A 49,598-nucleotide genomic window follows, 5' to 3' on the forward strand; every position below is an offset into this window, starting at 1 on the left:
GTTTTAATTGTTCTACCACATAGCTGATGGGTTGATTGCGAAACAAGGCAAGCCCAAGAACAAGCCAAACCACGTGCTCAGCAGGTAATTTTCTCCTTCTGATCGATGCCTTACCTGTTTGATGCAGGCTTGTTTCAATCCAATTTAAATCAATAAGTTCACAAAAATGGTTGAGTGATGGGAGAGCATGTTCAAGAGTGGATTCTAAATGTTCAGATAAAGACATAAAAAAATGAGCGTATTTACATACACTCATTTTTACTACATTTTACTAAAATTTGCTTAACTGACTGGCATTACCACCCTGTTGGGCTTTTTTAATGTCATCTTTTCGATAAATACCCTTTTCTTTTTTGCAGACTTGGCTTTGAATAAAATAGACATCTTCAAGGATCAAACCAACCTGCTATGCAAAATCTTGGATTTGCACTGATTGATGCGCATATTCATCAATGGGACCCATATAACACACCACACAGCGCACGCCTGGCAGTCAAGCTGCTAGGGAAATATCCACGCTTACTGGATAAAACCATCCGTACGCTAAAATCCAAAGCACTGATTGACACTTTGGGACACACCCAGCATGTCACTGCCCCCTATTTGCCCGAACATTATTGCCGCGATGTCGGCTTTTATCCGGTTGAAAAAGTGGTACATGTGGAGGCCAGCTGGCATGACCACAAAGGCAAAGGTGTGGATGGAGAAACCCGTTTTATTGAATCGCTGGATTTTGCCAAAAATGGTATCCAGCTGGGTGCAGTGGTGGCCACGGCCGACCCGCGTGACAGCCAGTTCAAGCAGATTCTGAAAATGCATCAGAAAGCGGCGCCGCAACATTTTCGCGGGATTCGTAAAATGGCTGCGGTTCATGAAGATAAAGACATTTATGCCTGGGCCGATGATCCGCATTTATACCGTGACAAAAAATTTCTGAAAGGCTTTGAACTACTGGCACAGCATAATTTAAGTTTTGATGCCTGGGTCTATTCCAGCCAGCTGGAAGATGTGATTGCCCTGGCAAAACAGTTTCCGGAAACCTCAATTGTGCTGGATCACCTCGGTACACCGGCCGGTCTGTTTGGTCCGGTCGGCTCGCATACCGGTATTACCCAAACTGCGCGCGACAATATCCTGTTTCGCTGGCAGGAAGACCTGGCTGAACTGGCGCGCTGCCCGAATGTCTATACCAAATTGTCGGGGCTGTTTATGCCGGTACTGGGCCATCAGTTTCACCAGCAGCAACGGCTGGCCTCAAAACAGGAAATTATTGATTTAACTGCCCCGCTGATTCAGCACGCGCTGAAAAGTTTTGGTATGTATCGGGTGATGTTTGGTTCCAATTTCCCGATGGATCGGGTCAGCAGTGACTTAGTCACGATTATTGATGCCTTTAGCGATGTGGTGGCGACGTATCATCCGCAGGCATTAGCGCAGGTGTTCCATGATAATGCCAAACAATTCTATCGGCTCTAATTCTCTATGATAAATTCACCTCATACTTACTCATAGCACCTATAAGGATTGCTGGCAGATGGGATCAGTGCCAACATAACCGGCTTCATAAAAACCTCCCGTTTAGGGAGATTTTTTATATGAATGATCTGTAATCAGCACTTATTTTACCGGCTGACCATATTGATCAGCCATGACTTCGACCCAATGTTGCGGCAGCAGATATTTCTGGATCACCGCATCAATATCGGCTTTGCTGAGTCGGGCAATGGCCTGATCACGTTTTTCCCGATACGGTAAATCACGGTCAAGTTCCAGCTGTGCCACCAGCATCCGGTGAATACGGCGCTCATCTTCCAGCGCTGTGACACGCTGTTTCAGAATGTCAGCCTTGGCCGCCGCTACTTCCTGTGCAGTCACGCCATTTTTGCGCAACTCCTGAAAGACTTTATGTACCGCCTGCGACAACTGCGCCGCTTTACCGGCAGTATAGTTGGCACTCACACTGAGGGCACCGGAATTTTCAAAGCTGCTTAAACTGAGCGAACTGCCAAAACTGTAGACCAGCGCATTTTTTTCACGCAGCTCTTGCGCCAGACGTGAGGTCAGTTGTGAGTCCCCTAAAATATGACTCATGACCATTAATGCGGCTGCATCGGGATGATCATTTCCCACGGGCAGGGTCATCACGCCCTGATAACTGCCAAACTCACGCTGTTCGGACAGTACATGCTGTTTTTGCGCCGCATAGCTGTTATACGGCACGCTTAAACGCTGATACGGCTGTGCTCCGTTCCAAGTGGCAAACTGCTGTTGCAACAGCTTGAGAACCGGCTTGGCCTCATAATCGCCGGTAATGGCAATCCGGGCATGATCCATGGCAAAAAACTGCCGATACAGCTGTTTGACTTTCTCATTGCTGGCCTGGGTCAACTGCTGCTTGGCAAATTCCGGCTCGAAGTGATAACGCAAATCTCCCGGCTGATAACGCTCGATCAAACGTGCCATATTTAAGGCAGCCACGGTTTCCGGCTCGGTATACGGCCGGTCCAGACTGGCCAGACTTTGTGCCTTGATCAGATCAAACTGGGCCTGTTCAAACAGCGGCTTTTTCATGATTTCCAAGACAAATCTGAAAAACTCATCAAATTTATCTTTTTTGGCCACAATCGAAATGGCCACGCCATTGCTATTGGCCTGTGCCGAAGCTGAACCACCGGCGTCAATGGATTTGTCGGCAATATCCTGCAGGCTGTACTGATCTGAGGCACGCAGCATTAAATAGGCCATCAGGTCAATAATCTCGCCCTGATTAAACAGCGATTTTTCATTGCCAAAATCGACTATAATGGTGGCGTAGGTTTTATCGTCCCGGGTCGAGGTGGGAAACAGTGCATATTTCATGCCATTGGCCAGTGTGCCACGCTGGATTTTGGCTTCAGTCTGGCTTAAGGCCTGTTTGGATGTGTGCAGATACTGCTGAATTTCCTGCTCATAGCTGCTGATGTCTTTGAGTGGCTCGGCCTGTACATCCATTTGATCGAGGGTTTTCAGCGGTTCAGCAGCCTGCTGTTGCTGGGCCTTTTTCTGCTCTTCTGGTGTCGGCTGAATATGCCCGCGCATACGATGTTCAGGAATCAGGAATTGCTGTAAACGTGTATTGACCTGATCCACCGTTAAGGCCTGTAATTCCTGTTGATGGACAAAATACTGTGCCCAGTTGCCCTGCTCCGATACCACATAATCACTTAGCATACCGGCAAGAGCACTGGCATTGCTAAACAGACTGTCCTGGCTATTACGAATCAGGGTTTTGACCCGGTTCAGCTCGGTCTGATTAAAATTTTTGCCCTGCTCGACACCCTGCTGCAAGGCAGTTTCAACCTGCTTGGCATTATGAGTCGGTGCATACAAGGCACCCATAAAGACCAGATTAAAATCCTGATCCAGCCAGGTGGTCGATTGCACCATGGTGCTGATACCGGTTTCAACCATGCCCTGATACAAATGCCCGCTCGGCTGCATGGTGTATAAATACGGCGCCAACGCCAGAGCGGTTTTATGCTGGCCGTTCTGACCATTTAAATAGATATTGAACTTGGCCAGCTGGCTGCCTTTTTGCACTAAAAAATCCCGGTTTTTGATGGTACGGGCATCCAGCACTGGCACCTTGACCTGTGCCGGAATCTGGCGTTTGGCCAGCGGACTAAAATGCTGATCAATCTGCTTGAGTACCTGCGCTTTATCAAACTTGCCGGTCAGCACCATCACGGCATTATTCGGTGCATACCAGTTACGATAAAAACGCTGCAATTCCGGCATCTGAATCGACTGCAACTCATTCAGATCACCAATCGGTAAACGGCCCAGATACTGGTTGCCATAGGCCGCTTTCCAGACCTGATCCATTAACACCGCATAGGGCTGATCCATACGCACTTCGCGTTCACGCTTCACAATCGCAATTTCTGCCGGCACAAATTTTTCTTGCAGCACCAGCTTGTCCATACGCTCGGCTTCAAGATAAATCATCTCATTAATGGCTGTCTGATCTGGGCGGATGGTGTTCAGATATTTGGTCGAGTAGTAATCGGTGCTGGCATTATTGCTTAAGGTGTACTGGTTTAAACGGCGCTGGAATTCATCTCCCGGGACATTCTGGGTGCCTTTAAACGCCAGATGTTCCAGTAAATGCGCCATACCGCCTTTGCCTTGGGGATCATTCAGGGAACCGGTAAAGTAGATGGTACTCATCACCACTTTATTTTCTTTGGCATTCGGCGCCAGAATCACCCGAAAACCATTATCCAGCCGGTATTCTTCAATCTGCTGTTCAGATTTTACCAACACCGGCTGGGCAAATGTCGTAGCCCCCACACCCATGATCAGCAAAGACAGGCTGAGCTGTTTAAACCGTATTAACATAATTTTTTCAATACCTTTTACCTGCTGCAGCCGCTTGCATGACTGCAGCATTAAATTGTTTGTTGTTGTGACTTATGTTTGAAAATCACCGGCATACCCAGCGTGATTTCCCTGTTCTGTTTTAATCTAAAAATAACTCGGCCACCAGATATAATTTGGCATAACCGGAAATTTCAATACGCTGCTCTGCTTGTAAGGCACAGTACAGCATTCCACCTCGCGCCGAAGCCTGATAAGCCACCAGTTCAGTTTTGCCGGTTTTTTCTGCCCATAACGGCGCCAGACCGGTATGCATGGAACCAGTCACCGGATCTTCATCAATCCCTTTATGCGGGGCAAAGTAGCGAGCAATATAGTCATAGTCCTGAGAGGGCGCGGTCAAGGCCACATCTAGGTCTGTCGCGGTAATTGCGGTGCTGACCTGATGCAGCTCTGCAATCTGCCGGATTTTGGCCAGATCGGGCTGGGCGGCTAACACTGCCTGCTCAGATTCCAGTACCAGAATATAGGCCTGTGCATTTAAATAGACTTCCTTAACCGGCTGATCAATCACATCCAGCAATTGCGCCGGAAATTCATCTTGCAGTACCGGCACACGGGTTGGAAAATTCATGCGGATTTTGCCATCATCATCTTGCGTGACAATAAAAAGACCTAAATTTTTGACATGAAAATGAATGGTTTTGGCGCGGGTATAATCCTTAAACAGTACAAAGCTGCTGGCCAAAGTGGCATGGCCGCAAAAATCGACTTCAACTGTGGGGCTAAACCAGCGGATCTCGAAATTTTCAGCATCCATCGGCTTGACAAAGGCAGTTTCGGAAAGGTTATTTTCCAGTGCAATATTCTGCATTAAAGCGTCATCAAGCCAGTCTTCGACCACTATTACTGCGGCCGGATTTCCCTTAAATAATGCTGTTGTGAATGCATCAACCTGATACATTTTCATGAATCTGTCTCCCGCTGTATTTTGTGCTTTTTCCCAAGCATGCATCAATGATATAAGTTTTAACACCCGGTACAATGCAGAATTGTTGTTTTCCTGCATATCTCTGGAATGATCTCTGATTGAGGAATAAAAAAATATGACGCTCCCTGCTGATCTGCAAACTGTACCTTTGGAAAAGGCCTATCGTTTGATTAATCATGGTCCGACCGTGCTGGTGTCTGCACAAGATCAGCAAGAAACCGATGTCATGGCTGCAGCCTGGGCCTGTGCGCTTGAGTTTAATCCCGCCAAAGTTACAGTGGTGCTGGATAAAAGCACCAAAACCCGTGCCATCATTGAACAGTCAGGTTATTTTGCCTTGCAGGTGCCGACCTTAAAACAGCTCAGGATGGTGCATCAACTGGGAAGCATCAGCCTGTTTCAGGAGCCGAACAAGCTGGACCGCTGTGGGGTCGAGCTGTTCCAGTTTGAGCATTCTCCTGTGCCGACAGTGGCCGGATGCGCCGCCTGGCTGATCTGTGAACTTATTCCGGAGCCGCACAACCAGCAAACCCATGACCTGTTTATAGGCAAAGTCATTACAGCCTATGCCGATCAGCGGGTATTTCGTGACGGGCACTGGTATTATCATGAAGTGGCCGATGAATGGAAAAGTATCCACCATATTGCCGGCGGGCATTTTTATAGCATTGGTCAGCCGGTTTCAGTGGAATAAACAGTTGTTAGATTAGCAAACAAATTGGCCAGATCAGCGCGCAACTGTAATAGCCCGCGCGCCATACAACAATATTTTACGCATAATAAAAAGCGCAAGGAATCTGCATGGATGCACAGCAACGCCGCCTCAGCCTGTTTTTACTGCTGGCCACCTGTTTAGGTATCGGTATTTTTCGTTTTTCTTATACCGCCTTATTACCCAGTACCCGTCTGGCTTTTGAATGGAGTAGCGAGTTTGCCAGCCTGTTAGGCAGCGCCAATTTACTCGGTTATTTAATTGGTGCGGTCTGGGCCATGCGCTTAAACCGGCAGCTATTAAGCTGGATTCAGGCCGCGGCCTTTCTCGGCAGTTTAAGTTTATTCTGCTGTGCGTTCGCCGGTTTTGAGGGCAGCTGGTATCTGTTCTGGCGAATATTGTCCGGCATCTGCGGTGGCTGGCTGATGATTCTGGCACCGAGCATAGTCGCCCAGCACTGTAAATTGCAGCATCGGTTTAAAATTAATGTGATTGGTTTTAGTGGCATCGGACTTGGCGTGCTGCTCGCCACATTATTTTTGCCCTATTTAGATCATATCTCCACCTCAAGCGCCTGGCTGATTTTATGTGCCTTTGCCGTGCTGTGCAGTCTGGGTTTAATCCTGCTCAAACCCAAAGCCCTACCGGTTAACATCCAAAGCCAGCCTCAAAGCGCTGCTGCTGTACCCATCAATAAAAAAGTCTGTGCCAGCCTGCTCTTGGTGTATAGCTGTAGCGCGTTTTCCTATGTACCACACTCGCTCTTCTGGATTGACTATTTAAGTCAGGTGCAACAACTCAGCCTGTTCTGGATTAATAGCCACTGGATTTTATATGGCCTGGGCAGTGCCTGCGGAGCGGCCTGTGCCTATTTTTTGGCAAAACAGCTCGGCAATTTCAAAGCCCTGAAAATTCTGTATTGCCTGTATGTGGCTGCCATTTTAGCGGCAATCGCACCTTGGTCAGTGATGACTTTTCTGTCTTCCTTTTTTACAGGCCTGCTGAATCCGGCGGTGGTGTTTCTGACCTCTTATACCCTGCTCCAGCTGTATGGACTGGCCTATAAAAAGTTATGGGGCATGGCCACTTTATGCTTCGCCAGCGTGCAGCTGATAGGAGGCTTAAGCTTTAGCGGCTTACAAGTCGCCGGCTGGTCCTATCCGCAGCAGTTTTTACTGGCTGGTGCGGTTCTGGCACTGGGAAATCTATATTTTATTTGCAGCCTGCCGGCCACCAAAACCCCGGTTTCCACAGCCGAGGTAAACTGATTTAGCTTATTCATCGGTCAGCTCTTGTACCAAATAGGGATAAGGATTCACGGCGCCTTGACCACTGAGATAAATCCCATAATGCAAATGTGGCGGTGTATTTTGAGCATTGCCGCTATTACCGACATAACCAATGATTTCACCGGCTTCAATCCAGTCGCCTTCCTGAATCTCCGCTGCATAATCCTCTAAATGTGCATAATAATGATGGCTTAAGCCCGGACCAATCACCCAGACCACTTTACCCCCAAGGTTGTTGGTGCCCACCCGCGATACAATTCCAGCCGTGGTTGAGCGTACCGGCGTGCCGCGTTTGGCAAAAATATCAGTGCCTTCATGCCGACGCCCTTCACTGCGCGCCGCCCCCCAGGTATCACTGATCTGCCTGGCCTGCACACCTTCTACCGGGACCGGTAAAGGCGCCATGAATTCCTGCTGTTGCAATTTCAGATACAGCATCGGATAGCGCATACCGGCGGCATCACCCGAAGGCGGTGGCTGACAGCCGACCAGCAGCACACTCAAACTTAAGCCAAGCGCCAGACCGGCGAGCCGTTTAGAAATCAAGATATTCATTGCACCTGCATCATCAAGGGATGACTTGATCTTAAGGTCTGCTCAAAGGTAGATAAAACACGGTTTTTGTACAGGTTTTGCTGATCTGGGCTTTGAGGTAATTTCTAAATCAAGTTTCCGATATAGATCGTAATGGGCTGCATTACATGTAAATATGACAAAGGCTCTCATCATGAGAGCCTTTGTCAGTAAATCAATTTAAAAACCCATCTTCACCCTTAGGCGATGAAAAAGTTTTTAAATTGGGGGTGCGACATCATTGCTGACGTTGGTTTTTCTGTTTTTGATTTTGTTGCTGAGGCTGTTGCTGCTGTTGACGTTGATTGTCATTCTGCTGCTGATTTTGTTGACGTTGGTTTTGCTGATTCTGTTGATTCTGCTGGTTTTGTTGATTAGCCATTTCATATCACTCCTGTATCAGTTCGATATGTCGCACAATATGTACAAGTATTACTCTACCGGTTTTTGTTTTTTGCCCAAGTCATAAGCTGTATCAAATTGCCTCAATGTAATTGGGCACAGGATTATCCATTACAAATCAAGTGAAAAAAGTTCTGTCATTTTACTTTACTCACCCAAAGCATCACTGTGGTTACTTGTCATTACATTGACACAAATAGATGGGAAGATAAGGCATAAAAAACCCGCGTTAAACGCGGGCGGTTACACCGAATAGATAGTGTTTTTATTGGTCCATCTTGTCAATAATCGCCTGACCAAACTCAGAGCAGCGCAGCAAGGTGGCATCTGGCATCAGGCGTTCAAAATCATATGTCACCGTTTTGGCTGCAATCGCACCGGATACACCCCGAATAATCAGATCGGCCGCTTCGGTCCAGCCCATATCACGCAGCATCATTTCCGCAGACAGAATAATCGAACCCGGATTGACCTTGTCCTGCCCGGCATACTTTGGAGCGGTGCCATGGGTGGCTTCATACATATGTATTGCGCCGCCAATATTGGCTCCCGGTGCAATACCAATCCCGCCGACTTCTGCCGCCAGTGCATCGGAAATATAATCCCCGTTCAGGTTTAAGGTGGCAATGACCGAATAATCTGCCGGGCGCATTAAAATCTGCTGTAAAAAGGCATCGGCAATTACATCTTTAATCATAATCTCTTTGCCGGTTTTCGGATTTTTCAGCTTCACCCACGGCCCGCCATCGAGTAATTCGCCGCCAAAACGCTCCAGCGCCACTTCATACCCCCATTCCTTAAAGGCGCCTTCGGTATATTTCATGATGTTGCCTTTATGTACCAAGGTCACACTCGGCTTGTCATTATCAATCGCGAACTGGATGGCTTTACGCACCAGACGCTGAGTGCCTTCTTTGGAGACCGGTTTAATCCCAATACCACAGTTTTCTTCAAAGCGGATTTTGGTGACACCCATTTCCTCTTTCAGGAATTTAATAACTTTTTTCGCTTCCGGTGAATCGGCTTTCCATTCAATCCCGGCATAAATATCTTCCGAGTTTTCCCGGAAAATCACCATATCGGTCAGTTCCGGATGTTGCACCGGCGAAGGTACGCCCTCAAACCAGCGCACCGGACGCACACAGACATACAGGTCCAGTTCCTGACGCAAGGCCACATTCAATGAACGGATCCCACCACCAACTGGTGTGGTTAGCGGCCCTTTAATCGACACCACAAATTCACGCAAGACCTCAAAGGTTTCTTCCGGCATATAGGTGCCATAAATCTTGTTGGCCTTTTCGCCGCAATATACTTCCATCCATTCAATCGCACGTTTGCCGCCATAGGCTTTTTGTACCGCCGCATCCACCACCGCTTTCATAGTCGGGGTAATATCCACCCCAATCCCGTCACCTTCAATAAAAGGGATAATCGGATTGTTCGGCACATTCAGGGATAAATCTGCATTTACCGTAATTTTGCTGCCATCTGCAGGCACGACGATTTTCTGATAACCCATAATCCTTGCTACTCCCTGTGATTGGTGGGCGGGCAAATCCATACTATTCTTGCCCGGCACCGGTCTTTTTTTGGCTGTCTGCTTAATTGTATTTTTAACTCGATGATCTTTTCAGTTTAATCAAAATTTAACCAGCCCGGGATTTATAAGGGAAATGGCCTTATTTCTGTGCTTAATAAATCGGCATATATCCTGTAGCATCTCTCAGCAAGTTTTACATTTCCAATCAAAATCATCTGCTCAGCTTTGCCATAAAGTTCAGGCAGATCAGACAGAATCTGCTATAGTAGCCGGATATTGTGGACCTTCTTTTTGCTCATTGTCACCCTTTCTCTCCCATGCCGGGTTTTATTACAGGTAGCATAAGAACCACACCCAGATTTTGTTATATTTTTTAGCAGGTTACAGTGAAAATAGTTATTCTTAACAAGCCTTATGATGTGCTGTCACAGTTTCGTCCCGATGAAAAGCACCCAACCATGGCCGACTTCATTGACGATCCGGATTTGCGGATTGCCGGTCGTCTGGACATGGATTCAGAAGGTTTAATGTTCCTGACCGATCATGGCGGTTTAAACCAGTTTATTACCAACCCGGCCAATAAAAAGTTTAAAACCTATCTGGTCCAGGTCGATGGTGACATTACCGAAGAAGCGCTAGAACAGCTGCGTAAAGGTGTAGAACTGAATGATGGCATGACCTTGCCGGCCAAAGCGATTAAAGTGGCTGAACCGGAGTGGTTATGGGAACGTCATCCGCCGGTACGTTACCGCGCTTCGGTGCCGACCTCCTGGGCTGAAATTTCAATTTGTGAAGGCCGTAACCGTCAGGTGCGCCGCATGACCGCTGCGGTCGGCTTCCCAACTTTGCGTTTAATTCGCACCAAAATCGGTTCGATTGATCTGGTTCAGCTGGGCCTGCAACCGGGTGAAACCCGTGAAATTGAACCACTGCTCTATAGCGACTTTAAAGATGTACCAGCCGAACAGCCGTATCGCTCACGTTCTTATGTGAAGAAACCGGGCGGCACTGGTGGCAAACCGATGCAGAAAAAAGTCAACAAAGATGGTACCGCCAAGAAAAAATCCGGCACACCACGCATCTGGCAAATGGAAGAAGGTGAAAAGCCACGTCGCAAGACCAATGGCACCACCCGTCCCAACACCAAATCACGTGGTCGTCGTGCCCGTTAATGGGGCTGGCATCTGTATAGCTAAAAAAGCTGTTGCAAAGATGCGTTGAATAGACGATGAAAATAAGGCTCCAACGGGGCCTTATTTTTTTGCTTGTATTTTCAGCATCACAATGCTATTTATGATTCACATAATTTTAAATTTAAAATAAAACGTATCTTAAAAAAGGAGTCTGCTATGGATCAGCAAGTTAATCCCATGTTTCATCAGGACCGATTAATGCAGCATCTGGGCGCCCATTTGGTGTCGTTTGGTGAACACAGCGCACAGATTGAATTAAAAATTACCGAGCAGCATTTACAAGGCCATCAAACCTGTAACGGTTCGGTGATTTTTGCGCTGGCGGATGCGGCTTTTGCCATTGCCTGCAACACCGGCAAACATTCGGCGGTGGGTCAGCACTGCGGTATTCATTATTTAAAACCGGGCCTGCTCGGCGATACCCTGACTGCGGTGGCAGAACATAAGGCCAGCAGTGGCCGCAGCGGCATTTATGATATTCGGGTCACGAACCAGAAGCAGCAGATTGTGGCGGAGTTTCGCGGTACTTCCCGCCTGATCATCAAATAAGGTGTGATTACGATAGGGTTTATGACGATAGATCTGCATAAAAAAACCGATGCCTGAGCATCGGTTTTTTATAGTATAGATTTCAGACTGTGATTTTACACTTTTAACCAGCGATCCAGTTTGGCCTGATCTTCAACTTTTAATTCAACTTCAGTCAGTTCAGAACCTGCTGCATTCACTTCAAACTGCATCAGTTCATCACGGCGGAAAGCATGTACTGTAAAGCTGCCGCTCTGTTTGGCATACTGTTCGATCAGTTTGCTGCTGGCTTTGAGGCCATCAATGGCAATGATTACATCATGCGCCGACAGACCGGCTTGCGCTGCCTGACCATCACGGCGTGCGGCCTGTACCAGTACGCCTTCCGGTTTATCGGCCAGTTTTAGCCCCAATGGCAAACGCTTGTCATTTTTTAAGCTGTAGCTCAGACCAAATTCCGGGAACAGCTGATCCAGCGGTAATTCTTCGGTGGTGTTAATCAGATGGTTAATCTGCTCAGCCCAGCTATCACCGGTTAATTCCTGACACAATTCATAAATCGTGCGCTCATGCACCTGAATCCCCTGCTGCGCATTGTCATACAGCTTGCGCATTAACGCATCCAGACTAGAGCCACGCAGACGTAAACCAAGATCTAGACACAAGGCCACCAGACAGCCCTTGTTGTAATAGCTGGTGCCGGCATGGTTGGAGTTTTCATCCTGACGGTAGAATTTCACCCAAGCATCAAAGCTTGATTCAGCCACGGTTTGGATTGCCCGACCCGGATTTTGCAAATAACGGTCAATCTGCGCTTTTAATAAAGCAATATAAGACTCCTGATTAACCACACCGCTGCGTAATAAAATCAGGTCATCATAATATGAGGTGAAACCTTCAAAAATCCACAACAAAGAGGTGTAACCTTCCCGGTTCAGGTCATAATTGACAAAGCTGTCCGGACGGATAAATTTCACCAGCCAGGAGTGGAAATATTCATGGCTGCACAGCCCCAGAAAACGCTGATATTCTTTCGACGGCTCTTCCGGCTCATTGGCTTTTGGCAAGTCATCGCGCGGGGTAATCAGGCTGGTGCTGTTTGGATGCTCCAGACCACCGTAGCTGCTCCCGGTCGCCATGGTCATAAAGGTATAATCCTGAAACGGTGCAGAACCGAACATGGCAATTTCAGTGGCGCAGATTTTTTCCAGGTCCTGCTGCATTCTCGCAGCATTCATGGCATGTTTGCCCGACACCACAAATTCATGTGGAATGCCTGCTGCATCAAAACTAAAACGGGTCTGCTCGGCCAGCTCAAACGGCGCATCAATCAGTTCGGCATAGTTTTTGGCTTTTAAGGTATAACGCCCCTTCACCAGACTTTTGGCTGCCAGTCCGGTCGCCAGCTGGAAATGTTTCAGCTCATTAGGCAGAAACACTTCGACTTCAATCGCTTTATCTTCCTGACCTTCCAGTCCTAAACAGGCACAGGCCGGATTGACATATAACCGGGTCTGATCAACATAGGCACCACGCACCGACAGGTCGTAGGCATAAACATCATATTCCACCGTAATCAGTTCATGATCGGTATTAAACAAACGCCATTTGTTCTTTTCAAATTTCTGGATTTTTAAAATACGCCCGGCTTCATCATAGGCCTTGACCGCTTCAATATGTTTGGAAAATTCACGAATCAGATAGCTGCCCGGAATCCAGGTTGGTAAAGCTAGAACCTGTGTCGGATTGGCCAGAAAGCGCAAAGTGACATGAATAAGATGCTGACGATAATCGTCAAATTCGATTTGATAATGCAACATAATGGGCGATATAAAAGATCAAAGAGATAACTTATCAATTAGCTTAACATTTTTTTGTCATGCAATGCGCAGTCGTCTTCATTGTCGAAAATTATCGCTAGTCAGGCGGCAAAAAAAAGCATAGCATGCCTAAAATTTTTATGTTTATGACCAACGGACTGGTTAAAAAAGGAATCCCCTTGAAACGTGTCATCTACCTGATTGCGCTGCTGTGCTGGCTATGCAGCTCGCTTGCGCATGCCACCTTATTATCTTTTAATCCTGAAACGGTTGAAGCAGAAGCCTGGACCGTGCTTGATCCACAATCGGGTCAGGTCATTGCAGAACACAATAGCCAGATTCAGCGCGCCCCGGCCTCGCTGACCAAGATGATGGTGGCCTATATTGTGCTCAAGGACATTCAGGCCGGCAAGCTGAACGTGGCAGATGTGCTGACCGCAACGTCGGTGGTGAAACAGGTGATGTGGGATGAATCCCAGATGTACCTGAAAGAAGGTGAGCAGATTTCTGTTGATCAGCTGCTAGCTGGTTTAATTGTGATGTCTGCCAATGATGCCGCCCTAACTCTGGCCGAACGGATTTCTGGCAGCGTACCGCAGTTCGTGGCACGTATGAATCAGGAAGCACAGGCCTTGGGAATGCAGCATACCCATTTCCAGAATCCGTCCGGGATTACCATGCCGGAACATTATTCTACCGCGGCCGATCTGGCCCGTCTGGCACAGGCGGTCGTCAATGACACTCCGGATTATCTCGCTTATTCCAAACAGACCAGTTTTACCTATAACCAGCGTTATCACCGTGCCACTAACATTCTGCTCAAACAGGACCCGACGGTGGATGGCTTGAAAACCGGTTATACCCGTGCCGCCGGTTATAACCTGGCGCTGACGGCCAACCGTCTCACCCAGAATTTTGATGATCCGAACCGGCGTTTAATTGTGGTAGTTTTGGGTGCCAAAAGTGCATTTAAACGCGCTGAAATTGCCCAGCAACTGATGAACATCAGTTATGCCTACACCCGCAACGAAGTGGCTTTAAAAAACAAGCAGCTGATTGCTGAGTTGCCAGTGGTAAAGTCGACCCTGAAAATGTTCAAGGTTGAAGTGCAGCAACCGAAAATTGTCACCACGTCTTTATATGGCGAAAATAGCGCGATTGATTTAAAACAGTTTGATGTGACCCAGCAGCGCCTGTTTGTTAACGATACCTTCGGTCAGACCCGACTGATTGAACCCTTAACCCAGACCGAAACCCATTTGAATGTCGAGCTGAAAGAAAAGTTACTGACGGCCCCGCTGGCACAGGTGATGCAGCTGGCCACCGTGCATGTTTATCAGAATAACCGCCTGATCAATACCATTCATCTGGAAGAAGAAGTACATATTGCCGAAGCCAGCCTGTTTGAAAAACTGCTGATCTGGCTAAAAAGCCTGTTTAGCTTTTCCTCCAAGGATGAAACCGCAGCCAAAACTTATCCGCTGGTTTAATCCTGTGAACAAGCACAGTGGAAATGCTACATGATGTAAGTTGTCGAACAATCTGAGCCATTTTCCTGACCGGGAGATGGCATAAATTGAGCCTGTTCTTGCATTAAAAATAACAATATAGGTTCATCATGTCAGTATTACATCATATTGTGATTGTCGGTGGCGGCGCCGGTGGTCTGGAGCTTGCCACCCAACTTGGTCATCGTCTGGGTAAATCGAGCAAAGCGCAGATTACTCTGGTCGATCAGAAACTGACCCACATCTGGAAACCGCTGCTGCATGAAATTGCAGCCGGCACGCTCAATCCACATCAGGAAGAAACCAACTATTTTGTGCATGCTGCCCAGCATCATTATCAGTTTATATTAGGCACCCTGGTTGGCATTGACCGGACCCAGAAAAAGATTCAGCTGCAGGCACCGCAATTTTCCAAAAAAGAGCAGCCACCAAAGCAGATTGACGTGGACTATGATACGCTGGTACTGGCGCTAGGCTCCACTTCCAATGACTTTCATACCGAAGGGGTGAAACAGCATTGTCATTTTCTGGACAGCCTGCCTCAGGCCACGGTGTTTCATCAGGACTTGCTACACCTGTATTTAGAAGCCCAAAATCAACCGCAAAGCCGTGCCCTGAATATTGCCATTATTGGCGCCGGTGCTACCGGTGTTGAACTGGCGGCAGAGCTGTATCAGGCCAAACAGACTTTTGCCCAATATGGTTTAAACCGGATTGACCCGCAGCAGGTTCGGATTACGCTCATTGAAGCTGCCGACCGGATTTTACCGGCCCTGTCACAGCAAATTTCCCGGCATACCCAAGCCCAGCTGGAGCACTTTGGTATTGAAGTGCTGACCCAGCATCGGGTGGCCAAGGTCGATGAAGAACAGGTTTATTTTGCTGCAGGTAATCCGCTAGAAGCAGAAATTAAAGTCTGGGCTGCCGGAATTCAGGCCCCGGAAATTTTTAAACAGTGGGATGATTTTGAAAAAGATCATCTGCACCGTTTAAAAGTCTATGCCACCTTACAGACTTATACCGACCCCAACATTTTTGCCTTTGGCGATTGTGCCCATTGCCAGCCCAAAGCCGATGAACCGGTGCTGGGTCCGCGTGCGCAGGTGGCCAGTCAGCAGGCCAGCTTTCTGGTTCGTGCCCTGAGCCAGCACGTGAATGGGAAACCACTGCCGATGTTTAAATTCTCCGACAAAGGCTCGCTGATTTCTTTAAGCCAGCATACGGCCGTGGGTGAATTACTCGGTCGGGTCAATGTACAGGGCATAGTCGCCAAGTCGATGTATGTGTCTTTATACCGGCTGCATCAGGCCACCATTCATGGCTATACCCATGCCGGGGTGCTGACCGCCAAAGATATGCTCGGCAGAAAAATTGGCCCTAAAATAAAATTGCATTGAAATTTTATCGACTGCCCCAATATCTGGGAAAATGTCATAAAAAAGCCAAATGTGAGTTTTTTGAGTAAAAGTATTCAACAAATTTGCCTTTTCACTTTATGATGTACCCTTAGAAAACTAAATGGATCTATAACATGACTGCTATTGCAAATGACCTCGTGGTTTCTTTCCACTACACATTGACTAACGCAGAGGGTGAAACTCTCGACCAATCTCAAGGTGAACCACTTGCCTATTTGCATGGTGCGGGTAACATCATCCCTGGTCTTGAAAAAGCCCTAGAAGGTAAAACTGTGGGTGAAAAATTCACTGTAAACGTACCTGCTGCTGAAGGTTATGGCGAATACAACCCTGACCTAGTTCAAGAAGTTCCAGCGCAAATGTTCCAAGGCGTAGACAGCATTCAGCCTGGCATGCAGTTCCAAGCACAAACTGATGATGGCGTACAGATCGTAACGGTTAAAGCAGTTGAAGGCGAAAACGTAATCGTTGATGCAAACTTCCCGCTTGCTGGTCAAGACCTGACTTTTGAAGTTGAAATCGTAGAAATCCGTGAAGCGACTCAAGAAGAGCTAGACCACGGTCACGTACACGGTGTTGGTGGTCATCACCACTAATCTTGTGACAAGATGGAAAAGGCAAAGTCTGACTTTGCCTTTTTTTATGCCTGAATTTTAGTGGGTGAATAAACCATCACGATGCTGATTCGCCCGCTGCAGACAAGGCTTGGGCCAGATTGTGTTTGGCCTGTGCTTCATAATGCTGCTGAAAATACCGGGTCTGATATAGCGGTTGCATCTGATAAAACTGCATCAATACCGCACGGCGCTTGTGCTGATAAAGCTGCTGCTCGACCCAGGCATATTCCTGATGAATCTGTTGCTGATATTCAGCAAAACGTGCTGGCGGCGCAGCCAGAATCGCCAGATCAATATCCAGCAAGGCATTTAAATCTGGCTCATCACTGGGCTGATGCTGCCGGGTCGCAAGAATCCAGCGGCTCACGGTTTCGATTTGTGCTGCTGTTAAAAAATCTGCGCATAACTGCTGGCACAATGTCACACTTTGCGCTTCATTGTCCTGCGCTTTAGGATGATAGACCGCATCATGAAACCATAACGCCAGCTCGACCAGCGATGCTTGCTGCAACTGTGTGCGAATCTGATCGAAATGCTGCAGACATTCCAGAATATGCTGCACGCCATGATAGTGCCGCTGCGGCTCACTATAGGCCGCCAGCAGCCGCGCATACAGCTGCTGCGTCTGGCAGCGATTCAGCGAAAACTGCTGAGCGCAGCGTTGCCAATACAACTGAAAATCAGCAAGTTCTGGTTGCATGGCACGCACTCCCCTGTTTATGCGGCTTGCTCATCTCGCTTAAACACCAGCTCACCTTTTAGGGAGCTGTCAGCATCGAAATAATAGCCATCGCTATTAAAGCCTTTTAAATCTTCAGCGCGTTCAATTTTATTTTCGATGATATAGCGTGCCATCAGGCCACGGGCTTTTTTGGCATAGAAGCTGATGACTTTATATTTGCCATTTTTCTGGTCTAAAAATACCGGCTTGATGATTTCTGCCTGAATCTTGCTTTCTTTCACCGATTTATAATATTCATCCGAAGCGATATTCACCAGCAATTCAGACTTGGCCGCAGCCAGATCTTCATTGATCAGATCAGTAATGATGGTGCCCCAGAATTCATACAAATTGCTGCCACGCGGATTTTTCAGCTTGGTGCCCATTTCCAGACGATACGGCATCATTAAATCCAGCGGGCGCAATAAGCCATACAGGCCTGATAACATGCGCAAATGCTGCTGTGCATAATCAATATCCTGATCCTTCAGGCTATAGGCATCCAGACCGGTATAGACATCGCCTTTAAAGGCAAACAGCGCCTGACGCGCATTAGAAAAATCAAAATCGGCCTGCCAGTCGCGGAAGCGTTCTACGTTTAAATTGGCGATTTTTTCGCTCACACTCATTAAATTGGCGATTTCTGAAGCAGATAGCGTACGACTAACGTCGATAAGTTCTTGTGAATGCGCTAATAGTCTTGGTAAGGTATGGCTGTCGGTGGGTAATGCAGATTCATAATCTAAAGTCTTAGCAGGAGAAATTAAGGCGAGCATACACATCCTGATCAAAAAGTGGTTAAAAAATAATTAATCAAACTATAACAGTCAGCTTATTTTAATGCCAATCTGTGTTTTTCCTAAACATAATCGGTAAAATAATCGATTCTCCTGCCATTATTCGATTATCTTATGTCCGAGCAAATTTTCATTCCAGGTCCTGTGGGTCGAATTGAAGTTTTCGTAGATTATCCACAGGGTGAAGTGAAAGGATTCGCGGTTGTCAGCCACCCCCATCCATTGCAAGGCGGCACCCCGCAACACAAAGTTCCTGCATTATTAGCACAAATGTACCTAGAGCGCGGCTGCGTGGTATATCGCCCAAGCTTCCGCGGTTCAGGCCAGAGTGAAGGTGTGCATGATGAAGGCTTTGGCGAAACGGACGATATTCTAGAAGTCATCAAATATGCGCGCAGCCAGCACATTGGCCTGCCGTTCTATGCCGGCGGTTTCAGCTTTGGTGCGCATGTGATGGCAAAGAGTTATGCAGCGCTACCGGTTGAATTACAGCCAAAACAGACCATTTTATGCGGCTTGCCGACTGCGACAGTAGCTGGTGTACGTCACTATGTAACTCCTGAAATTAAAGGTGACATCCTGTTTATTCATGGCGAAGCCGATGATGTGACCCTGCTCTCGGACATGATTACTTGGGCCAAACCACAGCGTCATCTGGTTACCATTTTACCGGGCGCTAACCATTTCTTTACCGGCTATTTAAAACAGCTGCGGATTGCAATTACCCGCTTCCTGGCCTTAGGCTAAAGACAAAAACCCATCTGCTGATGGGTTTTTTTATGGGAGGAGATCAGTGACGGTACTGTTAATTTTAAAATGGATACAGACGAAATGGCTTCGCAATTCCAATCTGGGATTGTTTTAATTTTTCCATTCAAAGGCCGTAAAGTTTTCATCCTGTTTTAAGGTCTGCTCGACCGCCTGGGCCAGCTGATTTAGCAAGCTTTGCGATTCAATCCGGTCAAACCAGTCCTGCTCTTCTTCCGGATAAGACAGGATTTCACACACCAGTCGTCCTTCGGCATCGCGGCTTTCACAGCTCACGCTTAAGGGCAAAGGATGATCTTCCACACTAACCGCAATTTGTGCGCCACTTTGCGGCAGGGTTTCAAAGCCGTGCTGGTTTAACTGTCGGGCCAGCAAATCTGCCACATAGTTCTGGGCAATCTTACAGTCCTGTAATTCGGCCTTGTTATCACATTGTGCGGTAAACTGGAGTGTTTTCATAAACGACCCTACTGCTGTTCTTGTTGTATTTTTAGCATAAGCAATATAAAGCAAACAGCCAAGCAAAAGCTTGGCTGTTTTGGGTTATTTTTCTCTTTATTCGGTCACTTCAATCTGCAGACCGGCCTGAGCGGTCAATTGGGTAAAGGTCGGGAAGCTGGTCGCGACCGTTTCTGTACCCACAATTTTAATTACTTCCGAGTTACGTAAACCGGCAATCGAGAAGCTCATGGCAATACGGTGGTCATGATGTGACTCAATTTCACCGCCGGTGAACACAGGCGACCAGTCACCTGCTTTGCCCTTGCCTTCAATGATGATGCCATCTTCAGTTGGGGTACAGTCAATGCCCATGGTTTTCAAGCCATCTGCCATCACCTGAATCCGGTCAGATTCTTTGACGCGAAGTTCAGCTGCACCAGTCAATACAGTCTGACCTTCCGCACAGGCTGCTGCAATAAACAGCGCCGGGAATTCATCAATCGCCAGTGGCACCTGATCTTCCGGAATATGAATGCCTTTTAAGGTACGGCTGCCCTGAATACGAATGTCGGCAATCGGTTCACCACCGGCAATACGCTCGTTGGATACAGTAATATCTGCACCCATTTGTTTGAGGATTTCAATCACGCCAGTACGGGTCGGGTTAATGCCCACAGCTTCTAAAGTGACATCGGCATTTTCAGTAATGGCCGCGCCCACCATAAAGAACGCTGCAGATGAAATATCTGAAGGCACCTGAATATTGGTTCCCACCAGTTTACCGCCGCCTTGCAGGGAAATACGGTTACCTTCGGTTTTCACTTCATAACCAAAAGCACGCAGCATACGCTCGGTATGGTCGCGGGTTGGTTCCGGTTCAGTTACTGCAGTTTCACCTTCGGCCCACAAACCGGCCAGTAAAATTCCTGATTTCACCTGTGCCGAGGCCATTGGTAAATCGTACTGAATGCCTTTTAACTGCTGGCTGCCCGTAATTGACACCGGTGGCGTACCACGCTCACCTGTGGTCTGGATTTGCGCCCCCATTTCACGTAATGGCTTGGCAATACGCTCCATTGGACGCTTGGACAAGGATGCATCACCGGTCATCACCGAATCAAAGGCCTGCGCCGATAACATGCCTGACAGCAAACGCATGGAGGTGCCAGAGTTCCCCATATACAGTGCACCGGCTGGAGCTTTGAGGCCCTGCATACCAACACCATGAATGGTCACTTCACCATTTTTTGGGCCTTCGATGCTGACACCCATATCGCGAAAAGCCTGCAAGGTCGCCAGCGCATCTTCACCTTCCAAAAAGCCGGTGACATGGGTGGTGCCTTCTGCAATCGCACCAAACATGATTGAACGATGTGACACAGATTTATCACCTGGCACAGTAAATTTACCCTGGAAATTTTTAGAGCCCGGTAAAATCGTAAATTGTTGTGTCACTTTATTGTTCTCCATCAACGGTTTTTTGGCCAGCATATGATTAAAATGCTGACGCGCTGCTTGAGCATGTCCCAGCAGGCCCATTAAAGCCTGCGAGTTTTCCTGTTCGATCAGCTGGCGCAAGATTGCCAGCTGTTGTTCAAAGCCATCGACTGCATTCAAAATTGCCTTTTTATTGGCAAAGAAGATGTCGTGCCACATTTGTGGATCACTGGCTGCAATTCGCGAGAAATCACGAAAGCCGCCTGCAGCATAGCGAAAAATATCTAAATTGTCTTCCCTGTTGGCCAGTTGCTCCACCAGGTTAAATGCCATTAAATGCGGAAGATGACTGGTATGTGCCAGCACTTCATCGTGCTTGTCCACATCCATACAGATCACTTCCGCTTTGGCTGCTTCCCACAGTTGAATCAGTTTATTGACCGCCCAATCCGCACTGGTCGGTAATGGAGTCAAAATCACTTTATGATTGACGAATAAATCGACCTTACCGGCATGGACCCCGGTATGCTCGGCTCCAGCAATCGGATGCCCCGGCACAAAACCGGCAGGCAGTTGTTCACCAAAAACCGCTTTGGCTGCATCGACCACATTGCCTTTGGTACTGCCGACATCGGTCAGGATTGCATCAGGTTTTAAATACGGTTTAATCTGCTGCAACACATATTCGGTGGCACGTACCGGTAAGGCCAGTACCACCAGATCAGCATCTTTCACCGCCTCGACCGGATCGCTATAACCGGCAGCAATTAACCCTAAGGCTTTGGCATCTTCTAGCGTTTTTTGCGAACGGGTCGATGCCACCACCTCATGAGCCAGCTGTTCAGCCTGAATCACACGCGCCAGACTTGAGCCAATCAGCCCAAGTCCAATAAAAGCGACTTTTTCAAACAGGGGTTGCGTCATGGCTTATGCCTTTGCGTCCAGACCTAACACCTTCGCCAGTGCAGTCAGGAATTTGGCATTTTCTGCTTCTGTTCCAATCGATACACGAAGATGGTTTGGAATGCCAACCGGACGTACAATCACGCCCTCTTTGAGCAAAGCATTGAAGGTTTGTGCCGGATCAGCCTGTACATCAACCAGAATAAAGTTGGCACGTGAAGGTACATAATTCAGGCCCAGTGCTTTAAAGCCTGCTTCCAACTGCGCCATACCAGCCTTGTTCACTTCACGTGATTTTTCGATAAAGGCTTCATCTTTCAGCGCTGCTACAGCTGCCACCATAGCTAAATGGTTCACGTTAAATGGCTGACGGATACGGTTTAAATAGTCAGTCACCTGTACAGAGGCCAGAGCAAAACCAACTCGTAGCGCTGCCAGACCATAGCATTTTGATAAGGTATGGCTAACAATCAGGTTTGGATACTGATCCAGATATTTCAGGCTGTTGAAGTTTTCCGGGAAGTATTCCACATAGGCTTCATCCAGTACCACAATTACATTGGCCGGTACTTTCTGCATGAAGGCTTCAAATTCAGCTTCTTCAAACCAGGTGCCAGTCGGGTTATTCGGATTGGCAATGAACACCAGCTTGGTGTTGGCTTGAATGGCTGCAGCCATCGCCTCTAAATCGTGCGAGAAACCTTTGGCTGGTACTTCAATGGCCTCTGCATTAATGGCCTGAGTCACCAGCGCATAAACCGCAAAGGCGTGCTGGCTATATACGATTGAGTCCTGCTCGGACACAAAAGCGCGGGCAAACATTTCCAGCAGGTCATTTGAACCATTACCCAAAGTAATCCGTTCATGACCAAAACCAAACTGCGCTTCAATCTGGTCTTTTAAAATAAAACCACCGCCATCTGGATAACGACCAATTTCAGCCAGCTCGGCAGCCACGGCCTCTTTGACTTTGTCTGAACAGCCCAACGGGTTTTCATTGGATGCCAATTTCACAATATCGGTAATACCCAATTCACGCTCAAGTTCACTGATCGGCTTACCTGGTTGATATGGCTTTAACTTAGAGATGCCTTCATTGGCTGGGACAAACGACATTTTTTACTTCCAGATTTACAGGTGAAAAGCAGCCGCATGCAGCGCACACGGCCACCAGAGAATTTTATAAAACTGCCGCCGGATAAGAGCCGAGTACACGGACTTCTTTCACCAATGGACGGATTTCTTCAATCGCAGCTTTAACATTGTCTTGCTCAATATGACCTTCCAGATCAATAAAGAACACATAGGCCCATTTTTCAGGTAAAGCCGGACGGGTTTCAATACTGGTTAGACTAATGTTGTGTTTGGCAAATGGCGCCAGAATTTCCAGCAAGGCACCGGCACGGTCATGTGCAGACACCAGCAATGAAGTTTTGTCATTGCCGCTTTGTGGCACTTTCTCACGGCCAATCACCAAGAAGCGCGTGGTGTTTTCCGGGTTGTCTTCGATATTGCTGTGCATGATTTCAAGATCATAAATGGTTGCCGCAATTTCAGAAGCAATGGCCGCAGAATGCCATTCATTACGAATACGGCGCGCCGCTTCACCATTGGAACTTAAAGCCACACGCTCCACCCCAGGATAATGCGCATCTAGCCATTTACGGCACTGTGCCAGCGTTTGCTGGTGAGCATAAATCTGTTTAATGCTGTCTTTACGGGTATTTGCAGAAATCAGGAACTGATGATGAATCGGCAATTCAACTTCGCCAATCACATTCAGATTTGAAGTTTTAAAGCAGTCTAAGGTATGGTTCACCACCCCTTCAGAGGAGTTTTCTACCGGCACCAGACCATAATGCGCACTACCCGCTTCCACTTCACGGAAGACTTCATCAATGGTTTGTAAAGGGCGCACCAGGGCATCATGACCGAAATGCTTGAGTACCGCAGAATGGGTATAAGTCCCAACAGGCCCCAGGAAGGCAATACTTTGCGGTGCTTCCAGTGCCAGACAGGCCGACATGATTTCACGGAATAAACGTGCCATGGTCTGGTCCGACAATGGGCCTTCATTGCGATCCATAACATTACGTAAAACTTGTGCTTCACGTTCCGGACGGTAAAACAGCGGATTCTCTTCAGCGGCAAATTTGGCTTTGGCCACCGCTTCTGCCAATCGTGCGCGACGGTTAATCAGTTGTTGAATCTGCATGTCTACAGAGTCAATTTCCTCACGAATATTGTTCAGGTCAAGAGAAGTCGTTGTGTTTTGATCGTCGTTGATCATTGTTATGTCGCCCTTCATAAACGGTATGCAAACAGTATAACAATAGTTAGCTTTCAAATGTTGCGCAATACAACTTTGATTGATTCAGTCTTAAAAACAAACAGTTGGTTAAACTCTCTGCAACTTATGAGACTGTTTATCAATTGAGCAGCTATGACTCATGAATAATTCTGAACAAGTCACGACACTTTGCCTGTTTTTCCATCCAGAGTGTAGCGAATTTAAGCAGATGAAACAGGGTCTTTTTCCAATCAACCGATAGCTTTTGCATCTGAATTCGATGAATAGTGATAGGATTTTGCAAGTTTATTGCGTAAACTGAACAGGCGTCATAATTACTTACATAGAAAATAACGCCCATAAATATTGAATAAAATTCCAGAAATTTTAACTTGAAAAAGAAATAAGAAAACTGGTTACAAAGCAGCAATGAAATTTTGCTTTTTCCCCTTTACTCTTTTATTTAAAGCAATTCGGAGAATAATAATGTCAAAAAGAATCGCGGTGCTGATTACCCATGATTATGAAGATGCAGACTATCCAGAATTGATCCACGCCTTCCGTGCAGCGCGGCATAGCGTGGTAAATGTTGAAAACAAGGCCGGCAATATTGTCTATGGTTATCAACGGCGCAGCTCGGTAACCATCGACCAAAGTATAGATGATGTGACCATTCATGATTTTGATGCGCTGCTGATTCCCGGCGGCCAATCTCCGGCACAACTGCGTGATGATCTGCGTTTTGTCGATTTTGTCCGAAATTTTGCCAATGCCCAGAAACCAATTATGAGCACCTGTCATGGTCCGCAACTGCTGATCCATGCCAGTGTGGTCAAAGGCCGGCGCATGACCAGCATTGCCCCGGTGATGCTGGAACTGATGGATGCCGGCGCCGTGTATTTTGATGAGGCGGTAGTGAATGACAATAACCTGTATATTTCCTCACGCTCACCAGCAGACTTGCCGATCTTTATTCGGGAAAGTCTGCATGTGCTCAGCCTGCATTAAAATCAGTCTCAGAAACACACCCACCAAAAAACACCCGCCCAGTCGATGCTGGGCGGGTGTTTTCATTTGCTCTGATGTACAGGACTTAACGGCCCAATAAACCGCGCGCCACAATCTCTTTCATAATTTCATTGGTGCCGCCATAAATCCGCTGGATACGGGCATCGATAAAGAAACGAGAAATTGGATATTCAGTCATATAACCATAACCACCAAACAGCTGCAGCAGCTGATCGGCCACTTTCATCTGCATATCGGTCGAGAAGCTTTTCAATGCTGCTGCTGTTTCGACATCCAGTTTGCCCTGCATATACAGCTCAACATTCTGGTGATAAAATGCAGCCGTGGCCAGCTCATCAATTTTAGCCTGTGCCAAAACAAAACGGCTGTTCTGGAACTGGCCAATTTTCTGGCCAAAGGCCTGACGTTCCTGAACGTATTGCGTGGTGATGTCAATCGAACCACGGATAGCGCCCAAGGCGGTGGCGGCAATCGCGGTCCGTTCACGTGGTAATTCCTGCATTAAATAGGCAAAGCCCTGTCCCGGCTGGCCCAGTAACTGTTCTTTGGGTACTTTCACGTTATCAAAGAACAATTCCGAGGTGTCCTGAGCATGCAGGCCAATCTTGTCGAGGTTGGTGCCTTTCTTAAAGCCATCCAGATAGGTATCGACTAATAATAAAGACACGCCTTTGGCGCGTGCCTGCGGATCGGTTTTTACCGCCAGCACCACCAGATCGGCATGTTGGCCATTAGAAATAAAGGTTTTAGAACCATTTAAAATATAATGATCATCCTGCAAAATGGCATGACTGCGCATGGCTTGCAAGTCAGAACCAGCACCCGGCTCGGTCATACCAATCGCACCGACCACTTCACCGCTAACCATTTTTGGCAGCCAGTACTGTTTCTGTTCTTCTGAACCAATATTTAAAATATACGGCGCAGCAATTTCTGAATGACAGGAAATACCGGTAGACAGTGCGCTATAACCAGCACGTGCCGATTCTTCCACCAGCATCAGCGAATAATGGGTCGGTACGCCATAGCCGCCATACTGTTCCGGTACATCTACACATAAAAAGCCGTTTTCACCCAGCTGGTTCCAGACCGAGCGCGGCATAATTCCTTCCCGTTCCCACTGTTCATAATGCGGGGCAATCTGTTCACTCATAAAGCGGCGGAAGTTGTCACGGAATAATTCTAAATCTGCATCATAAGCCAGCATAGTCGATCCTTGTAGGGTACATTCTTGTTTTACATTCAGCCCCATGCTATGCATTTTTAAGCGTACTGTCATGGCTTTGCCCGGCTTTTTTATTGACTGCCAAGTAATAAAAAAAGGAAGCCGAAGCTTCCTTTAGTCACCGCCCTGCTGTTAAGCCGAAGCAGATTGCTGGCTTTGTTCTGCCATTTTGCGGTCAATTTCTTCCGGATTATTTAATGCATATTGCAGCTTTTCCTGATCTAACTGACCGACCCATTTCGCTACAACAATGGTCGCCAATGAATTACCCACCAGATTGGTCAAGGCACGCGCTTCAGACATAAAGCGGTCAATACCCAGAATTAGCGCCAGACCGGCCACCGGAATCTGACCCACAGCCGCCAGTGTTGCCGCCATCACAATAAAGCCTGAACCGGTCACCCCTGCTGCACCTTTAGAGGAAATCAACAGCACCAGCAATAAAGTAATCTGATGATGCAGTTCTAAAGGTGTATTGGTGGCCTGAGCAATGAAGATTGCCGCCATGGTCAAATAAATCGAAGTACCATCCAGGTTAAAGGAATAACCCGTTGGAATGACCAAACCCACCACCGATTTTTCACAGCCGGCAATTTCCAGTTTCTTCAACATGCGCGGTAATACCGATTCTGAAGATGAGGTCCCCAATACAATCAGTAATTCTTCACGAATCATGCGGATCATTTTTACGATACTGAAACCGGTCATACGCGCAATACTGCCGAGTATGATAAAAATAAACAGCACACAGGTCAGGTAGAAGCAGATAATTAACTGCGCCAGTTGCGCCAGACTGCCAATCCCGTATTTACCAATAGTAAAGGCCATCGCACCGAAAGCACCAATTGGCGCAACTTTCATGATCATGTTCACAATGTTAAAGAACACATGCGAAATCTGATCAATCAGTTTCAAGACCGGCTTACCTGCTGGCCCTAAACGGTGTAAGGCAAAACCAAACAGGATGGCAAACATCAGCACCTGCAGGATTTCACCCTGGGCAAAGGCACCGACCACGGTATTTGGAATGATATTTAATAGGAATTCGACTGTAGATTGCGCTTCACCAGTTTCTACATATTTTGAAATACCGGTGGTATCCAAAGAAGCTGGATCAACGTTCATGCCAACGCCTGGTTTCCAGACGTTAATCACCACCAGACCAATAATCAGGGCGATGGTAGAGACAATTTCAAAATACAGTAATGCCACGCCACCGGTTTTACCGACCGATTTCATGCTTTCCATACCAGCAATACCACTCACCACGGTACAGAAAATCACCGGCGCAATAACCATTTTGATTAAACGGATGAAGCCATCACCTAAGGGTTTCAGCTGCTCACCCAGACCTGGAACATACTGTTCCACGCCATTAATAATTTGTGTGCCACTAGGAGAATAATGACCGACGAGAATACCTGCAATAATTGCAATAATCACCTGAAAGTACAGGGATTTATAGATAGGTTGTTTGGCCATAACAGATCTACTTTTGTTCTTGTCCCGAGGACAAATACCCTTGATTTTTTACCCACGACCTGTTCTGCCTGTTTTTAAAACAACAGGCATACGCTGCCTTGAGCCATGGCTCAAAACATTCAACGCTTTATTTTCATCGGCAAAAGTCGGACTTACTTTGAGCCGCCAAAATAAACAGGCTCAAACGCAAAAGCGGCTTTTAGAACAGGAGATGAGTAAAAATAAAAAACAATATAAAACGCTGCGAATTTTACCTAAAATTCAAATGTAGTGCTGCTAAAAACAGCGAGAACTGGCCAACTTTAAAGCAGAAACAGCTTAGACATTAGTCTAAATCCGAGCAAAGCATACGGTTTTTAAAAAACCGCAAACATGTGTATATTGTGGGAAGCGACCGGCGCCATTTATTTGAGATTCAGGCAGTTACATGAGCACGAAAAGAAACATTTATAAAGACGTTGAACATCCTTTTGCCCAGTACGTGCGTATTGTGGGAAAAGGCAAAAATGGTGCACGTTCCCTCACCTATGAAGAAGCCTATCAGGCCTTTTCCATGATCCTGAAACAGGAAGTACTCGATGTTCAGCTCGGTGCTTTTTTGATGCTGCTGCGGGTCAAGGAAGAATCGGTCGATGAACTGGCCGGCTTTGTTCAGGCCACCCGTGACCAGTTGCAGTTTAAAGCTTTAGATGTAGATCTGGACTGGTCCTCCTATGCCGGGAAACGCAAACATTATCCGTGGTTTTTACTGGCCGCGCTGACTCTGGCCAAACAGGGTTTTAATATTGTCATGCACGGCGCTGCTGGGCATACCATTAACCGGGTCTATACCGAACAGGTGCTGGAATACTTAGGCTATCCAATCTGCCAGTCAGATACTGACGTCGAACAGCAATTACAGCAGCGTCATTTTGCCTATCTGCCTTTAGAGGTGATTTCTCCGGTGCTGGCCGATTTGATTGCACTACGGAATGTGATGGGCCTGCGCTCTCCTATTCATACCCTCGCCCGGCTGATTAACCCCTTTAATGCCAAAGCCACGGTACAGGCCATTTTCCATCCGGCCTATCGCAGTTCCCATCAGCAGTCGGCATTTAAACTGGGTTATCTGAACAGTGCGGTGATTAAAGGTGAAGGCGGCGAGTTTGAACGGAATCCGGATGCCAAAACCTTAATTTGTGGTATCCGTAACGGCGAGCTGTATGAACATGAATTGCCAAAGCTGACCGACAACCGCAGCCCGATTGAAGAAGAACTGGACCTGGCGGTATTTAAAGCCGTCTGGGAAGGCCAGCAATCGCATGACTATGGTGAAGTGGCGGTGGTGGAAACCATGGGCATCGCGCTGTATACCATGGGCGTCTGCGACAGTTTTGCAGCAGCCATGGACAAAGCACAGCAATTCTGGGCTGCGCGTTTAAATGCTTAAGCCACAAAAGACTGCCAATAAAAAAGGTAAGCCGCGGCTTACCTTTTTTGCATGAATCCGTTTCCTTAAAGTTTAAATAAACTTGATCGGCTGGAAATCTTCATTTTTGTGATGATCATCATCACATTGTTCACCTTCTTCCTTGGTGCCACGGTCGATATAACCGCTACGTTCAGTTTCCGGTAAATGCTGGATTTCCCAGGCATACACGGCCTGCATACAAATTTCGCGCTGCTCTTTGGTCAACGCCACACCATTCGGCCATTTACCAATCTCTACCGCGGTTTTTAGACGACCAACAATTTCAGGATTGAGTACGGCCAGCATCTGTTCAATATTCATCATAAATCCTGCTGTTGCAAAGAATCAAAATCTTGGTTCCAGCCGAGCTTGGTACGACATGCCATATAGAAGTCATAACCCGGTGGATGAAGTAGGTTTAACTTATAGGGATGCTTGCGGATATGCAAACTGTCCCCGACACTGAGTGAAACACTGTGCTGACCATCGGCACTGACCATTGGCAAGACACGGTTTTCACGAATCTGGATTTTAATTTCGCTTTGTCCACCCACCACAATCGGGCGTGAAGACAAGGTATGCGGATGCATCGGTACCAGCACAATCGCATCCATACTCGGATGCACAATCGGGCCACCACCAGACAAGGCATAGGCGGTAGAACCAGTAGGCGTGGATACAATTAAACCATCACTGTGCTGACGATAAACATACTGACCATCAATATTCAGGTCAAAATCAATCATGTGTACCGATTTACCGGAATGCAGCACCACATCATTTAAAGCCACTGCTTCATAAATGACTTCACCTTTGGAGCGCACTTCCATTTCCAGCAGGAAACGGCGGTCCAGCTGAAACTCGCCTTTTAATACCTGATCCAGCTTGAAGATGACTTCCGTGGGTTTAATATCGGTCAGGAAGCCTAAACGACCACGGTTTACCCCGATGACCGGCGTATTGTATTTGACCAGCGCGCGCGCTGCATGCAGCAACGAGCCATCACCGCCGACCACAATCACCAGATCAACCACTTCGCCCAGCAAGGCGCGGCTGACGGTTTGGGTGTTCGGATAAGGGACCAGTTCTGCTGTTTCTGCATCAAATACCGGATGCAGGCCTAAATTCAGCAGATGATCATGAATTAAACTTAGCGTTTCTACGACCGAAGTTTTGCCAGGACGTCCAATCAATCCGATATTACGAAAGTTCTTGTGTGAAATTTGCACCTACGACATCGCTCCGCTACGATCCGTTGACTATAATAGCACTAACCCGAATGTTTTAAAAAAACTTTAGAAATCTGAATCCAACCGTTTTTTCTCCTCGATTGGCCGCTTCATTCACAGATTAAATATTGCAAATTATGTAAAAGCTTCGCATGATTAGCCTAATTTCTTAGGGTTTTATTGCGATTTATGAAGTCTGAACGTGGCATAGGTATTATTGCACTTCTATTTTGTATACTGGTGATTGGGGCATTTCTGGCATTAAGTATCTACCTGATTCGATTAGATAATATTGTTAGAGATAAATTTGAAGGACAGCGCTGGGACATTCCAGCCAAGGTCTTTGCTCGTCCGCTGGAAATCTATACCAATGCACCGCTCAATAAAGCCGATTTCGTGCAGGAATTGAAACTTTTAGGCTATAAAAGCGCAGAAAGCTATAACAAAACCGGCAGCTATGTCGATGCGGGTGATACCTTGTTTGTACATACCCGCGGCTTCGATTTTGGTGAAAGTGTTGAACCGGAACAGGTGCTCAAAGTCAGCTTTGCCAATAACCAGATTGCTGAAGTCAGTGCAACCAAACCATCGACTACCGGTATTGCCCGTTTAGAGCCCATGCTGATTGGCGGGATTTATCCGCAGCACAATGAAGACCGGGTGCTAATTAAACTGAACCGGGTGCCAAAACCGTTAATTGAAGCCTTAATTGCCACCGAAGACCGTAATTTCTATCTGCATCATGGGGTGTCGATTCGTGGGACTGCGCGAGCCATTGTCAGCAATATCACCGGCGGGAAACGTCAGGGCGGTTCGACCCTGACCCAGCAACTGGTGAAAAACTTTTATCTGACCCCGGAACGTACATTAAAGCGTAAAGCCAATGAAGCGCTGATGGCGATGCTAATTGAGCTGCATTATGACAAAGATGAAATTCTGGAAGCCTATTTAAATGAAGTGAACCTGGGTCAAAACGGTAACTATTCTATTAATGGTTATGGTCTGGCCTCACAGTTCTATTTTGGTCTGCCGCTGCGTGAACTGAATATTGCCCAGCAGGCTTTCCTGGTTGGTCTGGTGCAGGGACCGTCTTTATATAATCCATGGCGTAATCCGGAAGCGGCCGAAAAACGCCGCAATATTGTATTGAACAATATGCTGGTGATGGGTTATCTAACTCAGGAACAGTATGAAACCGAAACCGCGCGTCCGTTAAATGTGATTGCCAAACCGACCATGGGCCCTGCCCGCTTCCCAGATTTTCTGGACATTGTGCGCCGTCAGTTACGTGCTGAATATCAAGAAGGTGATCTGACCAATCAGGGACTACGGATTTTTACCACTTTAGACCCAATTGCACAGACCAAGGTACAAAGTGCATTTAAAGAATCAGTAAACCGTCTGGCCAATGCCAATCCGCGCCGTTTAAAAGATTTGCAAGGGGCGGTGCTGGTGTCCCATCCTGAAAATGGTGAACTGGTGGCTGCAGTCGGTTCTACCCAGGACTTTACCGGCTTTAACCGTGCGCTGGATGCCAAGCGTCAGGTCGGCTCGCTCTTAAAACCGGTCATCTATTTAAGCGCACTAGAATCGGGTCGCTATAACTGGGCCAGTCCGGTACAGGATACCGAAATCAGTATTCCATCTGCCGGCAAGTCATGGACACCGCGTAATTACAGCGGCAGCGAACATGGCGTAGTCCCGATGGCGCAAGCGCTGGCCAATTCCTATAACCTGTCGGCGGTACGTTTAGGTCAGGAATTTGGTCTATCAACCTTCCGTAACCATCTGATTAAATTTGGCGTCAGCAGCGAAAATATTCCACAGTATCCGTCCATTTATCTGGGTGCAGTCGATTTATCGCCTATGCAGGTGATGAATATTTATGGCAACTTTGCCACCGGTGGGTTCCAGTATCCAACCAAAGCCATTCGCGCGGTGGTCGATTCTAATGGTCGTCTGCTCGAGCGTTATGGCCTGTCAGTACAGCAGACCATTGAACCGTCTGCGGCCTATATGCTGAATTATGGCCTGCAACAGGTAATGAGTGCAGGAACCGGACGTGCAGCCTATAACAGCCTGTCCAGCGATTTAAAACTGTCCGGTAAATCGGGCACCACCAATGATACCCGCGACTCCTGGTTTGCCGGTTATTCGGGTAACTATTTAAGCGTGGTCTGGTTAGGGCTGGATGATAACAAAGTCACCGGTTTGACAGGTTCATCGGGTGCCCTGCCGGTGTGGAGCAATGTGATGCGTCAGCTGCGCCAGAAGCCGGTGAATCTACGCCAGCCGGACAGCGTGCAGTGGCACTGGATTGACCGTGACTCTGGTCACTTGTCGGCTCAAGGCTGTGCCGGTGCGATGTATATTCCGATTTATCGCAATCATGTGCCGCGTCAGGCCACCGCCTGTGGTTTACCGCATTATCAGGTTGAGCCGGTTTACAATCCGGATACCGAATATTACCAAGCTGTACCTGAAAGCAGTGACAGTATCGAGAATTATATCCAGGAAAGTGAAGCCGAGATGGAAAGACAACTTTCCGAAAATGATGCACGCATCATTTCAAGCGGCAGTTATACGCAATAAGTGGACCCTTAAATGACCTTGAAATATCTGATCTTGGGGATGGGACTGGCTGGACTGGTGGGCTGTCAAAGCCTGCCGGAATCCAAGCCGGCACCGCAACCGGACCAAGAAAAAACGACTGAACGAAAAACCATTCGCACACCTACCGGCGTGGTGATTCATCCTTATGAACAGGAAGAAATTCAGCGCAAGAAATTACAGGTCGTGGTTCCTGAACAAAAAGTACAGCAACGTTTTGAAGATGGCCGCTCTTTACCGGCATTTAAGAAACTGATGCAGCAGACCCAGACAGCTTATCGTCAGGGACAATGGGCACGTGCCGAAGCTGCGGCTTTACAGGCACAGCGTCTGGCCCCTCAATCGGCTGAAACCTATATGTATTTAGGGCTGGTGGCGAACCAGAAAAAACAGCCGAAAAATGCAGAAGCCCTGGCCCGTCGTGGCTTGAGCTATGCACAAACGCCGGCAATGAAACGCCAATTATGGCTGATTATTCAAAAAGCCGGCCAGCTACAAAACAATAGCCGTACCGTGCAACAGGCACAGCAAGCGCTGAAACAACTTTAGGCTGAAGCGCTATCCAACGCATCTATAAAGCGGATCCCAGCAATACCATAGGCATGGTGTTGCTGGGCCTGCGCCAAGTCCTGCCGATGCATCCCGCCTAAGGCAAACACCGGAATATCGACCTGTTTGGCCCAGTTCTGAAATTGTGCCCAGCCTAATGCCGGAGTATCCGGATGGCTAGCTGTTGGCAGCACCGGACTTAAAATTGCAGCATCACAGCCAATATTCTGCGCATGTTGTAACGATTCCAGATCATGACAGGCAGCAATATAACGCTGACCGGCCTGCAGGCTGCCCTTGTGCAATTGCAGACATTGTTGCTGCTTTAAATGGATGGCAGCGACCGAGACCTGCTGCACGCTATTCAGCTGCTTCCACAGTTCCAGATTAACAATTAATGATTTTAAACAGCCAATATTCTGCTCAGCCAGTTCAATACTGCGTTCCGGTGCCGGTGCGACACGCCAGTACAGCAGTTGCTGGGTATCCGGGGTATCCAGACAGTTTAAGTCTTCACTAATTTTGATACATTCAGGCCAGTAGAGGCGTTGCAGCATACGCTGGTTGGCTTGCGGGAAATTCAAACGAGCCAAATCCTGCCGTTTATACCAGGTCCACGGTTGCTGGATGTCTGAGAGCAACGCCGCCGGCACAAAGGCATGGAACACATGCAAATTGACAATCACATCTTCATATTCATGCCGGATAAAATCAAACTCATGCCACTGGATCAGGTCAATGCCTACTTCTTCGCGCACTTCACGGCGACAGGCCTGCACTGGCGTTTCATGCTGCTCTACCTTGCCGCCGGGAAATTCGTGCTTATTGCCCTGATGCTGTTTGGCTTCGCGCCAGCCGACCAGGACCTGGGTCTGATGCAATAAAATCCCAATCGCGATATGTAGATGTGGCTTTGACATGAAACGTCCTGTTTTTGAAATATGAGCAAGTGTAAGCAAATTTATACTTTTTATAAATTCCCCAAATCAAGCGTTGACAGATATATTTGATAATGATTATCATTTATATCGTTCAACATACACCACGGAGTCGAAGGAATGAACGCACCATTTAGCCTGTTTAGCCGTAATGCAGATCAACAGCATGCCTTACCAATGTTACATTCTAATAACCTGTTTGCTCTCGGTCGTGAAATTCGCATCATGCATGCCGGAGAAGAATACCGCCTACGCCTTACCCGTAATAATCGCCTTATTCTCACCAAATAAAAACAATATCTGAATAATAATAATCGTGGGAAGCAGCAGTATGAATCAGCGCATACTGCTTTTTAACTGCCCATGCGTATCTCAAGATTGAACTCAATATTGTTATTTTCGATTTTGTTATTTTTGCTTCACACCGGGCAAACTCAGTTCCACCAGTAAACCGCCTAAAGCTGAACGGCTAAACTGCAATTGGCCCTGATGCAGGCTGATAATCTTTTTACAGATCGAAATACCAAGACCACTGCCTTGGGTTTGTGTGCCCAGCGCCCGATAAAAACGCTCACCCAGACGTTGTAACACCTCATCACTGATCTGTTGACCATTATTTTCAATACACAGCTGCACCTGTTCAGCATCACCATTGATACTGACCACCACCTCACCCTGTTGCGTGGCATAGCGGATGGCATTGTCGATCAGGTTACGGATACAGGTATATAGCAATTCCGGATTGGCCTGAATGATCGCCGGTTGTAGCTGCAAGCGCGGTTTAATCTGTTTTTCCAGACTAAACGGTGCCAAGGCCTCGAGCACATCCAGCACCAGCTTTTGTAAATCAACCTCGGTTATAGGCAAGTCTTGTAGATGTGCCGGGTCTAAACGCGCCAGTAATAGCAGATTCTCCAGTACCTGAGTGCCGCGGTTGACATCGCGTTGAATCTGGGCCAGATCTTCCGCTAATTGCGGTTGATCCTGATATTTGCGTTTTAACACCTGCAAACGCATTTGAATGGCAGAAAGCGGCGAACGCAGTTCATGCGAGGCGTCAGAAGTAAAACGCTGCTCAGCTTCTAAAGAATGTTCCAGCCGGCTAAGCAAACGGTTTAACTGCTGCACCATCGGCTGTAATTCCAGCAATTCTGGCTGGGTGCTTTGTACCGGACTCAGATCCTGCACATGCTTTTGCGCAATTTGCGCAGATAAGGCCTGTAAAGAGCGGAACTGTTTATGAATGGCAAAATGCACAATGCCCCATTGAATCAGCCACAGTAAAATTAAAATCGCGGCATAGCCCAGACCTGTGGCCCAGATTTCCTGAAAACGGACATTCATTTTCTGGGTCATCAATACGCTTAAGTCATCATCACTGGCCACATAAACGCGCCATAAACGCTGATCCGCCCAGACAAAGGAAAATCCCTCTTCCTGCTGTGTGATCGTAGCTGGTGCTAAGGGAAAATCTTCTGTTTCGGTCAAAGTCTGCTGGCCCAGTCGCAGCTGATAATGCATCTTGAACTGTTCAGTGAGTTCATCGACCTGCTCGCCGGCGCCACTGCTAATATCCTGCAATAACAGCATATCGGCCGCTTCATCCATGATTTCATCTTGCAGCTGCATGGTCTGATAAATTGACACGGCAAACAGCAGCACCAGTGCCAGCAGGCCGGCAATCATCGAACTCAGTACCGAGGTTTTGACCAGGGTTTTCTGTAAAGAAACCGCACCCGTTTGCTTCATTTACGCCTGTTCCTGCTGCATGCGATAGCCCAAACCGCGAATGGTTTTAATTAAATGGCTGCCAATTTTTTTACGCAGTTGATAAATAAACACTTCAATGGCATTGCTTTCAATTTCATCACCCCAGGCATACAGCGATTCTTCCAGCTGCTCCCGGGTTACCACATGCTCGGGCTTTTGCATTAATTTATACAGAATCTGGAATTCCTTGGCGGTTAAATTCACCGCGTGGCCATCTTGGGTTAAGGTTTTGGCTTGAGTATCTAACAGCAAATTGGCAAAACGGATCTGATGATCGGGCTGGGTCTGCCGGGTACGTAACTGGCTGCGCACCCGTGCTGACAGTTCTTCCAGACTAAAAGGCTTGACCAGATAGTCATTGGCGCCTAAATCCAGTCCATCGACCCGGTCCTGAATGCTGTCTTTGGCGGTAATAAAAATCACCGGGGTATCCAACTGTTTGCGGCGCAAAGCGGTCAGAATTTCATCGCCGGTATTGCCCGGCAGGCCACGATCCAGCAGCACACAATCATAGTGATGCTGCTCAATGGCCAAAATGGCATGATTGCCACGCTCGACCCAATCGACGTTATAACCGTCCATTTCCAGCCAGGTTTTAATACTTTCTGCCTGAGAGGCGTCATCTTCTGCCAGTAAAATACGCATTGGTTCTACTCTAGCCTTTTTTACATCATGCCTGATTTTTCACAAGATTCAAAAAAACCACATGCATGGAGCATGTGGTTTTGCGTGGAGCTGCAATCAATCTGATTAAAAGGTCGGCTTAGAAACGAACCTGCTCGACATCAATTTCAACACGTTTAGATGGTTTATAATCGATGTCCACTTCACCGGTAATCACCACTGGAGTTTTGGCAGAAATCGCTTTACCATTCCACAGGTCATCATCAATATCTACTGTGATGGTGCCAGTGCTGTCGCGGAACTGGTATTTTTCATCACCAATGGCTTTTACGATATAACCTTTCAGCTGAACATTGCTGTCATCTTTCATGGTTAACGCCTGTTTCACCGTGGTTGCTTGCGCCAGTGCAGACTGGTTCACTGCGGTATCTGCAACAGCAAATGTAGTTGCGCCCACTAGACCTGCAGTTAAAAGTGCTTTTGAAAATAGGTTCATCTGTCTTTCCTCATTCAGTGTTGTTCGTTTCGATGTAGTCATTAAAACAAAGCAAGATGAGCTGAATCTTAAGATTTCCTCATATTCAAAAATTTTTCACTTTTTTGGGTTTTAGTTTAACGGTACCACCCGCAGTACTTCTTCCAAGGTGGTAATACCGGCCATGACTTTACGCGCCCCGGCAATCCGTAGTGGCTCGATGCCTTCTTTTTTGGCCTGCTGGCGTAACTGAGTCAGATCAGCATTGGCACCTATCAGCTGTTTGGTGTCCAGACTCAGCGGCATAAACTCATAAATCCCGATCCGGCCTTTATAGCCGGTCTGACGGCAGGCTTCACAGCCCACCGGCTTATAGACTTTTTCCGGCATCTCCATGACATAGTCAAACGTCAGATGTTCCCATTCATTGGCATTAATCATGCCTTCCTGTTTGCAATGCGGACACAGCTTGCGCACCAGACGCTGCGCCAATACCCCCAGAATGGTGGCCGCAGTTAAAAAAGGCTGCACACCTAAATCATGCAAACGGGTCAGACTGGACGGCGCATCATTGGTATGCAAGGTCGATAACACCAGGTGACCGGTTAATGCCGCCTGAATGGCCATATTGGCCGTATCCTGATCACGAATCTCCCCAACCATAATAATATCCGGGTCCTGACGCATCAGCGCGCGTACACCATCGGCAAAGCCCAGCTCAATGCCCTGATTGACCTGCATCTGGTTAAAGCTCGGCTCAATCATTTCAATCGGATCTTCAATGGTACAGACATTGACTTCATCGGTGGCCAGCTGCTTCAATGATGAATACAGCGTAGTGGTTTTACCGGAGCCGGTCGGCCCCGTGACCAGAATAATACCATGACTATGACTGGTCAGACTTTGCCAGCCCTGTAACAGACGTTCTTCAAAACCAAGCTGCTGGAAACTGCGTACCAGCACTTCCGGGTCAAAAATACGCATCACCAGTTTTTCACCAAAGGCTGTCGGTAAAGTCGAAAGACGCAATTCGGTTTCCTGACCTTTGGGAGTACGGGTTTTTAAACGGCCATCTTGGGGTTTGCGTTTTTCTGCCACATTCATGCGGCCGAGAATTTTAATCCGTGAAATGACCGCAGTTAAGGTATTGGCCGGCATGTTATAAATGGTATGTAGTACGCCATCAATCCGGAAACGGATTTTACCCTTGTCTTTACGTGGCTCCAAATGAATATCACTGGCGCCCTGTTCAAAAGCAAACTGCAGCACCCAGTCCACCAGTTTAACAATATGCTGGTCATTGGCATCGGGGTTTTGGGTATCGCCCAGCTGTAATAAGGCTTCGACACCTTTATTTTCACGGTCATGTGCTGCGGCTTTTTGTGAACCACTGACCGCACGACTGACCTGATAATATTCTACCAGATAACGCTGTAACTGCTCTGGACTCAGCAGCACGCGCTGGATTTTACGCGGCAATAAACTGTGTTCTAAATTGGCGACCCAATCGGTCATAAACGGCTGATCGGTGGCAATGAACACCGCATCGGGCTGAATCTCTACCGCCAGAATTTTATTGCGCAGGGCAAATTCCTGGGACATCACCGCGGTTAAAGCGGCCACATCGGCCTTTAACGGATCAATCACATAAAAAGGCAGCTCGGTCTTTTCTGCCAGCCACTGACATAAACGGTTCAGTGTCAATGTGGTTTGGGGATGTTGCTGATCGGTCAGGTTAAAATGCGCAATCCATTGCAACGGATGCCATTTCAGCTGCTCACGCTGGCGATGCGTGGTCTGTACCAGCATTTTATCGCGTTCGCTGATCCGGCCATCTTTTAATAATTGCTCTAAACACCAGGTGGTATCAATTTCAAAATTAAAATTCATTGTTTTTGTTCCCCCAACATCAGCACACTATAGCAGAGTTTATTTTTCCCGCCTGCCTTTGCCACTGGAAAATCTGATGCAGATACGCATCAAGCGCAGCTCCTGCAAATTAAACATACAGTTCCGCATAGCAATCTTCACAGAATCAATTATATGATGGAGACGTCGCCCCACTGCCGCGGGATATAAAGATGGAATTTTTAACTGCCCCTTCAATCTTGAGTACCTCTTTTCAGGAGCTGATGACTATGCTTACAGCCGCACTTGGCTGTGGCCTGTTAATTGGTCTGGAACGTGAACGCAGCAAGCACAATGAAGCCAACCATCATTTTGCCGGGGTGCGCACCTTTGCCGTGTGTGCCTTGCTCGGTGCGATCTGCTTTTTGCTAGGGCCAGTTTTTGGTATTGTCGGGGCCGTGATTATTGGCGGAGTTGGGCTGTTTTCGCTTAAAAATCAGGTTGAAGACCCGGGTGCGACCACCGAACTGGCCTTTATTATGACCTATTTTATTGGCGCGCTCTGTTTGTGGAATATTCCGTTGGCGGCTGGTCTGGCGGTTATTTTAACCGGTCTGCTCATGACCAAACACCTGATGCACGGCATTGTCAGCAAATGGATTACCGAAGCAGAGCTGCGTGATGGTCTGTTCCTGCTGGCACTGGTCCTGATTGCCCTGCCTTTGACGCCAGATACCCCCTTATGGGGCAATGTACTTAATCCTTATGTGATTTTAAAACTGCTGATTCTGATTTTATCGGTACAGGCTTTAGCGCATATCGCCAAGCGCCTGCTGTCCACCAATAATGCACTGATGCTGTCCTCAATTGCGTCCGGCTTCGTATCCAGTACCGCCACCATTGCCAGTTTAGGCATGGAAGTGCGTTCCGGTCGCGGCGATGCCCGGATTAATGCGGGCGCGGCGCTCATGTCCTGCGTGGCGACACTGTTGCAGATTCTGATTATTATTGTGGGGATTAATCTGTCCTGGTTTAAGGTATTTGTGGTACCGAGTGCAGTGGCGATTATGATTCTGGTGGCGGTGGGTTACTGGCTGCTCAGAAAAAATACCGGCTCACAGCAAAAAGCCAAAGAAGCCGATAGCCGCATGTTTAGCCTCAAAGAGGCCGCGATTATTGTGGTCACGCTCACCCTGATTCAAGCCATGGTCTACGGACTGGATCAGGCACTGGGCAGCACCGGTTTAATTGCCGGAACCTTCCTGGCGTCTTTATTTGAAATTCACGCTGCCGCTGCCGCGGTAATTACCCAAGGCTCGCCCAGCAATTTAACCCTGTTTTATGCGCTGATTTTGGGTCTGGGTGCACATGCACTGGCCAAATGCGTGAATGCCTTTTTAATTGGCGGGCCACGCTTTGCCCTGTATTTTGCACCGGCCCAAATTCTGCATATGGCGGTGCTGATTGCGATGGCTTATTTTATGTTCAAGCCGGCTTAAGCGCTAACATCTGAATCAGCACCTGATCTGGCTGTACTAGAAATCCGACATCAATATTGGCAAAGTGCATTTTATAGAGCCGGGTTGCATCCTCCTGATAAGCCGGACGCGGATCTAAAGACAACACCTGTTCCAGCTCACTCAGCATCTGCGTGCTAATTTTATGCTGCTGCAACAATTGCTGTTTTTGTACAGTGGCCTGCTCTGTCCACACCACCTGTTTACGTTCAGGTTCATCCTGCGCATAGCCACTTTGCGCCTCTATGACTGCATCAGAATACTGGATATAAGGCTTGATATCTAAAATCGGTGTGCCATCGAGTAAATCACTCCCGGTCACATAAACCCGTACTGCCTTGCCAACTTTTTTCACCTGTTTTAATTGCACCACCGACAAGCCCACCGGTGACGGCCGGTACATACTGCGTGTCGCAAATACCCCAATTTTCTGGTTACCACCCAAACGCGGCGGCCGTACCTGAGCACGGAATTTTGTCTGCTGCTGGTTTTTATTGTCATGAAATTGCCACAGCAACCACAAATGACTAAATGCCTCAATGCCCTCAAAGGCCAGCAAATCGTTATAAGGTTCCAGCATGTCAATATAGGATTCGACCTGAACCAGATTCGGCTGCCGCGGGATACCAAACTTTTCTTTATAAGGAGATTTCATAATCCCGATAATGGGCAAGGTCAGATCAGTCATAATCACTTTTTTTGATAAGCTCAATTAAATATATTCAGTTTATCGAGTATGAATTTAGATTAGAATAGCAACCTGTTCTAATTTGATAATTTATTGAGACCTTTAATGGCTGCTTTTAACGTCGAAAAGATTACTCACGTCCACCACTGGAATGACACTTTATTCTCTTTTAAAACGACTCGTGACACTGCACTGCGTTTTAAAAACGGTCAATTTGTAATGATCGGTCTTGAAGTGAATGGTAAGCCTTTGATGCGTGCATATTCGATTGCAAGTGCCAACTATGAAGAAGAGCTGGAATTCTTCTCGATTAAAGTGCCAGATGGTCCATTAACCTCGATTTTGCAAAAAGTTAAAGTGGGCGATGAACTGCTGGTTTCTCGCAAACCAACCGGAACTCTGGTACTCGATGACTTAAATCCGGGTAAAAACTTATACCTGCTGTCTTCAGGTACCGGTCTTGCACCGTTCCTGTCGGTGATTCGTGATCCGGAAACCTATGAACGTTTTGAAAAAATCATTGTTGTTCATGGTACACGTTATATTTCTGAACTAGCGTATCAGGACCTGATTCTGAACGAAATTCCAAACCACGAATTCTTCTCGGAACTGGGCGCGAAAGAAAAACTGGTTTATTATCCAACGGTAACACGTGAAGATTTCCATACTCAAGGTCGTGTCACCACTGCAATTGAATCTGGTCAATTGTTCGAGAAAATCGGTTTACCACGTTTTAACCCGGAAACTGACCGCGCGATGCTGTGTGGTAGCCCAGCCTTCCTGGATGATGTTGCTGCGCTGCTTGATCAACACGGATTAAAAGAATCACCACGTATGGGCGTTTTAGGCGATTACGTGATTGAACGTGCATTCGTGGAAAAATAAGCTTTTCCATAGCAAAAAAACCGGTCAGATTGACCGGTTTTTTATTTCTCTAATTTAGCGAGTGCTACGCCCTTCCTGATTAGCATGCCCTTCACAGTGAGCACCACCGCCAATAACAAAACCTGTTTGTGCTTCACATGAACCGATCATACGGCCATTTGAATCATAGGTCGTCACTTTTGAGGCACAACCTGTCATTAAAATAGCAGCAGTTAGCGTGATTAAATTAAAAAATTTCATGATATTACCCCTCTAAAAAAATTAATCGTGTTGCAATGTAATCTGGTTGGACTTCGGCACAGACGGTAATAGACCGGTGTGTTCATCAATTTTGGAATAATCTACGCCCTGTAAATTTGCCCCACCATAACAAACGGCTTTTGCACCTAAAATAAAACCTTGTGTCGCCACACAGGAACCGATCAAATTTCCTGCGGTATCATAGGTCATAACTTTAGAACTACATCCCGCCAATGCCACGAGGCTGACGATAGAAAACAATTTAATTAGTTTCATTAAACCCTCAATTCACAAATACTAAAAACTCAGTAAATAATTTGAATTATCTTTTAAATACATAAATTTATGCTTCATTCTAATAATATGTTAACTTTTGTAAATAGCTTTTTGCATCAAGATGAAATTTTCTTTTTTGAATACAAATCTGTCATGGATCAACAAAAAAGCGATCAACGCCTAAAATTACTCGCGTTGATCGCTTCAGTTATACTCCTATTAAGCGGAGGTGGTCGCACTCATCTGTCTCTCCGCCCAGGCTTTTTTAATCACCTGATAACCCGCAGTTAAACCCAGCCCCGCCATAATCACCGCGACAATAATATCCGGCAATAAACTACCCGTTCCAAACACCCCTACTGCCGCCAGAATCACCGCAACATTACCAATTGCATCATTACGGCTACACAGCCAGACCGATTTCATGTTGGAATCTCCATCACGAAAGCGATACAGAATCACGGCTGCCACCACGTTGGCCACTAAAGCCAGTCCACCAATTACCCCCATGGTAATGGCTTCCGGGGGAATGCCCTGCATATAGTTATAGACCGTTTTGGTCAGCACCAGACAGCCAAACGTGGCCATGGTAATGCCTTTTAATAAAGCCACGGTGGCGCGCCAATACAGGCTCATCCCTAGCACAGCCAGTGAAATGGCATAGTTGGCCGCATCACCAAAGAAATCCAGCGCATCGGCCCAGAGTGCTGCCGAATGGGCATACATCCCGCCAAACAGTTCCACCACAAACATCAGCAAATTAATAATCAGGGCAATCCAGAGTGCGGTACGAAAACGGCCATCGGGTTTGACCGGTGCAGGCTGACATTGACAGGCCATAAAGCCTCCTGTTGCATTTTTCTATGACTGTATTATGCTCATTAGAAACTATGGTCTAACTCCAAGGTCAAGTCATGGCACATTATCTGATTCGGGATTTGGTCAAAAAAACCGGTCTGAGTGCAGACACGGTGCGTTTTTATGAAAAGAAAGCGCTCATCCAACCCACCTTAAGGGCCGAAAATAATTATCGTTATTATGATGATGACACCTTAAAACGGCTAATTTTTATTAAACGTTGCCGCGCACTGGATTTATCCTTAAAGGAAATTGAAACCCTGATTGCGCTGGAACAGCAGCCCGATCAGGACTGTCAGGCGGTAAATGAACTGCTCGATCATCATTTAGTACAGATCGAAAGCAAAATTGCCGAGTTACAGCATTTTCAGCTGCAACTGCAGCAATTACGGCAGTCTTGCAATGCCCGAACCACTATCGACCATTGCCAGATTTTAAAACAGCTAGAGGCCGATGAAACGCCTAAATCGACTTCTGATTAACCCGTTTCGACAGTTCCGCAGCCGATTCCTTGCGCTCGGAATAACGGTTGGTCAGATAGCTGGCCTGACCGCGGGTCAATAAAGTAAACTTGTACAGCTCTTCCATAACATCGACAATCCGGTCATATAAGGAAGAGGGTTGCATGCGTCCGGCTTCATCAAACTCCAAAAAGGCTTTCGGAATCGACGACTGGTTCGGGATGGTGATCATCCGCATCCAGCGCCCTAAAATACGCATCTGATTCACCGCATTAAAGGATTGCGAACCACCACTGACCTGCATCAGCGCCAGAGTTTTACCTTGGGTCGCACGAATAGCACCGGCAGCCAGAGGAATCCAGTCAATCTGTGCCTTTAGAATGGAACTCATGGCACCATGACGTTCCGGGCTGCACCAGACCATGCCTTCTGCCCAAGCCAGCAATTCATGCAGTTCCTGAACTTTAGGATGTGAAGCATCACCATCTTCCGGCAGTGGTAAACCTTTGGGATGGAAAATTTTAACTTCTGCGCCAAAGTGCTCCAGAATCCGGCCGGCTTCCATCACCGCCAAACGGCTATAGGAACGTTCGCGGTTTGAACCATAGAGCAATAAAATTCGCGGCGGATGCGGCAATGCTCTGGCCTGAACCTGCTCAAAACTCGGCTGTTCAATTAAGTCTACATCAAGATTGGGAAGTGACATCATCCACCTGTTCCATTATAAAATTTACGTTTCAGCCACAGCGAGACACTCACCAGGGCAATTAACACCGGCACTTCCACCAGCGGGCCAATAATGGTGGTAAATGCCACCGGCGAGGCCAGACCAAAGGTTGCAATCGCCACCGCCAAAGCCAGTTCAAAATTATTGCCGGCCGCGGTAAAGGAAATAGCCGTGGTACGTGGATAGTCATTACCCATCCACTTGCTCATCAAGAAGCTGACAAAGAACATCAATACAAAATAGATGGTCAATGGAATGGCAATGCGCAGTACATCCATAGGTAAACCGACTACATCAGCCCCTTTCAGGCTAAACATGGCGACAATGGTAAACAGCAGCGCCAGCAGGCTAAGTGGACTAATTTTGGGAATAAAGCGCTGCTGATACCAGTCCAGTCCTTTGTTTTTCACCAGAATCAGCCGGGTCAGAAAGCCCAGCAAAAACGGAATGCCCAGATAGACCAGAACCGCATGGGTAATGGTCCAGAAACTGACATCAATCACCTGACCGGCCACACCAAAATAAGGCGGTAACACACTTAAGAATAACCAGGCATAGGTACTGAAAAACAGAATCTGGAAAATACTGTTAAAGGCCACCAAGGCAGCGACATACTGGTTATCACCACAGGCCAGATCATTCCAGACCAGCACCATGGCAATACAGCGCGCCAGTCCAATCAGGATCAGGCCAGTCATATATTCCGGATAATGCTGCAGGAAAATCAGTGCCAGTGCGAACATCAAACACGGTGCAATCAGCCAGTTTTGTACCAGCGACAACAGCAGCGTGCGTTTATCCTGAAAAATTTGCGGTAAAGCGGCATAGTCCACTTTGGCCAGCGGTGGATACATCATCAGAATCAGGCCAATGGCAATCGGTAAATTGACATTGCCCATGCTCATCTGGTCCAGACTGCTCGACACCTGCGGGAAATACAGCCCAATGCCAATCCCGAGCGCCATGGCAATAAAAATCCACAGCGTCAGATTGCGGTCTAAAAAGGAAAGTTTGCGGGTGCTGGCCATGACTTACTCGATATGGGAAATATTGTTGATGGCAGCAATCAGTTCGGGACGGGTCATCTGCTCAGGCTGTAACGCAAACAGTGCATCCAGACGCTTGTTGATATGCGCGACTGTTTCTAAAAAGGCCTGCAACTTGGCTGCTTCCGGCAAATCCAGATGCGATGGATCGGCAAGTCCCCAATGCGCTTTAATCGCGCCGCCCAAATACAAAGGACAGGCTTCTTGGGCAGCCGCATCACATACGGTAATCACCACATCGGGCTGATACTGCTCACAGTCATCAATACTTTTACTGGAGAGCCCTTCAGTCGACAGGCCCAGATTTTCCAGCGTCTTTAACGTCAGAGGATGGACACGACCGGTCGGTTTGCTGCCGGCGCTATAGGCTGTCCAGCCTTCTGGAGCACGACTGTTAAATAACACTTCAGATAAAATGCTGCGGCAGCTGTTTCCGGTACATAAAAATAGGAATTTCATGGTTTTAATCACAATAACTTGAAAGCGTTGCTGTCAGCGAATTCATCGGACTGACATCTTGCTCCGCGATAATATTCAGCACACTCACTGCCCACTCGGGTAAATCTGGATTCAGGCGGTAATACACCCACTGCCCCTGACGCTGGTCCAGTAAAACCGATAAATTTCTCAGCAAAGCCAAATGACGGGAAATTTTAGGTTGGCTTAAATTTAATGCCTCGGTCAGCTCGCAGACACAAATATTCTGTTTGGCCAGCACCAGTTTCAAAATATCCAGACGGGTCGGATCGGACAGGCATTTAAAAAAATCAGTTTGATTCATACAGCTTCCCCATATTTATACTTGCGAATATACGCATATCCATATATAAAAGCAATATTCCTCTTTTACCTGAGTTTTAGCATCATGGCAGCTCCAATTAAAATCTTTCACAATCCTGACTGCGGCACTTCGCGCAACACTTTGGCCTTAATCCGCAATACCGGACAAGAACCTGAAATTATTGAATATTTAAAAAATCCACCAACAGCCGAAGTGCTGGCTGACATGATTCAGCAGGCCGGTTTAAGTGTACACGAGGCGATCCGTCAAAATGTAACGCCGTATGAAACCCTGCAACTGGCTGAGCGTGATCTGAGCGATGCAGAACTGATTGCTTTGATGGTACAACATCCACTGCTAATTAACCGTCCTTTTGTGGTGACTGAACGCGGCGTTAAACTGTGCCGACCTTCTGAACTGGTACTGGATTTATTGACCCAGCCGCAGCTCAACGCCTTCCGTAAAGAAGATGGTGAACTGGTGATTGATGAGCACGGTCAGCGTGTCAATTAACTTATTTTCCTCTCACCTGCTGCCGCTCATCTCTCAGCGCTAGCAGGCTGAGTGCCTGATAATCCCGAGTTTTTTACTAGGTTGAATCGAAAAATTTTATCCCTACAATAAAGCCACAATTTTTTTATGCCTTTTTGATTGATCATGCATCTTCATTCCGTTACCGAACTTCTCTCTCCTGCCGGTTCTTTAAAAAATATGCGCTATGCCTTTGCCTATGGAGCAGATGCCGTGTATGCCGGGCAGCCGCGTTATAGTTTGCGTGTCCGGAATAACGAGTTTGATCATGACAATCTGGCTATTGGCATTAAAGAAGCACATGAATTAGGCAAAAAATTCTATGTGGTGGTCAACATCCAGCCGCATAACTCCAAACTAAAAAACTTTATCCGTGATCTTGAGCCAGTCGTGGCCATGCAGCCTGATGCACTAATCATGTCCGATCCGGGCCTGATCATGATGGTGCGTGAACACTTCCCACACATGGACATCCACCTGTCGGTACAGGCCAATGCGGTCAACTGGGCCACGGTCAAGTTCTGGAAAAATATGGGCCTGACCCGGGTGATTCTGTCGCGCGAACTGTCCATTGAGGAAATTGAAGAAATTAAAACTCAAGTTCCCGATATGGAAATTGAGGTGTTTGTACATGGTGCCCTGTGCATGGCCTATTCCGGCCGGTGCATGCTGTCAGGCTATATGAACAAACGCGATGCCAACCAGGGCGCCTGCACCAATGCCTGCCGCTGGGAATACAAAGTGCTGGATGCCGCAGAGGATGAAACCGGCGATATAATTCCGGTAAAAAATCTGGATGCAGGCGGTTGCTCGCAAGATGCCGATGCGCTCCACATGCAAGCCCAGCACCAGTTTAATGAACCGGTCCTGCTGCAACGCAATGAAGAAGATATGTTTGCCGCCGAAGAAGATGAGCACGGCACCTACTTCATGAACTCCAAAGATTTACGTGCGGTACAACACGTAGAACGTCTGACCAAAATTGGCGTACATTCGCTAAAAATTGAAGGCCGCACCAAATCCTATTTTTACTGCGCCCGTACCGCACAAATTTACCGTAAAGCGATTGATGATGCTTTAGCCGGCAAACCGTTCGATCCATCCTTGATGACCCAGCTCGAAGGTCTGGCCAATCGCGGTTATACCGAAGGTTTCCTGCGCCGCCATGTGCATAGCGAATATCAAAATTATGAAAATGGCTCATCCAGTTTTGATCATCAGCAATTCTGCGGCGAAGTGCTGGAGCGCAATGGCGACTACATTAAAATTGATGTCAAAAACCGTTTTGTCGTGGGTGATTCTTTAGAACTGATGACCACCAAAGGCAATATCAGCTTTATCCTCACCGAAATCAAAGACAAAAAAGGCAATTCAATTGAGGAAGCCAAAGGCTCTGGTCATATTGTGGAAATTCCGGTCCCGGCTAATGTTGATATGCGCTATGCCCTGCTGATCCGTAATTTACCGAATTCGACTGCTGATATTTCAGCATCCTCCTTGGCCTATCAGGCAGGTTAACTCATGGCGCTGCTGATTACCGATAAATGCATCAATTGTGATATGTGCCTGCCAGAATGTCCGAATGATGCCATTTATGAAGGCGACAAAATCTACGAGATTGATGTCAGCCGCTGCACCGAGTGCGTTGGTTTTTATGATCATCAAACCTGTGTTGCGGTATGCCCGATTGAATGTATTGTGCCGCATCCTGAGCATCGGGAAAGTCAGGAAGAACTGACTGAGAAGTTCAAGCGCTTAAACTTGCTTCATCCCTAAAACTGGGGTACAACAAAAAAAGGAACTGAGCTGTTAGCGATCTCAGTTCCTGTAAAAAAAACAATAACTATTTTTTGATATTTTACCGCATATAGGGCCTGGGTATTGGGGAACTCAGGCCCTATTCTAATTTTACTTACTGTCCAGAACGGATGATGTAATCAAAGGCAGATAAGGATGCTTTCGCGCCTTCACCTGTAGCAATAATAATCTGCTTGTATGGCACGGTAGTACAGTCACCCGCCGCAAACACACCTTTGACATTGGTTTCGT

Annotated in this window: 51 protein-coding genes and 1 pseudogene; 21 read left to right on the forward strand and 31 right to left on the reverse strand. The window is 47.3% G+C overall.

All coding sequences use genetic code 11. The features are described from left to right. Nucleotides 1–226: transposase domain-containing protein (locus FTT63_RS09275; protein WP_171260912.1), on the reverse strand; the 226-nt coding region annotated here is incomplete at its 3' end. A gap of 182 nt (nt 227–408) precedes the next feature. Between FTT63_RS09275 and FTT63_RS09280 the strand changes: the two genes are divergently transcribed. Then, the gene (locus FTT63_RS09280) at nt 409–1,476 is read left to right on the forward strand and encodes an amidohydrolase (protein WP_180192195.1); all 1,068 of its coding nucleotides are present in this window, start codon (nt 409–411) and stop codon (nt 1,474–1,476) included. Nucleotides 1,477–1,617: 141 nt separating this feature from the next. Here FTT63_RS09280 and FTT63_RS09285 read toward each other — a convergent pair whose 3' ends face one another. Further along, nucleotides 1,618–4,380, reverse strand: a complete 2,763-nt coding sequence (locus FTT63_RS09285) for a pitrilysin family protein (protein WP_180192196.1) — start codon at nt 4,378–4,380, stop codon at nt 1,618–1,620. Between the two features lie 121 nt (nt 4,381–4,501). Continuing rightward, nucleotides 4,502–5,329, reverse strand: coding sequence for a PhzF family phenazine biosynthesis protein (locus tag FTT63_RS09290; RefSeq protein WP_005178958.1), 828 nt, complete (start codon nt 5,327–5,329; stop codon nt 4,502–4,504). 136 nt (nt 5,330–5,465) lie between these two features. Here FTT63_RS09290 and FTT63_RS09295 point away from each other — a divergent pair, with 136 nt between their 5' ends. Continuing rightward, on the forward strand, nt 5,466–6,044 hold the full coding sequence (locus tag FTT63_RS09295) for a flavin reductase family protein (protein WP_168384636.1): 579 nt from the start codon (nt 5,466–5,468) through the stop codon (nt 6,042–6,044). A gap of 107 nt (nt 6,045–6,151) precedes the next feature. Further along, nucleotides 6,152–7,330: a YbfB/YjiJ family MFS transporter gene (locus tag FTT63_RS09300; RefSeq protein WP_180192197.1), complete on the forward strand. Its 1,179-nt coding sequence runs from the start codon at nt 6,152–6,154 to the stop codon at nt 7,328–7,330. A gap of 6 nt (nt 7,331–7,336) precedes the next feature. Here FTT63_RS09300 and FTT63_RS09305 read toward each other — a convergent pair whose 3' ends face one another. From FTT63_RS09305 to icd, 3 genes are all read right to left on the reverse strand, one after another. Then, nucleotides 7,337–7,906: a M23 family metallopeptidase gene (locus FTT63_RS09305; RefSeq protein WP_005178963.1), complete on the reverse strand. Its 570-nt coding sequence runs from the start codon at nt 7,904–7,906 to the stop codon at nt 7,337–7,339. 256 nt (nt 7,907–8,162) lie between these two features. Beyond that, nucleotides 8,163–8,306 (reverse strand): hypothetical protein, encoded by a 144-nt coding sequence (locus tag FTT63_RS09310; RefSeq protein ID WP_005178964.1) that lies wholly within the window; start codon nt 8,304–8,306, stop codon nt 8,163–8,165. Between the two features lie 285 nt (nt 8,307–8,591). Further along, nucleotides 8,592–9,848 (reverse strand): NADP-dependent isocitrate dehydrogenase, encoded by a 1,257-nt coding sequence (gene icd / locus FTT63_RS09315; protein WP_016659160.1) that lies wholly within the window; start codon nt 9,846–9,848, stop codon nt 8,592–8,594. A gap of 407 nt (nt 9,849–10,255) precedes the next feature. Between icd and FTT63_RS09320 the strand changes: the two genes are divergently transcribed. Both FTT63_RS09320 and paaI read left to right on the forward strand, forming a co-directional pair. Beyond that, a complete protein-coding gene (locus tag FTT63_RS09320; protein WP_045794865.1) occupies nt 10,256–11,041 on the forward strand; it encodes an rRNA large subunit pseudouridine synthase E in 786 nt (261 codons plus the stop codon). A gap of 177 nt (nt 11,042–11,218) precedes the next feature. Further along, the gene (paaI, locus tag FTT63_RS09325) at nt 11,219–11,611 is read left to right on the forward strand and encodes a hydroxyphenylacetyl-CoA thioesterase PaaI (RefSeq protein ID WP_180192198.1); all 393 of its coding nucleotides are present in this window, start codon (nt 11,219–11,221) and stop codon (nt 11,609–11,611) included. Between the two features lie 95 nt (nt 11,612–11,706). Here paaI and FTT63_RS09330 read toward each other — a convergent pair whose 3' ends face one another. Continuing rightward, the gene (locus tag FTT63_RS09330) at nt 11,707–13,410 is read right to left on the reverse strand and encodes a M61 family metallopeptidase (RefSeq protein ID WP_180192199.1); all 1,704 of its coding nucleotides are present in this window, start codon (nt 13,408–13,410) and stop codon (nt 11,707–11,709) included. Nucleotides 13,411–13,589: 179 nt separating this feature from the next. Between FTT63_RS09330 and FTT63_RS09335 the strand changes: the two genes are divergently transcribed. The 3 genes from FTT63_RS09335 (at nt 13,590) to slyD (ending at nt 16,932) form a co-directional block, all read left to right on the forward strand. Further along, entirely contained in the window at nt 13,590–14,900 is a 1,311-nt protein-coding gene (locus FTT63_RS09335; protein WP_168391057.1) for a D-alanyl-D-alanine carboxypeptidase family protein, read from the forward strand. Nucleotides 14,901–15,028: 128 nt separating this feature from the next. Next, nucleotides 15,029–16,315, forward strand: coding sequence for an NAD(P)/FAD-dependent oxidoreductase (locus tag FTT63_RS09340; protein WP_180192200.1), 1,287 nt, complete (start codon nt 15,029–15,031; stop codon nt 16,313–16,315). Nucleotides 16,316–16,449: 134 nt separating this feature from the next. Then, nucleotides 16,450–16,932: a peptidylprolyl isomerase gene (slyD, locus tag FTT63_RS09345; RefSeq protein WP_005178991.1), complete on the forward strand. Its 483-nt coding sequence runs from the start codon at nt 16,450–16,452 to the stop codon at nt 16,930–16,932. Nucleotides 16,933–17,008: 76 nt separating this feature from the next. Here the strand turns inward: slyD and FTT63_RS09350 are convergent, their stop codons facing one another. Together FTT63_RS09350 and yaaA are read right to left on the reverse strand one after the other, a co-directional pair. Next, complete coding sequence (locus tag FTT63_RS09350) at nt 17,009–17,653, reverse strand: metal-dependent hydrolase (protein WP_168396691.1); 645 nt, start codon at nt 17,651–17,653, stop codon at nt 17,009–17,011. 17 nt (nt 17,654–17,670) lie between these two features. Next, a complete protein-coding gene (gene yaaA, locus FTT63_RS09355) occupies nt 17,671–18,450 on the reverse strand; it encodes a peroxide stress protein YaaA (RefSeq protein ID WP_005178997.1) in 780 nt (259 codons plus the stop codon). A gap of 135 nt (nt 18,451–18,585) precedes the next feature. On the opposite strand from yaaA, the gene FTT63_RS09360 reads away from it, so the two are divergent. Further along, a complete protein-coding gene (locus tag FTT63_RS09360) occupies nt 18,586–19,218 on the forward strand; it encodes an alpha/beta hydrolase (protein WP_005178998.1) in 633 nt (210 codons plus the stop codon). A 114-nt stretch (nt 19,219–19,332) separates the two neighbouring features. On the opposite strand, the gene FTT63_RS09365 is transcribed toward FTT63_RS09360, so the two are convergent. From FTT63_RS09365 to pheA, 4 genes are all read right to left on the reverse strand, one after another. Continuing rightward, complete coding sequence (locus FTT63_RS09365) at nt 19,333–19,698, reverse strand: hypothetical protein (protein WP_016659168.1); 366 nt, start codon at nt 19,696–19,698, stop codon at nt 19,333–19,335. Between the two features lie 96 nt (nt 19,699–19,794). Further along, nucleotides 19,795–22,041, reverse strand: coding sequence for a bifunctional prephenate dehydrogenase/3-phosphoshikimate 1-carboxyvinyltransferase (locus FTT63_RS09370; protein WP_180192201.1), 2,247 nt, complete (start codon nt 22,039–22,041; stop codon nt 19,795–19,797). Between the two features lie 3 nt (nt 22,042–22,044). After that, nucleotides 22,045–23,136 (reverse strand): histidinol-phosphate transaminase, encoded by a 1,092-nt coding sequence (gene hisC / locus FTT63_RS09375; RefSeq protein ID WP_180192202.1) that lies wholly within the window; start codon nt 23,134–23,136, stop codon nt 22,045–22,047. A 64-nt stretch (nt 23,137–23,200) separates the two neighbouring features. Beyond that, on the reverse strand, nt 23,201–24,310 hold the full coding sequence (gene pheA / locus FTT63_RS09380; RefSeq protein WP_005179005.1) for a prephenate dehydratase: 1,110 nt from the start codon (nt 24,308–24,310) through the stop codon (nt 23,201–23,203). Nucleotides 24,311–24,796: 486 nt separating this feature from the next. On the opposite strand from pheA, the gene FTT63_RS09385 reads away from it, so the two are divergent. After that, complete coding sequence (locus FTT63_RS09385; RefSeq protein ID WP_005179007.1) at nt 24,797–25,318, forward strand: type 1 glutamine amidotransferase domain-containing protein; 522 nt, start codon at nt 24,797–24,799, stop codon at nt 25,316–25,318. Between the two features lie 85 nt (nt 25,319–25,403). On the opposite strand, the gene FTT63_RS09390 is transcribed toward FTT63_RS09385, so the two are convergent. Further along, on the reverse strand, nt 25,404–26,546 hold the full coding sequence (locus tag FTT63_RS09390) for an acyl-CoA dehydrogenase family protein (protein WP_180192209.1): 1,143 nt from the start codon (nt 26,544–26,546) through the stop codon (nt 25,404–25,406). Between the two features lie 150 nt (nt 26,547–26,696). After that, nucleotides 26,697–28,046 carry a dicarboxylate/amino acid:cation symporter gene (locus tag FTT63_RS09395; RefSeq protein ID WP_180192203.1) on the reverse strand — a complete coding sequence of 450 codons (1,350 nt, stop codon included), beginning with the start codon at nt 28,044–28,046 and terminating at the stop codon, nt 26,697–26,699. Between the two features lie 40 nt (nt 28,047–28,086). Here FTT63_RS09395 and FTT63_RS09400 point away from each other — a divergent pair, with 40 nt between their 5' ends. Both FTT63_RS09400 and FTT63_RS09405 read left to right on the forward strand, forming a co-directional pair. Continuing rightward, nucleotides 28,087–28,317, forward strand: coding sequence for a hypothetical protein (locus FTT63_RS09400; RefSeq protein WP_127800009.1), 231 nt, complete (start codon nt 28,087–28,089; stop codon nt 28,315–28,317). Between the two features lie 156 nt (nt 28,318–28,473). Next, nucleotides 28,474–29,475 carry a glycosyl transferase family protein gene (locus FTT63_RS09405; RefSeq protein WP_180192204.1) on the forward strand — a complete coding sequence of 334 codons (1,002 nt, stop codon included), beginning with the start codon at nt 28,474–28,476 and terminating at the stop codon, nt 29,473–29,475. 72 nt (nt 29,476–29,547) lie between these two features. Here FTT63_RS09405 and FTT63_RS09410 read toward each other — a convergent pair whose 3' ends face one another. Together FTT63_RS09410 and FTT63_RS09415 are read right to left on the reverse strand one after the other, a co-directional pair. After that, nucleotides 29,548–29,817: a YeaC family protein gene (locus FTT63_RS09410; protein WP_005179016.1), complete on the reverse strand. Its 270-nt coding sequence runs from the start codon at nt 29,815–29,817 to the stop codon at nt 29,548–29,550. Next, nucleotides 29,817–30,725: an NAD(+) kinase gene (locus FTT63_RS09415; RefSeq protein ID WP_005179018.1), complete on the reverse strand. Its 909-nt coding sequence runs from the start codon at nt 30,723–30,725 to the stop codon at nt 29,817–29,819. The genes FTT63_RS09410 and FTT63_RS09415 overlap by 1 nt, the downstream gene beginning before the upstream one ends. A gap of 189 nt (nt 30,726–30,914) precedes the next feature. Here FTT63_RS09415 and mrcB point away from each other — a divergent pair, with 189 nt between their 5' ends. Beyond that, nucleotides 30,915–33,317, forward strand: coding sequence for a penicillin-binding protein 1B (gene mrcB / locus FTT63_RS09420; protein WP_180192205.1), 2,403 nt, complete (start codon nt 30,915–30,917; stop codon nt 33,315–33,317). A gap of 12 nt (nt 33,318–33,329) precedes the next feature. Continuing rightward, nucleotides 33,330–33,884 (forward strand): hypothetical protein, encoded by a 555-nt coding sequence (locus FTT63_RS09425; protein ID WP_104470304.1) that lies wholly within the window; start codon nt 33,330–33,332, stop codon nt 33,882–33,884. Here FTT63_RS09425 and FTT63_RS09430 read toward each other — a convergent pair. Further along, nucleotides 33,881–34,804, reverse strand: coding sequence for a thiamine phosphate synthase (locus tag FTT63_RS09430; RefSeq protein ID WP_180192206.1), 924 nt, complete (start codon nt 34,802–34,804; stop codon nt 33,881–33,883). The two genes, FTT63_RS09425 and FTT63_RS09430, sit on opposite strands and share 4 nt — an antisense overlap. 138 nt (nt 34,805–34,942) lie before the next feature. On the opposite strand from FTT63_RS09430, the gene hemP reads away from it, so the two are divergent. After that, nucleotides 34,943–35,113, forward strand: coding sequence for a hemin uptake protein HemP (hemP, locus tag FTT63_RS09435; RefSeq protein ID WP_016659175.1), 171 nt, complete (start codon nt 34,943–34,945; stop codon nt 35,111–35,113). Between the two features lie 117 nt (nt 35,114–35,230). On the opposite strand, the gene FTT63_RS09440 is transcribed toward hemP, so the two are convergent. The 4 genes from FTT63_RS09440 to FTT63_RS09455 all read right to left on the reverse strand — a co-directional run bounded on the left by FTT63_RS09440 (nt 35,231) and on the right by FTT63_RS09455 (nt 39,581). Beyond that, on the reverse strand, nt 35,231–36,571 hold the full coding sequence (locus FTT63_RS09440; RefSeq protein WP_127800003.1) for a HAMP domain-containing sensor histidine kinase: 1,341 nt from the start codon (nt 36,569–36,571) through the stop codon (nt 35,231–35,233). Continuing rightward, entirely contained in the window at nt 36,572–37,237 is a 666-nt protein-coding gene (locus FTT63_RS09445) for a response regulator transcription factor (protein WP_005179040.1), read from the reverse strand. 118 nt (nt 37,238–37,355) lie between these two features. Continuing rightward, entirely contained in the window at nt 37,356–37,712 is a 357-nt protein-coding gene (locus FTT63_RS09450; RefSeq protein WP_005179042.1) for a NirD/YgiW/YdeI family stress tolerance protein, read from the reverse strand. A 111-nt stretch (nt 37,713–37,823) separates the two neighbouring features. Further along, nucleotides 37,824–39,581: a GspE/PulE family protein gene (locus tag FTT63_RS09455; protein ID WP_104988409.1), complete on the reverse strand. Its 1,758-nt coding sequence runs from the start codon at nt 39,579–39,581 to the stop codon at nt 37,824–37,826. A 191-nt stretch (nt 39,582–39,772) separates the two neighbouring features. On the opposite strand from FTT63_RS09455, the gene FTT63_RS09460 reads away from it, so the two are divergent. After that, nucleotides 39,773–41,038, forward strand: coding sequence for an MgtC/SapB family protein (locus FTT63_RS09460; RefSeq protein ID WP_218954002.1), 1,266 nt, complete (start codon nt 39,773–39,775; stop codon nt 41,036–41,038). Here the strand turns inward: FTT63_RS09460 and tsaA are convergent. Further along, on the reverse strand, nt 41,025–41,744 hold the full coding sequence (tsaA, locus tag FTT63_RS09465) for a tRNA (N6-threonylcarbamoyladenosine(37)-N6)-methyltransferase TrmO (RefSeq protein WP_180192210.1): 720 nt from the start codon (nt 41,742–41,744) through the stop codon (nt 41,025–41,027). The two genes, FTT63_RS09460 and tsaA, sit on opposite strands and share 14 nt — an antisense overlap. 105 nt (nt 41,745–41,849) lie before the next feature. Between tsaA and FTT63_RS09470 the strand changes: the two genes are divergently transcribed. Continuing rightward, a complete protein-coding gene (locus FTT63_RS09470; RefSeq protein WP_005179053.1) occupies nt 41,850–42,629 on the forward strand; it encodes a ferredoxin--NADP reductase in 780 nt (259 codons plus the stop codon). 54 nt (nt 42,630–42,683) lie between these two features. Here the strand turns inward: FTT63_RS09470 and FTT63_RS09475 are convergent, their stop codons facing one another. The 3 genes from FTT63_RS09475 to FTT63_RS09485 form a co-directional block, all read right to left on the reverse strand. Beyond that, nucleotides 42,684–42,869, reverse strand: coding sequence for a hypothetical protein (locus FTT63_RS09475; protein WP_016659181.1), 186 nt, complete (start codon nt 42,867–42,869; stop codon nt 42,684–42,686). A gap of 21 nt (nt 42,870–42,890) precedes the next feature. Further along, the gene (locus FTT63_RS09480; RefSeq protein WP_016659182.1) at nt 42,891–43,145 is read right to left on the reverse strand and encodes a hypothetical protein; all 255 of its coding nucleotides are present in this window, start codon (nt 43,143–43,145) and stop codon (nt 42,891–42,893) included. Between the two features lie 219 nt (nt 43,146–43,364). Continuing rightward, nucleotides 43,365–43,985 carry a cation transporter gene (locus FTT63_RS09485; RefSeq protein WP_168384650.1) on the reverse strand — a complete coding sequence of 207 codons (621 nt, stop codon included), beginning with the start codon at nt 43,983–43,985 and terminating at the stop codon, nt 43,365–43,367. Between the two features lie 74 nt (nt 43,986–44,059). Here FTT63_RS09485 and FTT63_RS09490 point away from each other — a divergent pair, with 74 nt between their 5' ends. Beyond that, nucleotides 44,060–44,485, forward strand: coding sequence for a MerR family DNA-binding protein (locus tag FTT63_RS09490; protein ID WP_005179057.1), 426 nt, complete (start codon nt 44,060–44,062; stop codon nt 44,483–44,485). On the opposite strand, the gene arsH is transcribed toward FTT63_RS09490, so the two are convergent. From arsH to FTT63_RS09510, 4 genes are read right to left on the reverse strand one after another with little or no spacing between them, the layout of a single operon-like run. Beyond that, nucleotides 44,466–45,170 carry an arsenical resistance protein ArsH gene (gene arsH / locus FTT63_RS09495; RefSeq protein ID WP_035363285.1) on the reverse strand — a complete coding sequence of 235 codons (705 nt, stop codon included), beginning with the start codon at nt 45,168–45,170 and terminating at the stop codon, nt 44,466–44,468. The two genes, FTT63_RS09490 and arsH, sit on opposite strands and share 20 nt — an antisense overlap. Next, nucleotides 45,170–46,219, reverse strand: a complete 1,050-nt coding sequence (arsB, locus tag FTT63_RS09500; protein WP_127799995.1) for an ACR3 family arsenite efflux transporter — start codon at nt 46,217–46,219, stop codon at nt 45,170–45,172. Before arsB ends, arsH begins: the two co-directional genes overlap by 1 nt. 3 nt (nt 46,220–46,222) lie before the next feature. After that, a complete protein-coding gene (locus FTT63_RS09505; RefSeq protein WP_016659186.1) occupies nt 46,223–46,696 on the reverse strand; it encodes an arsenate reductase ArsC in 474 nt (157 codons plus the stop codon). A 4-nt stretch (nt 46,697–46,700) separates the two neighbouring features. Further along, entirely contained in the window at nt 46,701–47,018 is a 318-nt protein-coding gene (locus tag FTT63_RS09510; protein ID WP_180192207.1) for a metalloregulator ArsR/SmtB family transcription factor, read from the reverse strand. Between the two features lie 84 nt (nt 47,019–47,102). Between FTT63_RS09510 and arsC the strand changes: the two genes are divergently transcribed. The 3 genes from arsC (at nt 47,103) to FTT63_RS09525 (ending at nt 49,325) form a co-directional block, all read left to right on the forward strand. Beyond that, nucleotides 47,103–47,531: an arsenate reductase (glutaredoxin) gene (gene arsC, locus FTT63_RS09515; RefSeq protein WP_160242990.1), complete on the forward strand. Its 429-nt coding sequence runs from the start codon at nt 47,103–47,105 to the stop codon at nt 47,529–47,531. 144 nt (nt 47,532–47,675) lie between these two features. Then, nucleotides 47,676–49,067, forward strand: a complete 1,392-nt coding sequence (yegQ, locus tag FTT63_RS09520) for a tRNA 5-hydroxyuridine modification protein YegQ (protein ID WP_180192208.1) — start codon at nt 47,676–47,678, stop codon at nt 49,065–49,067. A gap of 3 nt (nt 49,068–49,070) precedes the next feature. After that, on the forward strand, nt 49,071–49,325 hold the full coding sequence (locus FTT63_RS09525; RefSeq protein ID WP_127799989.1) for a YfhL family 4Fe-4S dicluster ferredoxin: 255 nt from the start codon (nt 49,071–49,073) through the stop codon (nt 49,323–49,325). 136 nt (nt 49,326–49,461) lie between these two features. On the opposite strand, the pseudogene FTT63_RS09530 reads toward FTT63_RS09525, so the two are convergent. Further along, nucleotides 49,462–49,598, reverse strand: a pseudogene (locus FTT63_RS09530) (pyridine nucleotide-disulfide oxidoreductase); the annotation flags it as partial.

The sequence above is a fragment of the Acinetobacter sp. C15 genome (assembly GCF_013420645.1).
Taxonomy (GTDB): Bacteria; Pseudomonadota; Gammaproteobacteria; order Pseudomonadales; family Moraxellaceae; genus Acinetobacter; species Acinetobacter indicus.

Coding starts and splice junctions, on each gene's coding strand:
- FTT63_RS09365 (WP_016659168.1), bottom strand. CDS start 19,698: ATGAAAACACTCCAGTTTACCGCACAATGTGATAACAAGGCCGAATTA.
- FTT63_RS09350 (WP_168396691.1), bottom strand. CDS start 17,653: ATGCAACCAGAACTTGCTGATTTTCAGTTGTATTGGCAACGCTGCGCT.
- FTT63_RS09410 (WP_005179016.1), bottom strand. CDS start 29,817: ATGAATATTGAACAGATGCTGGCCGTACTCAATCCTGAAATTGTTGGT.
- icd (WP_016659160.1), bottom strand. CDS start 9,848: ATGGGTTATCAGAAAATCGTCGTGCCTGCAGATGGCAGCAAAATTACG.
- FTT63_RS09280 (WP_180192195.1), top strand. CDS start 409: ATGCAAAATCTTGGATTTGCACTGATTGATGCGCATATTCATCAATGG.
- FTT63_RS09385 (WP_005179007.1), top strand. CDS start 24,797: ATGTCAAAAAGAATCGCGGTGCTGATTACCCATGATTATGAAGATGCA.
- arsC (WP_160242990.1), top strand. CDS start 47,103: ATGGCAGCTCCAATTAAAATCTTTCACAATCCTGACTGCGGCACTTCG.
- FTT63_RS09505 (WP_016659186.1), bottom strand. CDS start 46,696: ATGAAATTCCTATTTTTATGTACCGGAAACAGCTGCCGCAGCATTTTA.
- FTT63_RS09480 (WP_016659182.1), bottom strand. CDS start 43,145: ATGAAACTAATTAAATTGTTTTCTATCGTCAGCCTCGTGGCATTGGCG.
- pheA (WP_005179005.1), bottom strand. CDS start 24,310: ATGATCAACGACGATCAAAACACAACGACTTCTCTTGACCTGAACAAT.
- slyD (WP_005178991.1), top strand. CDS start 16,450: ATGACTGCTATTGCAAATGACCTCGTGGTTTCTTTCCACTACACATTG.
- FTT63_RS09460 (WP_218954002.1), top strand. CDS start 39,773: ATGGAATTTTTAACTGCCCCTTCAATCTTGAGTACCTCTTTTCAGGAG.
- FTT63_RS09285 (WP_180192196.1), bottom strand. CDS start 4,380: ATGTTAATACGGTTTAAACAGCTCAGCCTGTCTTTGCTGATCATGGGT.
- FTT63_RS09525 (WP_127799989.1), top strand. CDS start 49,071: ATGGCGCTGCTGATTACCGATAAATGCATCAATTGTGATATGTGCCTG.
- FTT63_RS09360 (WP_005178998.1), top strand. CDS start 18,586: ATGTCCGAGCAAATTTTCATTCCAGGTCCTGTGGGTCGAATTGAAGTT.
- FTT63_RS09470 (WP_005179053.1), top strand. CDS start 41,850: ATGGCTGCTTTTAACGTCGAAAAGATTACTCACGTCCACCACTGGAAT.
- paaI (WP_180192198.1), top strand. CDS start 11,219: ATGGATCAGCAAGTTAATCCCATGTTTCATCAGGACCGATTAATGCAG.
- yegQ (WP_180192208.1), top strand. CDS start 47,676: ATGCATCTTCATTCCGTTACCGAACTTCTCTCTCCTGCCGGTTCTTTA.
- FTT63_RS09430 (WP_180192206.1), bottom strand. CDS start 34,804: ATGTCAAAGCCACATCTACATATCGCGATTGGGATTTTATTGCATCAG.
- hemP (WP_016659175.1), top strand. CDS start 34,943: ATGAACGCACCATTTAGCCTGTTTAGCCGTAATGCAGATCAACAGCAT.
- FTT63_RS09370 (WP_180192201.1), bottom strand. CDS start 22,041: ATGACGCAACCCCTGTTTGAAAAAGTCGCTTTTATTGGACTTGGGCTG.
- FTT63_RS09305 (WP_005178963.1), bottom strand. CDS start 7,906: ATGAATATCTTGATTTCTAAACGGCTCGCCGGTCTGGCGCTTGGCTTA.
- FTT63_RS09475 (WP_016659181.1), bottom strand. CDS start 42,869: ATGAAATTTTTTAATTTAATCACGCTAACTGCTGCTATTTTAATGACA.
- mrcB (WP_180192205.1), top strand. CDS start 30,915: ATGAAGTCTGAACGTGGCATAGGTATTATTGCACTTCTATTTTGTATA.
- FTT63_RS09300 (WP_180192197.1), top strand. CDS start 6,152: ATGGATGCACAGCAACGCCGCCTCAGCCTGTTTTTACTGCTGGCCACC.
- hisC (WP_180192202.1), bottom strand. CDS start 23,136: ATGTCGTTTGTCCCAGCCAATGAAGGCATCTCTAAGTTAAAGCCATAT.
- FTT63_RS09310 (WP_005178964.1), bottom strand. CDS start 8,306: ATGGCTAATCAACAAAACCAGCAGAATCAACAGAATCAGCAAAACCAA.
- FTT63_RS09450 (WP_005179042.1), bottom strand. CDS start 37,712: ATGAACCTATTTTCAAAAGCACTTTTAACTGCAGGTCTAGTGGGCGCA.
- arsB (WP_127799995.1), bottom strand. CDS start 46,219: ATGGCCAGCACCCGCAAACTTTCCTTTTTAGACCGCAATCTGACGCTG.
- yaaA (WP_005178997.1), bottom strand. CDS start 18,450: ATGCTCGCCTTAATTTCTCCTGCTAAGACTTTAGATTATGAATCTGCA.
- FTT63_RS09395 (WP_180192203.1), bottom strand. CDS start 28,046: ATGGCCAAACAACCTATCTATAAATCCCTGTACTTTCAGGTGATTATT.
- FTT63_RS09290 (WP_005178958.1), bottom strand. CDS start 5,329: ATGAAAATGTATCAGGTTGATGCATTCACAACAGCATTATTTAAGGGA.
- FTT63_RS09455 (WP_104988409.1), bottom strand. CDS start 39,581: ATGAATTTTAATTTTGAAATTGATACCACCTGGTGTTTAGAGCAATTA.
- FTT63_RS09510 (WP_180192207.1), bottom strand. CDS start 47,018: ATGAATCAAACTGATTTTTTTAAATGCCTGTCCGATCCGACCCGTCTG.
- FTT63_RS09440 (WP_127800003.1), bottom strand. CDS start 36,571: ATGAAGCAAACGGGTGCGGTTTCTTTACAGAAAACCCTGGTCAAAACC.
- tsaA (WP_180192210.1), bottom strand. CDS start 41,744: ATGACTGATCTGACCTTGCCCATTATCGGGATTATGAAATCTCCTTAT.
- FTT63_RS09425 (WP_104470304.1), top strand. CDS start 33,330: ATGACCTTGAAATATCTGATCTTGGGGATGGGACTGGCTGGACTGGTG.
- FTT63_RS09490 (WP_005179057.1), top strand. CDS start 44,060: ATGGCACATTATCTGATTCGGGATTTGGTCAAAAAAACCGGTCTGAGT.
- FTT63_RS09445 (WP_005179040.1), bottom strand. CDS start 37,237: ATGCGTATTTTACTGGCAGAAGATGACGCCTCTCAGGCAGAAAGTATT.
- arsH (WP_035363285.1), bottom strand. CDS start 45,170: ATGTCACTTCCCAATCTTGATGTAGACTTAATTGAACAGCCGAGTTTT.
- FTT63_RS09295 (WP_168384636.1), top strand. CDS start 5,466: ATGACGCTCCCTGCTGATCTGCAAACTGTACCTTTGGAAAAGGCCTAT.
- FTT63_RS09340 (WP_180192200.1), top strand. CDS start 15,029: ATGTCAGTATTACATCATATTGTGATTGTCGGTGGCGGCGCCGGTGGT.
- FTT63_RS09485 (WP_168384650.1), bottom strand. CDS start 43,985: ATGGCCTGTCAATGTCAGCCTGCACCGGTCAAACCCGATGGCCGTTTT.
- FTT63_RS09405 (WP_180192204.1), top strand. CDS start 28,474: ATGAGCACGAAAAGAAACATTTATAAAGACGTTGAACATCCTTTTGCC.
- FTT63_RS09390 (WP_180192209.1), bottom strand. CDS start 26,546: ATGCTGGCTTATGATGCAGATTTAGAATTATTCCGTGACAACTTCCGC.
- FTT63_RS09330 (WP_180192199.1), bottom strand. CDS start 13,410: ATGTTGCATTATCAAATCGAATTTGACGATTATCGTCAGCATCTTATT.